The organism is Halorubrum gandharaense (assembly GCF_054654575.1).
The window spans coordinates 1,518,819-1,576,489 of record NZ_BAAIET010000001.1; the positions used below are offsets into that span (position 1 = coordinate 1,518,819).

General features: G+C 64.8%; 49 protein-coding genes (2 of these 49 cut by a window edge). 19 read left to right on the forward strand and 30 right to left on the reverse strand.

Translation table 11 applies throughout. The features are described 5' to 3' along the window. The 6 genes from ACYQ07_RS07285 to ACYQ07_RS07310 form a co-directional block, all read right to left on the reverse strand. Positions 1–203 carry the beginning of a DUF4212 domain-containing protein gene (locus ACYQ07_RS07285; protein ID WP_459879279.1) on the reverse strand. It extends 244 nt beyond the left edge of the window, so 203 of the gene's 447 nt are visible here — the first part of the coding sequence; it begins with the start codon at positions 201–203; the stop codon falls past the left edge of the window. Between the two features lie 82 nt (positions 204–285). After that, positions 286–2,277, reverse strand: coding sequence for an acetate--CoA ligase (acs, locus tag ACYQ07_RS07290; RefSeq protein ID WP_459879281.1), 1,992 nt, complete (start codon positions 2,275–2,277; stop codon positions 286–288). Between the two features lie 106 nt (positions 2,278–2,383). Further along, a complete protein-coding gene (locus ACYQ07_RS07295; RefSeq protein WP_459879283.1) occupies positions 2,384–4,210 on the reverse strand; it encodes a bacterio-opsin activator domain-containing protein in 1,827 nt (608 codons plus the stop codon). A gap of 700 nt (positions 4,211–4,910) precedes the next feature. Then, positions 4,911–6,866 (reverse strand): acetate--CoA ligase, encoded by a 1,956-nt coding sequence (gene acs / locus ACYQ07_RS07300; RefSeq protein ID WP_459879285.1) that lies wholly within the window; start codon positions 6,864–6,866, stop codon positions 4,911–4,913. Between the two features lie 98 nt (positions 6,867–6,964). Further along, the gene (locus ACYQ07_RS07305) at positions 6,965–8,665 is read right to left on the reverse strand and encodes an acyl-CoA mutase large subunit family protein (RefSeq protein WP_459879287.1); all 1,701 of its coding nucleotides are present in this window, start codon (positions 8,663–8,665) and stop codon (positions 6,965–6,967) included. A 110-nt stretch (positions 8,666–8,775) separates the two neighbouring features. Continuing rightward, positions 8,776–9,420 (reverse strand): LysE family translocator, encoded by a 645-nt coding sequence (locus ACYQ07_RS07310; protein WP_459879289.1) that lies wholly within the window; start codon positions 9,418–9,420, stop codon positions 8,776–8,778. 193 nt (positions 9,421–9,613) lie between these two features. Here ACYQ07_RS07310 and ACYQ07_RS07315 point away from each other — a divergent pair, with 193 nt between their 5' ends. Both ACYQ07_RS07315 and ACYQ07_RS07320 read left to right on the forward strand, forming a co-directional pair. Continuing rightward, on the forward strand, positions 9,614–11,014 hold the full coding sequence (locus ACYQ07_RS07315) for a signal recognition particle protein Srp54 (protein ID WP_459879291.1): 1,401 nt from the start codon (positions 9,614–9,616) through the stop codon (positions 11,012–11,014). Between the two features lie 94 nt (positions 11,015–11,108). Beyond that, positions 11,109–12,338 (forward strand): MFS transporter, encoded by a 1,230-nt coding sequence (locus ACYQ07_RS07320; protein ID WP_459879293.1) that lies wholly within the window; start codon positions 11,109–11,111, stop codon positions 12,336–12,338. A gap of 702 nt (positions 12,339–13,040) precedes the next feature. On the opposite strand, the gene ACYQ07_RS07325 is transcribed toward ACYQ07_RS07320, so the two are convergent. The 4 genes from ACYQ07_RS07325 to ACYQ07_RS07340 form a co-directional block, all read right to left on the reverse strand. Beyond that, complete coding sequence (locus ACYQ07_RS07325) at positions 13,041–13,640, reverse strand: NUDIX hydrolase (protein WP_459879295.1); 600 nt, start codon at positions 13,638–13,640, stop codon at positions 13,041–13,043. 82 nt (positions 13,641–13,722) lie between these two features. Beyond that, the gene (locus ACYQ07_RS07330) at positions 13,723–14,298 is read right to left on the reverse strand and encodes a DUF7109 family protein (protein WP_459879297.1); all 576 of its coding nucleotides are present in this window, start codon (positions 14,296–14,298) and stop codon (positions 13,723–13,725) included. Then, a complete protein-coding gene (locus ACYQ07_RS07335) occupies positions 14,291–15,388 on the reverse strand; it encodes a glycosyltransferase family protein (protein WP_459879299.1) in 1,098 nt (365 codons plus the stop codon). Before ACYQ07_RS07335 ends, ACYQ07_RS07330 begins: the two co-directional genes overlap by 8 nt. Positions 15,389–15,588: 200 nt before the next feature. After that, positions 15,589–16,695: an outer membrane protein assembly factor BamB family protein gene (locus tag ACYQ07_RS07340; protein ID WP_459879301.1), complete on the reverse strand. Its 1,107-nt coding sequence runs from the start codon at positions 16,693–16,695 to the stop codon at positions 15,589–15,591. Between the two features lie 123 nt (positions 16,696–16,818). Between ACYQ07_RS07340 and ACYQ07_RS07345 the strand changes: the two genes are divergently transcribed. Both ACYQ07_RS07345 and ACYQ07_RS07350 read left to right on the forward strand, forming a co-directional pair. Further along, positions 16,819–17,817 carry a transposase gene (locus ACYQ07_RS07345; RefSeq protein WP_459879303.1) on the forward strand — a complete coding sequence of 333 codons (999 nt, stop codon included), beginning with the start codon at positions 16,819–16,821 and terminating at the stop codon, positions 17,815–17,817. Positions 17,818–18,002: 185 nt separating this feature from the next. Beyond that, positions 18,003–19,877 (forward strand): hypothetical protein, encoded by a 1,875-nt coding sequence (locus tag ACYQ07_RS07350; RefSeq protein WP_459879305.1) that lies wholly within the window; start codon positions 18,003–18,005, stop codon positions 19,875–19,877. A gap of 441 nt (positions 19,878–20,318) precedes the next feature. Here the strand turns inward: ACYQ07_RS07350 and ACYQ07_RS07355 are convergent, their stop codons facing one another. Next, positions 20,319–21,488, reverse strand: coding sequence for an MFS transporter (locus ACYQ07_RS07355; protein WP_459879307.1), 1,170 nt, complete (start codon positions 21,486–21,488; stop codon positions 20,319–20,321). A 127-nt stretch (positions 21,489–21,615) separates the two neighbouring features. Between ACYQ07_RS07355 and ACYQ07_RS07360 the strand changes: the two genes are divergently transcribed. Then, the gene (locus tag ACYQ07_RS07360; protein WP_459879309.1) at positions 21,616–21,786 is read left to right on the forward strand and encodes an HVO_0758 family zinc finger protein; all 171 of its coding nucleotides are present in this window, start codon (positions 21,616–21,618) and stop codon (positions 21,784–21,786) included. 636 nt (positions 21,787–22,422) lie between these two features. Here the strand turns inward: ACYQ07_RS07360 and ACYQ07_RS07365 are convergent. The 4 genes from ACYQ07_RS07365 to ACYQ07_RS07380 all read right to left on the reverse strand — a co-directional run bounded on the left by ACYQ07_RS07365 (position 22,423) and on the right by ACYQ07_RS07380 (position 26,291). Next, positions 22,423–23,556 (reverse strand): aldo/keto reductase, encoded by a 1,134-nt coding sequence (locus ACYQ07_RS07365; protein WP_459879311.1) that lies wholly within the window; start codon positions 23,554–23,556, stop codon positions 22,423–22,425. Positions 23,557–23,599: 43 nt separating this feature from the next. After that, positions 23,600–23,839: a preprotein translocase subunit TatA gene (locus ACYQ07_RS07370; protein ID WP_459879313.1), complete on the reverse strand. Its 240-nt coding sequence runs from the start codon at positions 23,837–23,839 to the stop codon at positions 23,600–23,602. A gap of 56 nt (positions 23,840–23,895) precedes the next feature. Next, positions 23,896–25,182 (reverse strand): DNA repair protein NreA, encoded by a 1,287-nt coding sequence (gene nreA, locus ACYQ07_RS07375; RefSeq protein ID WP_459879315.1) that lies wholly within the window; start codon positions 25,180–25,182, stop codon positions 23,896–23,898. A gap of 104 nt (positions 25,183–25,286) precedes the next feature. After that, on the reverse strand, positions 25,287–26,291 hold the full coding sequence (locus ACYQ07_RS07380; protein ID WP_459879317.1) for a transcription initiation factor IIB: 1,005 nt from the start codon (positions 26,289–26,291) through the stop codon (positions 25,287–25,289). Positions 26,292–26,397: 106 nt separating this feature from the next. On the opposite strand from ACYQ07_RS07380, the gene rnhA reads away from it, so the two are divergent. Together rnhA and ACYQ07_RS07390 are read left to right on the forward strand one after the other, a co-directional pair. Then, a complete protein-coding gene (rnhA, locus tag ACYQ07_RS07385; RefSeq protein ID WP_459879319.1) occupies positions 26,398–26,994 on the forward strand; it encodes a ribonuclease HI in 597 nt (198 codons plus the stop codon). After that, positions 26,981–27,715 (forward strand): DUF7108 family protein, encoded by a 735-nt coding sequence (locus ACYQ07_RS07390; protein ID WP_459879321.1) that lies wholly within the window; start codon positions 26,981–26,983, stop codon positions 27,713–27,715. Before rnhA ends, ACYQ07_RS07390 begins: the two co-directional genes overlap by 14 nt. A gap of 126 nt (positions 27,716–27,841) precedes the next feature. Here the strand turns inward: ACYQ07_RS07390 and ACYQ07_RS07395 are convergent, their stop codons facing one another. Then, on the reverse strand, positions 27,842–28,201 hold the full coding sequence (locus ACYQ07_RS07395; RefSeq protein WP_459879323.1) for a PadR family transcriptional regulator: 360 nt from the start codon (positions 28,199–28,201) through the stop codon (positions 27,842–27,844). 389 nt (positions 28,202–28,590) lie between these two features. Between ACYQ07_RS07395 and ACYQ07_RS07400 the strand changes: the two genes are divergently transcribed. From ACYQ07_RS07400 to ACYQ07_RS07430, 7 genes are all read left to right on the forward strand, one after another. Next, on the forward strand, positions 28,591–29,124 hold the full coding sequence (locus tag ACYQ07_RS07400; RefSeq protein WP_459879325.1) for an inorganic diphosphatase: 534 nt from the start codon (positions 28,591–28,593) through the stop codon (positions 29,122–29,124). Positions 29,125–29,673: 549 nt separating this feature from the next. Further along, the gene (gene ppsA, locus ACYQ07_RS07405) at positions 29,674–31,965 is read left to right on the forward strand and encodes a phosphoenolpyruvate synthase (RefSeq protein ID WP_459879327.1); all 2,292 of its coding nucleotides are present in this window, start codon (positions 29,674–29,676) and stop codon (positions 31,963–31,965) included. A 95-nt stretch (positions 31,966–32,060) separates the two neighbouring features. Next, the gene (gene mfnA / locus ACYQ07_RS07410; protein ID WP_459879329.1) at positions 32,061–33,158 is read left to right on the forward strand and encodes a tyrosine decarboxylase MfnA; all 1,098 of its coding nucleotides are present in this window, start codon (positions 32,061–32,063) and stop codon (positions 33,156–33,158) included. A gap of 202 nt (positions 33,159–33,360) precedes the next feature. Further along, positions 33,361–34,005 (forward strand): halocyanin domain-containing protein, encoded by a 645-nt coding sequence (locus ACYQ07_RS07415; RefSeq protein ID WP_459879331.1) that lies wholly within the window; start codon positions 33,361–33,363, stop codon positions 34,003–34,005. Positions 34,006–34,159: 154 nt separating this feature from the next. Beyond that, a complete protein-coding gene (locus tag ACYQ07_RS07420) occupies positions 34,160–36,004 on the forward strand; it encodes a DUF7845 domain-containing protein (RefSeq protein ID WP_459879333.1) in 1,845 nt (614 codons plus the stop codon). 415 nt (positions 36,005–36,419) lie between these two features. Next, positions 36,420–36,839 (forward strand): hypothetical protein, encoded by a 420-nt coding sequence (locus tag ACYQ07_RS07425; RefSeq protein WP_459879335.1) that lies wholly within the window; start codon positions 36,420–36,422, stop codon positions 36,837–36,839. 613 nt (positions 36,840–37,452) lie between these two features. Continuing rightward, complete coding sequence (locus ACYQ07_RS07430) at positions 37,453–38,187, forward strand: hypothetical protein (protein WP_459879337.1); 735 nt, start codon at positions 37,453–37,455, stop codon at positions 38,185–38,187. A 344-nt stretch (positions 38,188–38,531) separates the two neighbouring features. On the opposite strand, the gene ACYQ07_RS07435 is transcribed toward ACYQ07_RS07430, so the two are convergent. The 8 genes from ACYQ07_RS07435 to ACYQ07_RS07470 form a co-directional block, all read right to left on the reverse strand. Then, on the reverse strand, positions 38,532–38,900 hold the full coding sequence (locus tag ACYQ07_RS07435; protein ID WP_459879339.1) for a hypothetical protein: 369 nt from the start codon (positions 38,898–38,900) through the stop codon (positions 38,532–38,534). Next, positions 38,897–39,163 (reverse strand): hypothetical protein, encoded by a 267-nt coding sequence (locus ACYQ07_RS07440; RefSeq protein ID WP_459879341.1) that lies wholly within the window; start codon positions 39,161–39,163, stop codon positions 38,897–38,899. The genes ACYQ07_RS07435 and ACYQ07_RS07440 overlap by 4 nt, the downstream gene beginning before the upstream one ends. Then, a complete protein-coding gene (locus ACYQ07_RS07445; protein ID WP_459879343.1) occupies positions 39,160–40,068 on the reverse strand; it encodes a hypothetical protein in 909 nt (302 codons plus the stop codon). The genes ACYQ07_RS07440 and ACYQ07_RS07445 overlap by 4 nt, the downstream gene beginning before the upstream one ends. A gap of 59 nt (positions 40,069–40,127) precedes the next feature. After that, positions 40,128–44,444 (reverse strand): PQQ-binding-like beta-propeller repeat protein, encoded by a 4,317-nt coding sequence (locus ACYQ07_RS07450; protein ID WP_459879345.1) that lies wholly within the window; start codon positions 44,442–44,444, stop codon positions 40,128–40,130. A 4-nt stretch (positions 44,445–44,448) separates the two neighbouring features. Continuing rightward, a complete protein-coding gene (locus ACYQ07_RS07455; RefSeq protein ID WP_459879347.1) occupies positions 44,449–44,949 on the reverse strand; it encodes an RING finger protein in 501 nt (166 codons plus the stop codon). Between the two features lie 21 nt (positions 44,950–44,970). After that, positions 44,971–45,378, reverse strand: coding sequence for a hypothetical protein (locus ACYQ07_RS07460; RefSeq protein ID WP_459879349.1), 408 nt, complete (start codon positions 45,376–45,378; stop codon positions 44,971–44,973). Between the two features lie 399 nt (positions 45,379–45,777). Further along, positions 45,778–46,083 carry a hypothetical protein gene (locus tag ACYQ07_RS07465; RefSeq protein ID WP_459879351.1) on the reverse strand — a complete coding sequence of 102 codons (306 nt, stop codon included), beginning with the start codon at positions 46,081–46,083 and terminating at the stop codon, positions 45,778–45,780. Further along, complete coding sequence (locus tag ACYQ07_RS07470) at positions 46,080–46,742, reverse strand: zinc ribbon domain-containing protein (RefSeq protein WP_459879353.1); 663 nt, start codon at positions 46,740–46,742, stop codon at positions 46,080–46,082. Before ACYQ07_RS07470 ends, ACYQ07_RS07465 begins: the two co-directional genes overlap by 4 nt. A gap of 368 nt (positions 46,743–47,110) precedes the next feature. Between ACYQ07_RS07470 and ACYQ07_RS07475 the strand changes: the two genes are divergently transcribed. Beyond that, on the forward strand, positions 47,111–47,347 hold the full coding sequence (locus tag ACYQ07_RS07475; protein WP_459879355.1) for a hypothetical protein: 237 nt from the start codon (positions 47,111–47,113) through the stop codon (positions 47,345–47,347). 19 nt (positions 47,348–47,366) lie between these two features. Here the strand turns inward: ACYQ07_RS07475 and ACYQ07_RS07480 are convergent, their stop codons facing one another. Then, positions 47,367–48,053, reverse strand: a complete 687-nt coding sequence (locus tag ACYQ07_RS07480) for a TIGR00266 family protein (RefSeq protein WP_459879357.1) — start codon at positions 48,051–48,053, stop codon at positions 47,367–47,369. Positions 48,054–48,173: 120 nt separating this feature from the next. Here ACYQ07_RS07480 and ACYQ07_RS07485 point away from each other — a divergent pair, with 120 nt between their 5' ends. Further along, the gene (locus ACYQ07_RS07485; protein ID WP_459879359.1) at positions 48,174–48,779 is read left to right on the forward strand and encodes a site-specific integrase; all 606 of its coding nucleotides are present in this window, start codon (positions 48,174–48,176) and stop codon (positions 48,777–48,779) included. Between the two features lie 89 nt (positions 48,780–48,868). Here ACYQ07_RS07485 and ACYQ07_RS07490 read toward each other — a convergent pair whose 3' ends face one another. Beyond that, entirely contained in the window at positions 48,869–49,027 is a 159-nt protein-coding gene (locus ACYQ07_RS07490) for a DUF7563 family protein (protein ID WP_459879361.1), read from the reverse strand. A gap of 1,207 nt (positions 49,028–50,234) precedes the next feature. Here ACYQ07_RS07490 and ACYQ07_RS07495 point away from each other — a divergent pair. After that, complete coding sequence (locus tag ACYQ07_RS07495) at positions 50,235–50,396, forward strand: hypothetical protein (RefSeq protein ID WP_459879362.1); 162 nt, start codon at positions 50,235–50,237, stop codon at positions 50,394–50,396. 1 nt (position 50,397) lies between these two features. Here ACYQ07_RS07495 and ACYQ07_RS07500 read toward each other — a convergent pair whose 3' ends face one another. Both ACYQ07_RS07500 and ACYQ07_RS07505 read right to left on the reverse strand, forming a co-directional pair. Further along, on the reverse strand, positions 50,398–51,702 hold the full coding sequence (locus tag ACYQ07_RS07500) for a site-specific integrase (protein ID WP_459879363.1): 1,305 nt from the start codon (positions 51,700–51,702) through the stop codon (positions 50,398–50,400). 117 nt (positions 51,703–51,819) lie between these two features. Next, positions 51,820–52,866, reverse strand: coding sequence for a glycosyltransferase (locus tag ACYQ07_RS07505; RefSeq protein ID WP_459879364.1), 1,047 nt, complete (start codon positions 52,864–52,866; stop codon positions 51,820–51,822). Positions 52,867–53,011: 145 nt separating this feature from the next. On the opposite strand from ACYQ07_RS07505, the gene ACYQ07_RS07510 reads away from it, so the two are divergent. Beyond that, positions 53,012–54,817, forward strand: coding sequence for a S9 family peptidase (locus ACYQ07_RS07510; RefSeq protein ID WP_459879366.1), 1,806 nt, complete (start codon positions 53,012–53,014; stop codon positions 54,815–54,817). Between the two features lie 732 nt (positions 54,818–55,549). On the opposite strand, the gene proS is transcribed toward ACYQ07_RS07510, so the two are convergent. After that, positions 55,550–57,025, reverse strand: coding sequence for a proline--tRNA ligase (gene proS, locus ACYQ07_RS07515; RefSeq protein ID WP_459879368.1), 1,476 nt, complete (start codon positions 57,023–57,025; stop codon positions 55,550–55,552). A 53-nt stretch (positions 57,026–57,078) separates the two neighbouring features. Between proS and ACYQ07_RS07520 the strand changes: the two genes are divergently transcribed. Continuing rightward, positions 57,079–57,231 (forward strand): hypothetical protein, encoded by a 153-nt coding sequence (locus ACYQ07_RS07520; RefSeq protein WP_459879370.1) that lies wholly within the window; start codon positions 57,079–57,081, stop codon positions 57,229–57,231. 37 nt (positions 57,232–57,268) lie between these two features. Here ACYQ07_RS07520 and ACYQ07_RS07525 read toward each other — a convergent pair whose 3' ends face one another. After that, a protein-coding gene (locus ACYQ07_RS07525) for an HD domain-containing protein (RefSeq protein ID WP_459880283.1) crosses the window boundary here: on the reverse strand, positions 57,269–57,671 show its 3' portion. It continues 296 nt past the right edge of the window; 403 of the gene's 699 nt are visible here — the last part of the coding sequence; its start codon lies off the right edge, out of view; it ends in the stop codon at positions 57,269–57,271.

Sequence of the window (57,671 nt, forward strand, 5' to 3'; positions counted from 1 at the left end):
ATCGGGCCGAACGTCGTGACGATCCAGATGGCGAAGCCGAGCCAGATCACGCGCAGATGGTCGCGCATGAACGGCGTCGCCGGCTTCAGGAGGTTGATCTCGACGTCGAGATAGTCGATCTCGCGTTCCCGCTCGACGTCACTTTTCCCGCCGTCGGTGCGTACCGCGGCGGTCGATTCGTCGTGTGAGTGTGTGTCTGACATGGTTGAACGTGATAATTGGGTTCGTGGGTGGTGTCGTGGTCCGTGTCGTGTGTTCTCGAATAGCAAAAAGGCGCGCCGGGCGTTAGCCCTGCGCCTGTTTCTGGATCTCCTCGACGATCTCCGGGTTGCGCAGCGTGCTGGTGTTGCCGAGCTCCTTGCCGTCGGCAATGTTCTCCAGCAGCCGGCGCATGATCTTCCCGGAGCGGGTCTTCGGCAGGTCGGGCGTGAACACGACCTGCTCGGGCCGGGCGATCGGGCCGATCGCCTCCTCGACGCCGGCGACGATCCGCTCGCGGAGCGCGTCGTCGCCGTCGTAGCCGTCCTCGGTGATGACGTAGGCGTACACCGCCTCGCCTTTGAGGTCGTGGTCGCCGCCGACGACGGCGGCCTCGGCGACGCCCTCCACGCCAACGATCGCCGACTCGATCTCCATCGTTCCCAGCCGGTGGCCGGAGACGTTGATCACGTCGTCGACCCGGCCAAGCACCGTGATGTAGCCGTCGTCGTCGATCTTCGCGCCGTCCTCCGGGAAGTACACCCAGTCGTCGGGGTCGTCGCTGTCCGTGTCGGAGTACTCCGCCCAGTACTCCTCGATGTAGCGCTCGTCGTTCTTGTACAGCGTCCGGAGCATCCCGGGCCACGGCTTCTGGACCGTGAGATAGCCCGCCTCGCCGGCGCTCACCTCGTCGCCGGCGTTGTCGACGATCTGCACGTCGAGACCCGGCAGGGGCGGCCCGGCCGCGCCGGGCTTCATGTCCGAGATTCCCGGCAGCGTGGTGATCATCATCCCGCCCGTCTCCGTCTGCCACCAGGTGTCGACGACGGGACACTCCTCGCCGCCGATGTGCTTGTAGTACCACTTCCACGCGCGCGGGTTGATCGGCTCGCCGACCGTGCCGAGTAGGCGCAGCGAGGAGAGGTCGTGTTGCTCGGGGTACTGCGAGCCCCACTTCATGAACGCGCGGATGGCCGTCGGCGCGGTGTACAGCTGGTTTGCGTCGTACTCGTCGATGATCTCCCAGAGGCGGTCGCGGTCGGGGTAGTCGGGCGTCCCCTCGTACATCATCGTCGTCGTGCCGAGCGCGAGCGGCCCGTAGACGATGTAGGAGTGCCCCGTGATCCAGCCGATGTCGGCCGCACAGAAGTACGTGTCATCCGGCTTCACGTCGAGCACCGACTGGGAGGTCCACGACGCCCACGAGAGGTAGCCGCCCGTGGTGTGTTTCACGCCCTTCGGCTTCCCCGTAGTTCCCGAGGTGTACATCAGGAACAACATGTCCTCGGCGTCCCGGGTCACCGGCTCGACCTCGGCGCCGGCGTGCTCGTCGACCAGCGCGTCGTAGTCCACCTGATCGTCCGCGAGGTCGTGGCCGAAGTCGTCGCCGTTGTCGCTCAGGCGGTCGACGACGACCGTCGTCGTCTCATGGTCGACGCTCGCGAGCCCCTCGTTGGCTTTGTCGAGGTGGTCGAGCGGGTCACCGCGTCGGTAGTAGCCGTCACAGGTGACCAGATACTCGGAGTCGGCGGCGTTCATCCGCGTCGCGAGCGCGTCGGCGGAGAAGCCGGCGAAGACGACGCTGTGGGGCGCCCCGATCCGGGCACATGCCAGCATCGCGATCGGCAGCTCCGGGATCATCGGCATGTACAGCGTCACCACGTCGTCCTCCTCGACGCCCTGCGCACGGAGCGCGGCGGCGAACTCGTTCACCTCGCGGTGGAGCTCCGCGTACGTGAACGACCGGTCGGCCTCGTCGACGGGCTCGCCGACCCACTCGATGGCAGTCTCGTCGCCGCGCTCGTCGAGATGGCGGTCCAGGCAGTTGGCCGACGCGTTCAGCTCGCCGCCCGTAAACCACTCGTAGAACGGCGGGTTCGAGTCGTCGAGCACCGTGTCGTAGTCGGTCTCCCAGTCGAGGAGGTCGGCGGCCGTCTCCCAACACGCCGGCCAGTTCTCCTCGAACTCCTCGTAGATCCCCGAATCCGAGACGTTCGCCTGCTCGGTGAACGACTCCGGCGGCTCGAACACCGCCTGTTCGGCCAGTCTCGCTTCCAGTTCTCCGTCACCCTCTGTCATGATACGAACGGACACAGCACAGTGGCCCTAATAAACGGCCGCGCTAAATAGGAAAAATCGTGAACGATCCGTGCCGGCCTGCGGGTCGGCTACTCGCCCCACCCGTTCACTCGCGGTCGGACGCCCCCAAGCTGGCCGTGGTGTCCGCGCCGGCGTCTTCGACGCCGTCGTCGCCCTCGAACAGCGCGTCGAGGAGGGCGCGTTGGGCCTTTCGCAGGTGGTTGTGGAACGTCGGCGAGGAGACGCCCATCGCGTCGGCGACCTCCTCGGCAGTGCTGCCGCGGGGCCAGTCGAAGTAGCCGCCGTGGTACGCCGCCGACAGCGCCGCCTGCTGGCGGTCGGTGAGCCGGTCGGCCACGTCCTCGCGGAGCCCGGCGGCGGTGTCCGGCGGCCGCACCGTCGACTCCTTGCTCGCGAGCCGGGCGTCCGGGAACTGCTCGCGGAGCCCCGCGGCGACCGGGCGCACGTCCGTCCCGTCGGGCACGTCCGCGATGACCCGCACCTGCCCATCCTCCGCGGTCGCCGTCCGCACCGTGGCCCCGTGCTCGGTCAGCGCGTGGACCGCCGACTCGCCGGCGATCAGCACGGAGACGGCACAGCCGTCCTCGCGGGCCTCCACGAGCCCGAGATCGGACGCGCTCGGTGACGCCTCGACGACGTCCGCAACCGCGTGTGCGTCCGCCCCCGTCACGTCGAGATAACAGCGGAGCGCCTCCCCGACGGCCACCGTGGCCGCCACCTCCACCCGACAGTCGAGATCGGCCGAAAGCCGGGCGAGAAACGCCGTCCGGTCGTCGACGCGAAACTCCACCTCGGTCACGGCGTCGGAGTGGAGCAGATCCCGCCATCGGAACGACGTGAGCGCCCGGCCGGCCGTCCGAGCGATCGCCGTAACCGCCCGGCGGTCAGCCATCGTCGGTCGGTCGCCAGCCACACACAGCGTCGCGTACGTCGCGTCGTGATACGCCACCGGCACCGCAAGCGCCGGGCGTGTCCGGTCGCCGTCCGGAGACGAGACGGTGCCGGTGAGAGGGGTGTCGACGGCACCGAGAGCAACCGACTCGTCGCCCGATTCGGGCTCGAACCGGCGGCGTTCACCGTCCGACGGCACGTCACCGGCCGCCGCAGCCACGCCCGGAGCAGCGCCGTGGCCGCGCTCGACGACCCACGCCGCCGCCCACCGATCCGTCGCCGTCAGTCGGTCGACGAGTCCGTCGAGCAGCGATTCGCGGTCCGTCGCGTCGGCGACCGCGTCGAGCGCACCAACGATGCCGGCGGTCGTCGTCTCCGCACTATCGGCGGACTCCGCTTCTCCAGCCGGTGCCGCTTCATCAGCCGGCGCCGCTTCACCAGCTGACCCGTCACCGAGCGCGGCGGCGACCGCCTCTCCCGAAAGCGGGTCGAGGTGACGGTCGAGCGCGCCCAGCGTCTCCCAGCCGCCCGCCTCACGGACCGCATGGGGGTTTGCGCCGTCGTCGAGGTGCCTGCGAGCGAAGAAGCGCCGGAGGTCCCGGGGCGTCAGATCCGCGAGCGCCGGCCGGTCCATCCGCTCGGCCGCCCGCTCCGCGGTTTCGTTGACCAGCATCTGGACCCGACGGGTCGACACGTCGACGAACGGCTCCGAATCGTCAAGGTTCCGTCCGTCCGCATACCGGCGGAGTTCCGCCGCCAGCGACGCGGGGACGAACGCCTCGCGGTCGACGGCGGCGTCATCGCCCCCTCGACCGTCGTCTCCGTGATCCTCCGCCGCAGGGACCGCAAGGAGAAACGCGCCCGGCGTCGACGATTCCCGCAGCCCGCCGGGGCGCACCCGGGGAATCTCGCCGGTCCGCAGCCCCGCCTCCCCCGCCAGCCGGACGACCAACGCGGCGCGGTACGTCTCCGCGGCCGCCGTCACGGCGTCGTACTCCGCTCGCGAGAGGTCCCGGCTCATGGCTGTTTCGTGTACGATCAACAACCCGAAACAAGAAGGTTGCGGAGACCACGCGATTCGCGGAGCGAGCGCGTGGTGCGCTTGCGTCTTCGTCGCCGTCGAGATCGGAGCCGATAGTTGGCCATCTCGCTGATGGCGACTGAATGATGATCGAGATCGGGAGTGAGTGTTGTACGTGGTTGGATGAGGCGTTTATAAGTGGAGCGTTGGAGGCGGTGTGGTGCGTTTATAAGCTACGTTTATTCGGTGAGTTGCTCGTTTTGCGCACGTGAGGACCGCCTTCAAAAGCCCCAGCCGGCTCCGGTCGAGGGCCTCGCTGCGCGCTCAAAAGGCCTCTCGGCACCGTCCGGCCTTTTGAGTGCTTACGTCGCCCGTCTTCCCGGAGCCGGCTGCCCCTTTGAGTCCCACCCCGCACCGCCCAGCACCGCACCTCACACCTCCCCAGCCTCGTCGTCGCCTGCGGCGACGACTCCCTCGCGCGCCGACGAGCGCCCGCCGGGCGCTCGCCGGGCGCGCCACCGCACAGCGCGTCCGTTTATAAGAGATACGTCACAGCCTCTCTCGACCGTTTATATACACTCCCAGCGGTGAAGAATTGCAATACTCACTCCCGGCATCGATCAGCAACCGTTCAAGACCACGTGTCCCTCCTCAGTCACTTCGACAGGGTTGTTTCGCCTATCACAGTATATCCGAAACGCTACTCCTCTCCCTGAACCGCCGACTCGATCTCGCCGACCACCTCGGGGTTGCGAAGGGCGCTGATGTCGCCGAACGACTCGCCCTGTGCGATGTCCTCCAGCAGCCGGCGCATGATCTTCCCGGAGCGCGTCTTGGGAAGATCCGGGGTGAACACGACGCGATCCGGGCGCGCCACGTCACCCACCGCAGTCGCCACCCGGTCCCCGACGCGGTCGCGGAGGTCGTCGTCGGGCGTGACGCCGCTGCGGGTGGTGACGTACGCGACCACGCCGCCGGCGGCGTTGCCGACGACCGCGGCCTCCGTCACGCCGTCGACCTCCACGATGGCCGACTCCAGCTCCGTGGTGGAAAACCGGTTGGAGCGCACGTTGATCTCGTCGTCCACCCGACCGAGGATGGTGACGTAGCCGTCCTCGTCGACGGTTGCGCCGTCACCCGTCCGGTAGCGCCATTCGCCGTCGACCTGCGTCCAGTACTCCCGGAGATAGCGCTCGTCGCCGCCGCGGAGCCCGCGGAGCATCCCCGGCCACGGCTTCGTGAGGGTGAGGACGCCGGATTCGCCCGGGTCGACCGGCTCTCCGGTTTCGTCGACGACGCGCGACTCCACTCCCGGCAGGGGTGGGCCGACCTTGCCGGGCTTCATCGGGGTGATCCCGGGAAGCGTGGCGAGCATGATCGCGCCCGTCTCCGTCTGCCACCAGGTGTCGACGACCGGCACGTCCCCGCCGCCGACGTGCTCGCGGTACCAGTGCCAGGCGGTCGGCGTGATCGCCTCGCCAACCGTGCCGAGCAGGCGAATCGACGAGAGGTCGTGGGCCGCAGGATACTGTGAGCCCCACTTCATGAACGACCGGATGGCGGTCGGCGAGGTGTAGAAAACGCTCACGGCGTTGCGTTCGATCAGGTCGAACACCCGGTCGCGGTCGGGGTAGTCCGGCGACCCCTCGTACAGCACCGTCGTCGTGCCGACCGACAACGGCCCGTACACCCCGTAGGAGTGGCCCGTGATCCACCCGATGTCGGCCGCACACCAGTAGGTGTCCTCGGGCCGCACGTCGAGCACGTTCCGGGTGGTCCACGTGACGTGTGAGAGGTAGCCCCCGGTGGCGTGTTCGACGCCCTTCGGCTGCCCCGTCGTGCCCGAGGTGTACATCACGAACAGCAGGTCCGTCGCGTCCCTCGTTACGGGGTCGACCGTCTCGCCGTCGTGCGCCCCGACCAGCTCGTCGTAGTCGTACTCGTCGTCGCCAAGCGGCACGGAAAGGGCCTCGCCCAGCCGGTCGACGACCACCGTCGCGGACAGGTTCACGTCTGCCCGAAGCCGGGCGGTATCTGCCGTGGCCTTCTGGTTGAACGCGTCCTCCCGCCGGTAGTAGCCGTCACAGGTGACGAGATACGACGACTCCGCGGCGTCGAGTCGCGTCGCGAGCGCCTCCGCCGAGAGCCCCGCAAAGACGACGTTGTGTGGCGCCCCGAGCCGGGCACACGCCAGCATCGTGATCGGCAGTTCGGGGACCATCGGCAGGTACAGCGTCACCACGTCGTCCTCCTCGACGCCGAGGTCGCGGAGCGCGGCCGCCGCCGCATTCACCTCGCGATGGAGATCGAGGTAGGTGTACGAGCGGCGCTCGCCGCGCTTGCCCACCCACCGGATCGCCAGCTGGTTGCGCCGCTCGTCGAGGTGGCGGTCGACGCAGTTCACGGACGCGTTCAGCTCCCCGCCCGTGAACCACTCGTAGAAGGGCGGGTGGTCGTCGTCGAGCACGCGGTCGTAGTCGGTCTCCCAGTCGAGGCGGTCGGCGGCCGCCTCCCAGCACTCGGGCCACTCCTCCCTAAACCGCTCGTACACTGCCTCATCGCGAAGGGCAGCGGACTCCCGGAAGGATGCCGGCGGCTCGACCGACTCCTCGTCGGCCGGCGCCGCGTCGCCGTCTCCCGATCCGGCGTCGGTCATGGCCTCACAGTCGAGCGCGCAGGTACGAATAGGTTTCCCGGAGCGGGAAGGTTGCCGGTTTCAAGAGTCGGACACCGGCAAGGGATCCGGATCACGGATCAGGCCAGCCCGACCGTCTCCCGGTAGCTCCCGTGCTCCGCCTCAAAGACGTCCATGATCTCGCCCATGGTGGCGTACGCCTTCACGGCGGTCACCACGTCCGGAAGCACGTTGCCCCCTTCCTCTACTGTCTCGCGGAGGTCGTCGAGCGCGGCCGCGACCGCCTCGTCGTCGCGCTCGGCCTTCACGGATTCGAGCCGGGAGAGCTGGCGTTCGCGGGTGGTCTCGTCGACGTGGAGCAGGTCGGGCTTGGTGTCCTCGTCGCTCTCGTAGGCGTTGACGCCGACGACCGTCTCCTCGCCGCTGTCGACGCGCTCCTGATACTCGTAGGAGGACTCCTGGATCTCGCGGTGGAAGTACCCCTCCTCGATGCCCGCGAGCACGCCGTCGCGGACGGAGCCGTCACCCATCTCCCTGATCTCCTCGATGTACGCCATCGCCTCCTCTTCAACCTCGTCCGTGAGGCTCTCGACGGCGAAGGAGCCGCCGAGCGGGTCGACGATGTCGGCGGCGCCGGACTCCTCGGCGATGATCTGCTGGGTGCGGAGCGCGACCCGGACCGCCTGCTCGGAGGGAAGCGCCAGCGCCTCATCGTAGGAGTTGGTGTGGAGGCTCTGCGTGCCGCCGAGCACGCCGGCGAGCGCCTGCAGCGTCACCCGCACGACGTTGTTGAGCGGCTGCTGGGCGGTGAGCGACTGGCCCGCGGTCTGGGTGTGGAACTTCAGCTGTTTGGAGGCGTCGCGCTCGGCGTCGTACCACTCGTCCATCACGCTGGCGTAGATGCGGCGGGCGGCTCGGAACTTCGCCACCTCCTCGAAGATCGCGTTGTGGGAGTTGAAAAAGAAGGAGAGCTGCGGGGCGAACTCGTCGACGTCCATCCCGCGGTCGAGACAGTCCTCGACGTAGGCGAACCCGTCCGCGAGCGTGAAGGCGAGCTCCTGGACGGCGGTCGAGCCGGCCTCGCGGATGTGGTACCCGGAGATGGAGACGGGTTTGAACTTCGGCGTCTCCGCGACCGCGAACTCGATCGTGTCGGTGACGAGCCCGAGGGAGGGCTCCGGGGGGATCACCCACTCCTTCTGTGCGATGAACTCCTTGAGCATGTCGTTTTGCAGGGTCCCGCGGAGCTCCTCGCGGGGGACGCCGCGCTCGTCGGCGAGCGCGACGTACATCGCGTAGATGACGGGGGCACTCGGGTTGATCGTGAAGGACGTGGACACCTCCGAGAGGTCGATGCCGTCGAACAGGATCTCCATGTCCCGGAGCGTGTCGACGGCGACGCCCTCCTTGCCGACCTCGCCGATCGACATGTCGTCGTCGGAGTCGAGCCCCATCAGCGACGGCATGTCGAAGGCGGTCGAGAGCCCGGTCTGGCCTTCGTCGATCAGGTAATGGAAGCGCTCATTCGTCTCCTCGGCGGTGCCGAAGCCGGCGAACTGCCGCATCGTCCACGTCCGGCCGCGGTACATCGTCGGGTAGACGCCGCGCGTGTACGGCTCCTCGCCGGGGAAGCCGAGGTCTTCCTCGTAGTCGAGGTCCGCCACGTCCGCGGGGGTGTAGAGGCGGTCGACCTCGTGGTTCGACACGGTGGCGAAGCGGTCGTTCCGCTCGCCGAAGCGGTCGAGCACGGGGTCGAGCGTCTCCGCCTCCCACTCCTCGTGGGCCTCGCGGATCGCGGCGAGCTCCTCGTCGTCGTACATACCCCGGAGTTGCCGCCCGGTTTCATAAAGATTGTTTATGGCATTTCGGACGCGGCAGTTCTTGCGAGTGCGGTTGAAGTAGTCCAAAGAGAGTTGTCAACGAGGGCCACTCACCCGAGCGCCAGCCACAGCCCCATGCCGACGAGCACGACGCCGGCCACCCGGTCGATCCACGTCGCCGTCCGCGGTGAGGCCACGAGGCGGGCGGCGGCGTCGGCCAGCACGGCGACGCCGACCAGATACACTGCCGTGATCGCCGCGTACGTGGCACCGAGGAGTGCCATCCGGACGCTCCCCGCGAGCCCGCCGGCGTTCGCGAACCCGGGCAGGAACGCGAGGAAGAACAGCGCCACCTGCGGATTGGCGGCGTTGACGAGGAAGCCCCGACGGAACCCGCCGGTGGCTTGCACCGCCGAGTCGGCGGCGCCTCCTTCCCCGGCACGAGCGGCGCCCGCGCCTGCATCGCGCAGGGTCGTGACCCCGAGATAGACGAGGTAGGCGCCGCCGAGCAGTCGAACGGCGGTCGCCGCCCCCGGAACCGCCCGGTAGACGGCGGCGATTCCGAGCGTGGCCAACAGGGTGTGGAACAGCACGCCGACGGCGACGCCGAGCGCGGCGCGGGCGCCGAGCCCCCGCGACTGGACCGCCTGCGAGAGCACGAACAGGGTGTCCGGGCCGGGCGTGAGGATCAGCGCGACCGCCGCCGCGACGAAGAGGGCGTACGTGGCGGGGTCGGGGAGAAACGCGCCGGGCACGGTTCGACATCGTCGGGCGCCCGGAAATACGCGCGGATCCCGGCGAGACCGGCGTCGCGGTGCCGCTCGGGGAATCCGGGTGCGGAGACCCCGCCGGCGGGCGCGTCAGCGGTCCACACACCGGCGGAGAGCGACGAACACGGCGGACGCGACGAACAAAGCCTTTACCGCATGGGGCGCTTACGGCAGGCAAATGGTACTCGACGACCTCGGTTCCTCCCTCCGGAGCAGCCTCGACAAGCTCCAGGGGAAATCCCGGCTCGACGAGGAGGACGTACAGGAGATCGTCAAGGAGATCCAGCGGTCCCTGCTGTCCGCCGACGTCGACGTCTCCCTCGTGATGGAGCTGTCGGACTCGATCAAGACCCGCGCGCTGGAGGAGGAGCCGCCGGGCGGCACGACGGCGAAGGACCACGTCCTCAAGATCGTCTACGAGGAGATGGTCGAGCTCGTCGGCGACTCCACGGAGCTCCCGCTGGAGAACCAGACGATCCTGCTCGCCGGCCTTCAGGGGTCGGGGAAGACCACCTCCGCCGCCAAGATGGCGTGGTGGTTCTCGACGAAGGGGCTCCGCCCCGCCGTCATCCAGACCGACACGTTCCGGCCGGGCGCGTACGACCAGGCCAAGCAGATGTGTGACCGCGCCGAGGTCGACTTCTACGGCGACCCGGACAACGACGACCCCGTCGACATCGCCCGGAAAGGGCTGGAGGAGACGGCGGACGCCGACGTGCACATCGTGGACACGGCCGGCCGCCACGCGCTGGAGGACGACCTGATCGCGGAGATCGAGGAGATCGAGCGCGCCGTCGACCCCGACCGCTCGCTGCTCGTGCTCGACGCCGCCATCGGCCAGGGCGCCAAGGATCAGGCCCGGCAGTTCGAGGAGTCGATCGGCATCGAGGGCGTGATGATCACCAAACTCGACGGGACCGCGAAGGGTGGCGGCGCGCTGACGGCCGTCAACGAGACGGACTCCTCCATCGCCTTCCTCGGAACCGGCGAGACGGTGCAGAACATTGAGCGCTTCGAGCCGTCCGGCTTCATCTCCCGGCTGCTCGGGATGGGCGACCTCAAGCAGCTCTCCGAGCGCGTCGAGCGCGCGATGGCGGAGGCCCAGGAGGGCGAGGAGGACTGGGACCCCGAGGACATGCTGCAGGGGGAGTTCACCCTGAAGGACATGCAAAAGCAGATGGACGCGATGAGCCGTATGGGGCCGCTCGACCAGGTGATGGACATGATCCCCGGGATGGGCGGCGGGATGATGGACCAGCTCCCGGACGACGCGATGGACGTGACCCAGGACCGGATGCGGAAGTTCGAGCGGATCATGGACTCGATGACCGACGAGGAGCTGACGAACCCCCGCGTCGTCGGACAGTCGCGCACCGAGCGCATCGCCCGCGGCTCCGGCACCGACGAGGAGACGGTCCAGCAGCTCCTCGAACAGCACTCGATGATGGAACAGACGATCGGCCAGTTCCAGGGGATGGGCGAGGGCGACATGCAGCGGATGATGAAGAAGATGGGCGGCGGTGGCGGCGGCGGCGGCCTCGGCGACATGATGGGCGGCGGCAAGGGGCCGTTCGGCTGATCGCCGTCGACCCTGCCCCGGGCCGACGACGCGTCCCCGGCCCCGTCTGCCCACTTCGGCTCTTTTAAGCGTCCGACCGGGCAACCCCCACTCGATGAGACTCCGGCGGGTTGCCGACTACGACGTGCTCCTCCTTGCGGCGCTGATCTGGTTTCTCGGGAAGTTCCTGCGCTACGCGTTCCCGCCGCTGTTCGAGCCGCTGCAGGCCAGCTACGGCGTGAGCAACGCCGTCATCGGGACGGCCTTCACCGGCTTCATGATCGTCTACGCGCTGGTCCAGTTCCCCAGCGGCGCGGTCGCGGATCGGGTGGGGGCGGTGCGGGTGATCGCCGCCGGCGTCGCCGTCGCTGGCCTCGGCGCGCTCGTGCTCGTCGTCGACTCGCCGTTCGCCGTCCTCGTCGTCGCGATGCTCGTCATCGGCGCGGGGACGGGCGCACACAAGACGGTCGCCGTCCGCCTGCTCTCGCGGGTGTATCCCGCACGAACGGGACGCGCGCTGGGCGCACACGACACCATCGGCGCGCTGGGCGGGGTGGTGGCGCCCGCGATCATCGTCGTCCTGCTGTCGGCGCCGCCCGTGCTCGCGCTGGTGCTCGACCGGCTGCCGGGCGCCGACTGGCGGGCGCTGTTTCTGGTGAGCGGTGGCGTCGCGCTGGTGCTCGCCGCGGCGTTCCTCCTGCGGGTGCCGAGCCGACTGCCGGCGGACGCCGACCGCGGGGCGGAGACGGACGATCCCGACCCCGGCGCCCGCGACTACCTCGCGCTGTTCCGTGACCCCCGGTTTACGGTGTTCGTGCTGGTGACCGTCGCCTGCTCGTTCGCGTACAACGGCACCGTGGCCTTCCTCCCGCTGTACCTCTCACAGGAGGCTGGGCTGGCGACGACGACCGCCAGCCTGCTGTACTCCGCGCTGTTCGCCGTCACCTTCGTCCAGCTCGTCACGGGCGACCTCTCCGACCGAGTCGGGCGGTTCCCGGTGATGGTCGCCGCGCTCGGGCTGGCGGCCGTCTCGCTCGCCGGCGTCGTCCTCCTCTCGGCCGCCGGCCCCCTGACGCTCGGTGTCCTCGTGGTCGCGCTCGGGCTGGGCGCCCACGGATATCGTCCCGTGCGGGGCGCGTACCTGATGGACCTCCTGCCCGACTGGATCGCCGGCGGGGGGCTCGGCGTGGTGCGGACGCTGCTGATGAGCGCTGGCGCCCTCGCGCCGGCAGTCGTGGGGACCGTCGCGGACTTTTCGGGTTTCCGCCCCGCGTTCGGCCTGCTCGCGGCGGCGATGGCGCTCGCCGCGGCCGGCGCGCTCGGGCTCTGGGTGACGGAGGGGTAGGCCACGACATCGTCCGCCGGACGCGAAATATAACCGATCCAGGGTGGTTGTGACGCTTACTGATAAACGAGTCTGCAGTGCGGTCGGCGCGCGCGAGAAACGCGCGCGAGGGAGGCGGAGAGCGCGCCGGTATGGCGGTGCGGTCCGCCGGCGCGCTCTCCGCCGAGGCTGGGGAGGCGTGAGGTGCGGTGCTGCGCGGGGCGGGGGAGGACTCAACGGGGCAGTCGTTCCCGCCGCAGGCGGGAAACAGCGAGACGGTCTCTCGGACCGTCTCGCCCGTGGTCCGGGAAGACGGCCGACGCAAGCACTCAAGAGGCCGGGCCGTGCGGAGAGGCCTTTTGAGCGCGTGGTTCGAGAGAGCGCAGCTCTCTCGTCATCACGAAAATCTCCGATTTTCGGACGACAGCGAGCGTCCCGCGAGCAGGGCGAGAGCGACCGGAGGGAGCTCTCGATAGCGAACGGCGAAGCCGTGAGCAGCGAGCGGGACGACGGAAGTCGCAGCCCGCGAGCGCTTGAAAAGCGCGAGCCGGACCGTCTTCCGGACCCCTCGACCGGAGCCGGCTGGGGCTTTGGAGGTGTTCGCCGGCGCAATTACCGGGGCAACTACTTAAAGGGAGCCGGCTGAGCCTTTGGGGGCGTTCACCGTGGTCGCAGTCACCACACATCCCGCTTATCAGGCCACCCGCAACGACACGGCGACGTTCAGACGGGGAGGTCGGCGTCGGGGTCGACGACGCGGTCGACCTCGGCAGGCATTCGCCAGTCGGTGGTCCACTCCAGCAGTTGGACGACCATCCGTCCGGTGGCGCCCCAGACGGTGTAGCCGTCGACGTGGAAAAAGTGGATGCGGTGGTCGCCGTACTCCGGATGCTCGCGCCGCTCGGACTCGTAGTTGGCGAGGTCGACGAGATCGTCGACGGCGAGGACGACCACTTCGGCGACCTCCGACTCGTCGGGGTGATACTCGCGGTCGGGGACGGTGGCGACGAAGGGGCGGACGGCGTACTCCGTGGTGGTCTGCACGTCGTCGAGGCGGCCGGCGACCGACACCTCGTCACGAAGGAGACCAACCTCCTCGTACGCCTCGCGAAGCGCGGTTTCCTCCAACGAGCCGTCGGACGGCTCGCGACCGCCACCGGGGAAGCTCATCTGGCCGGGGTGCTCGCCGAGGTGGTCGGCGCGCTTGGTGAACAGGAGGTGGTCGTCACCTCCGCGCCGGATCACCGGCGCGAGGACGGCGGCCTCACGGGGGGCGTCCGCGATGGTGCTCGGCGTGTGGCGACCGAGCCCGGACAGGTCCATATCGGGGCGAATGGGCCCGAGGGGCGTTAACGTTACTCCGATTCCGCCGGGGCGGGAAGCTCGTGCCGGCGGTCGCCCCCGCTCACTCAAGCGCGTCGTGCAGCGTCTCCTGCACGTCGGCGGCGTCGACGGGCGCCCACAGCTCCACGTCGTAGGTGACGTCGAGGAGGTCCTCCTGTCGCTCCGTCTCGCCGGCGGCGACGGCGGCCTCGGCCTCCTCGCGCAGCCGGTCGAGCACGCGCTCGGCGACCGCCTCGCGGTCGACCGTCCGGTCGCCAACGTCGAGGATGTGCGGGAGGTCCTCGGCATTCGGGGGCAGCGAGGGGAATGCGGCGGGGCCGACGGCGAGGTAGGTGGCGTCTGTGTCCGCGTCGGCGTCCGCATCTCCCCCGGACACAAGCGACGCCGGCGCCTCGACGAGGTAGTACTCGGCCAGTCCGGCGTCGATGGCGGCGGCGATGGCGTCGTCGTCGACCTCCGCACGCGCTTTGAACGCCAGCTCGGAGAGCGCGTCCGACAGCTCCTCGCGGGTGAGCGCGCCGAACAGGTCGACGACGCCCGCGAGGTCGTCCCGGGCGGCGACGCTGGGGGTATCGTCGGAGGACTCGGCCTCACCATTGCCGCCGACCTCCCTGTCCTCTCCGCCGTTTTCACTCATCGCGCACCTCCGCGAGGTCCTCGCGGGCGGCGGCGGCCACGTCCGCCGGCGACACCGGCGCGTCGCTCCACGGCGGGAGTCGCGTGTCGGTGCCGGGCTCGCTCACGGCGTCGGCGTAGGTGTCGACCTGCGATAGCTCGTCCTCCCGATCGTAGTCGAGCCCGTTGAACGCGGCGTCGGTCCCGTAGCTCCGCACGAGTCGCTCGGCCGCCTCGCGGTAGGCGTCCGTCAGTCCGTCGGTGTTGACGCACACGCCGTGGTCCGTGACCGCGCGGAGGGTCGCCTCGCCGACGGCCTCGCTCATGTCCGCGAGACCGGTGGGTCCGTCGACGGAGCGGTGGTCGTGCTCGTACCGGCCGAGGTCGACCTGCGCGCTCCCGTCGAAGCCGGCGTGGGCGTACGCCTCGCCCAGGGTTCCCACCTCCAGTCCCCAGCCACGCTGAAGCCGAAGCTCGCTCACGAGGTCGCTCGTCGCCGCGAACTCGCCGGCGAGGGCGTAGCGGAACGCCTCCAGATATTCCACGACGGGCTCGTCGTGTCGCTCCGCAAGCGCCCGGACCAGCGGCCGGTAGAACAGCCGGAACAGCCGGCCGTACAACGACCCGTCCTCCACCCGGGCGTAGTACCCCTTCGAGAAGTCGTACCCCTGCCCGAGCGGGAACAGCAGGCGGTTGACGAACGCCGGCGAGTAGGTCTTCGTGTCCGCATCGTGGACGACGACGTACTCCTCCGAGAGCGCGCGCCCGAGCGCGATCCACACGTCGCGGCCCTTTCCGCGCTCGCCGTTGACACCCGATTCGCGCAACAGCTCGGTGAGTCGCGGGCCGTCACACCATAGCGCCTCCACGTCCAGATCGAACTCGTCGAGCCAGTCGGCGAATCGGCCCGCCCGCTCGGCCGGCGCGCGCAGCGGCACGACGACCCGCGCAGGGTCGACCGTCTCCAGCGCGGAGAGGACGCGCTCGGCGGCGAGCGTCCCGTACTCCCGTTCGGTCATCGGGACGACCACGGCTGCGCGATCCGTCGGGGCCGCCGGTCGGGCGTCCGTCAGCGCGTGGAGGGTCGTCACGCGCTCCTGAACGTACTCCATTACCGAAATGGAGGGTGAGCGGCGCCTAAATACGCACGATACCCGTCGGAGCTTCCGGTTGGGAACTGGCGTGCGGTTTCGGTGTCGCCGACCGCGCTACCCCGCGGCGCCGCCGGGCACATATCCGTCGTCGTCGGGCATCATGAACTCGTCGACGCCCACATCCTGAACTTGATCGAGTTTCAGTGAATGAACGTTTTTTATTCCTTTTCCACCACAAACGCATTAAGAGATCGAGAACCATCTGGGATAATAACGCAATCCTCTGTTGCACTATGTCCAACATTTGGAGGTAATTCAACATCAAATAGTTCGTAAACGGCCCCATTATCTCTATTAACATGTGCTGCACCGGAAACCGATGACACCGTTATTAATTCGCCATTTGAGTATTGATTAGGGATCTCGCCTCTAGCCGCGGGTCGATCCGTTGTCGTCCAAATTTCCTCACCATCTGAAAGATCATATAAGTGTAAACCTTCTCCATCTTGATAATATAAGTCCTCCTCAACAACTGCGACTTCTGCTGTTCCATCAGTCTCGACTTGTTGCTTAGTTTCACCGTCTTCAATATCCAAGAAGTGAATCCTTTCATCATCAGCGGAAAATACTACTACGTCGTCCAAGATATGCAAGCTGTCGGATTTAATATCTCCTGGGGCCTGTTCATGCCATATTTCTTCACCGTCTAGTTGATCAACGGCATATATTTCAGATCCTCCAATTCCAATAATTTTCGTACCAGATGCTACTGGAGGAGTTCCATAAGAAGAGGCACTGTACTCCCAATTGATTTCCCCCGTTTCTATGTCAATGGATTTGATACCTCCTCGTGCAGTAAATAGTCCGTTATCAGTGACGGTGTGCGCCCTTCTTAAATCCTCTTGCTCCCAAACGACACTTCCATCTGATTTATCCAGTGCGTATACCGAGAAGCCATCCGAATCAGCACGTGTGAACACATAATCTTCACCTATAGCGGGCGGGTAGATTGAACCTGATAAACTATCAAATTGAAAGTCCCATAATACTTCCCCAGATGTTAATTCAATAGCGTACAATCGCCTGTCGTCATTGTATACATAAACAACCTCATCCCTAATTATGGGTGTTGAATTAAATGTGTTTTCGGCCTCAAATGTCCATGATTCAGTTATCTCGACTGATGGCGCTCTTTCTTCCTCGGTTTCATTTTCGGCATCTGGTTCAGATTGTTCACTTTCGGTATTTGGACTAAAACAACCGGCGGTTGCTACTGTGGCTCCTATTGATCCAGTTGTAGCCAAAAATTCACGACGGTTTGTCATATCCGCAGATATGCCTAGGTGTAAAAAAGTCTGTGGAAACTTGAACGTGATATCCGCCGATCTAATAGTAACTGAGGCGGTGGTGCAGAAGCCTTCACAAGGAAGTGGTAGGACGAGTTTGATGTGTCCAGCAGCAAAGCCGTCCTACCGGGTAACGATACGGTCGCACAGCTTTTCAAAGCTCTGGAGACAGAGACAACAGCACTTCTTAAGCCGCTTGATCTCTCGTTTCTCACAGACTACCCCGTGTTCGCCCCCGATTCGAGGGGGCGAACACGTGTACACGACCCCCCAGAATTACTGAAAGGTGTCCTCCATTGCTTCTACCGCGATATCTACGGACTTCGGCCAATGGAGCGAGAGCTACGGAACGAAGATGTCTGGCGCCAATGTGGATTCGACCGACCACCGTCTCGGTGGACGCTCGATCGGTTCATCACTGACTTCGCAGTCGTTGCAGAAGAGGTGTTTATCGAGTTAGTCCACGAGCTTGCCGAGCAAGTCCCGCTCGGCAAGCTCTTCCGAATCGATGGTACTGATATTCCGGTTAGTCAGCGTGATGAAGACGCTCAGTGGAACTACGATCACACTGACGATGACTTCTATTACGGCTATGGATGCTGTGTAGTGACCGCAGCAAACAACATTCCGATTGCAGCAGCGTTCACGTCCGGAAAGAAGGTTGACCAGGAGACGGCGATGCGCGTCACGCGTGACGCGCTCGCCGTTGAAACCCCACGGTGGATGGTTGGTGACTCCGAGTTTGACATGCTGAACTGGCACGACCACCTGCTGGCGCAGGCGGTCGTGCCGGTTGCACCGTACAATCCACGGAATACTGACGATCCGCTAGATATCGAATACCGGGTTGAAGACCGAATCAAAGAGTATAGCGAGACAGTCCGTCTTCGGCAGCGTCAGCTCGACGAAACGTATTCACAGCGATCGCGTGTTGAAACGGCGATCGGCGTCTGCAAGGATCTCGGCCTCGGATCCCCACGGGTCCGAGGCCGAGTCAGAGTCAAATCGCACGTCTTCCTTACTCTTTGCCTCCGGGTTGCCGTTGCGCTCACTAACCACCATCGAGGAAACGATGTCGCTAGCTCAACGATCACGCTATGAGAACTGTTCTGCACCACCGCCAGTAACTGAGATTGGTAGACTCCCCAGATGTAGGTTATTTCTCCGGAAACACAGCTATGCAGCCTTAATTATGCATTAAAATTGTAATATAGCCTCCACGCATGATAACTCACCACAATAGTTGTATAATTATCTTTTTGCTTCTGCACCTTTGACCAGTTTTTGTGAATCATCGGACTAATACACGATTGTGGAAAATGCTGGGAGTCCTTTTTATGTCTCTTATAATAATCCTACTCGTAGGTACAACTGCTCCTGTAATAGCTGAGGATGATATTGACACATCGAACGTGGAGATCGGCGAGGTGACTACTGCTTCTGAGGCAACAGTAGGTGAACAGGTCGAAATATCGTCTTCTGCAGCTATACCACAGTTACCAGCGGATTGGTCTGCTGACCTTGAATTCCATCTTTATGTGGATAACGAACAGATGACAACTCAAGAAATTAGCCTTGAAGATGGTGAGTCAGTAGATGTTGAAGTTTTATATGCGTTCGAGGAACTCGGAGACAAAGAACTCTATTTCCAAGTTGAAGGTGAAGTAGAACGAGAAGGCACTGTAACCACCCAGACGGCGACCGTAGATAGAACCACAGAGACCAGGTCGATTCAGATCACGCCGGAAACAACAAAGATGGACGGTGCGATTTTCACTGCTCCGGAAGCTTTGCAAGATGATATTGAGGAAACAAGACAACAGGATTCGCATGACTTGGGACATCAGAGCTTTGTGCTTGCCTCGGATGACGGGCTCTATATCGTATTCTCTGATGAATATCCACGAGAGGGAGTAGCAGTCGTAGAAGGACTTTCACCTGATGTCGATGTAATTGAACACGGCGATTTAGAGTTTGAAACGCTAGTAGCAACCAACGTTGAGTTTCGGGACCCCACGGTTGAGAGTGTTACTGAAGTATACGAGAACCCCGACGAATATAACGCAGAACACGTCGAGATTCAGGCTCACCACCGCAGCTTAGCCGTTGATGATGAAGGAATCCCACTCTCTACGACTGTTGGCGTACTCGTTGATGACCCTCTTGAATCCGGAGAGCTATTTGGATCTGTTGGCGAACATTCTCACTCAGCCCTTGACGATACTAGTGGGGATAATATTGGAGATATTCTTCAGTACTCTTCTCAACCACGGATCATCACAACCTCATTTGAGACACAATATTGGAAAGATAATGAAGCAACAGTTGATGGCATTGTGGTACCACCTCAGTCACCTGCCCGTGATTTCATAGGTGAATTCCAAGAAGAGGATACGATCCCTTCTCATGATAATGCGCCCCTTTTATACACTATCAATGAACAGCAGGACTCTACTCCAGTGTCGGATGCATCCGAACTATCAGAAAATATTGGAGCTTATGAAGGCAAAGTTGTTTCTTTAGAAACAAATCTCCACATGAATACAATCAGTAGCAAACGAGTCATAGAGTCATCAACTGGCACTCAACTCCCGCCTGTTGATGTCGTTCTTCATGGAGGGGTTGCTTGGGATCAAGCCCCTAATAACCAAGATGATCTAGTGATGATCATGGGCGCATCGTCTGTAGCCCAAGATGTTCTAGCCGATATAAAACAGGGAGAGTATGAGGTGACCGGTGAGGTAGTTTCGACAAACAAAATTGAGGGTGATCTCCCTACTGGATATATTCTGATGGTATATGACGCTGAAAGGACAGGTGATCTCGGGACACCTACAATAGATGACAATATTGAACAACAGAGTTTATCAATATCTGAAGTTCTTGAGCAGCAAGCTGATCCTGAGGTAGATGCATCGGTTGTCGCAGAAGAGGCAGCGGAACAGGACGAGCAAACTGATGAAGAAGACGAAGAAGGAGAAGACACAGTGGAAGAAGAGCGGGCAACCGAAGGCAACGACGATCAACAAGAAGAAGATAGTCAAGACTCGAACGAAACAGACGACGATGCGCCCGGATTTGGCCTATTAACCGGACTATGGACCATAACTGGTGCAGTCTATTTACTCAAACGTCGAGTGAAGAAATATAACCAAGAATAGAATAAACTGATCCTTCCCGATTCGGGGAGGGTCAAGTGGAAGATGTCTCCTGTATCTCTCTTACTGGCAGGATATTGGGTTGCCAATTGCCAGTCCCAATCACTCAACCATTGCACCGATCCTTGCGTTTGGAGAGTGACTTTCAAAACTGCCTACTGATACCGTTGGCTGTATAGTCGCTGAGTGCAGCCGGGTGCGCCGGCGCTCTGACGCAGTGCTCCAGCTGCTCTCTGTTCGAGACTCCGACGTGATCACCCTGGCGACTCGGACACATGGAGCGGCCAGCCGAGATGTACTTGAAGTTAGTTCTGGTGGGACATCATCTTCAAATTTTGGTTCTGTATCAAATCCCTCCGATTAGACAACTGTGTCCACTTCCAGTTTCACTTCCAATCTGTCGGTCAGCTGGGGATCGGTCGGGAGTTGGTATCGCCGACCGCGCTATCCCGCCGCCCCACCGGGCACGTACCCGGCGCGATCGAGGAGGCCGTAGGTGGCGATGAGCCCGGCGAGCGCGGCGGCGAGCCCGAGGAAGACGGCGTCGTAGGTGAGGCCGGCCTCGATCGCGATGCCGACGACCCACGAGCCGGCAGCCTGCGTCGTCATCATGCCGGCCGAGAAGACGGCGTACGCCGACGCGCGGCTCTCGTCGGGCAGCGAGTCGAGCAGGTAGGTGTCGCCCGCCGGAAACAGCATGTGGATGGCGAAGCCGACGAGGAGGCTGGCGACGACGATGGTCACGAGCCCCTGCGCAAGCACGACGAGGACGACGCTGGCGACGAACGCCGTGAGGATCGCGAGGATGTAGGGCACGTGCGGGTACCGGTCGGCTAGCCGCCCGGAGACGAGGAACGCGGGGACGCCGGCGGCGAAGACGACTGTAAGAAGATTGCGCGCAGTGGCCGTGGGAAGCCCCTTGTTCACCATGTACAGCTCGTAGAAGTTGAACAGCCCCTGCCAGACGAAGCTCGCCAGTCCCATCAGGACCACGCCGGCGACGATGATCCGCCACTCCGCGAGCGCGCCGCCGAGGAAGTCGGTGTCGTCGCGGCCGGCCTCGGGCAGGTCCGTGCGGCGGGCGAGCAGGACGAACAGGACGGTCGTCGCGGCCGCGGCCAGCGCGAGCCCGACGAACGCGTAGCGCCAGTCGTACCAGAGCACGACGGTGACGACGGGGGCGGCGGCGACGGCGGCCAGCTGGCTCGCCATGCCGTGGACGCCCATCACCCGGCCGACGCGGGTGGGAAACAGCTCGGAGACGAACGGGTTCGCGGCGACGAAGTAGACGCCGCTGCCGATGCCGACGAGGAACGCGGCGACCATCAGCGCCCGCACGTCGGGCGCGAGCGCGACGCCGAGCGCGCCGAGCGTCAGCATGGTGCCGGAGGCGATGATCACCCGGGTCCGCGAGACGCGCGTGAGCACCCAGCCGGTCGGAATACGGGGTGAGGCGGAGCCGAGCCACGCCAGCGTGACGATGAGCCCGGCGGTCCCCTCGCGGATCGCGAACTCGTCGATGAACTCGCCAACCAGCGGCGCGAACACCACGCGCGCGAAGTTGACGAGAAAGACGAGGCCGCAAAGCGAGCCGAACAGCCGGGTACGGGACACGGCGGCGGTTCGTCGCCGGCGTCAACAAGGGTTGCGAATCCGGTCGGCGGGCGCCGGCCGCAGGACGGTTTCCCGTCGGCGGACTGCGGGCGGGGTTTTTATCCCACCCGCCGTCCAACCCGGGGATATGAAATCAACTCGGAAGGCGCTCCGCGACGGCGACCTGTCCAAGGACACCTACGAGCGGCTCAACTGCGCCGAGTGCGACCAGGTGCTCAAAAAGGAGAACCCGCCGGACGAGGTGTTCGCCATCCGCCGCTGTCCGGAGTGTGGCGACGAGTACAAGGAACTCCGCTGAGCGGCTCTTTTTTGCCTCCGTTGGCATCTCCGCGCCGGATTTGACTGGAGTGAGATAGCGATCGGTGGAGAGTGCTTGCTGAACGACATCGGGAGTGAGTATTGCAATTCGTCGCCGGCGGTAGGGTATATAGACGGTCGAGAGTGGCGGTGACGCTCTCCTTATAAACGAAGATGCGGTGCGGTGGCGCGCCCGGCGAGCGCCCAGCGGGTGCTCGCCGGCGCGCGAGGGAGTCGTCGCCGGAGGCGACGACGAGGCTGGGGAGGCGTGAGGTGCGGTTGCGGAGCGGTGCGGGGGCGGGACTCAAAGGGGCAGCCGGCTCCGGGAAGACGGGCGACGTAAGCACTTATCAGGGCGTCGGGCTGTGCGGAGAGACGCCCTGATGAGCGCGCAGCGAGCCCCTCGACCGGAGCCGGCTGGGGCTTTGGAGGTGGTCCTCACATGTGCAGAACCAGCAACTCACCGAACAAACTCTGCTTATAAACAAGAGACGGAACGATCCACGACCCGCTTATAAACGCCGCACCCGCTCACGTACAACACCTACTTCCGCTATCACGCATTGAAGAAGCCGGACTGCCAGAATGCGAATCGGAGTTGTAACTGTCCGCGGCGTTGAATAGCTCCGTTCTCGTATCACTCCGACTCGAAGACGGCGTCGAACGCCTTCGCGCCGAGCGGGTCGAACGTGCCCGCCGCGACGTTCTCACGGAGGTGTGCGAGGTCGCTCGCACCGACGAGCGCGCAGGTGACGCCCGGCGCGCTCCGCGCGAAGTTGAGCGCCCGCTGGGCGAACGTGTCGCCGGAGAGCTCGCCGTCGACCCCCGACGGAATCGCGCCCTCGTTCGCGAGCTCGCCCTGCCCGATGCTCGCGCTCGTGAACACCGAGAGGCCGGCCTCGTGAGCGAACTCCAGCGTGGAGACCGGGGCATCGCCGTCCCCACCGCCGTCCGCACCCTCGCCCGCCATCGGCTGATTCGCCCGCGTGAACGCGTCCGCCATCGCGACGTTAAATGGGAGCTGGACCGCCGCGAACCCGTGGTCGTCGTCCGGGCCGACCACCTCGCCGGCCGCCTCGGCGCGCGCCAACACCGCGGGCAGCGAGAGGTAGTCGTCGGCGTCCGGCCCGACGCGGAACGCGTTCCACGTCGCGACGCCGTACCGGCCGATGTCGCCCGCGAGCCGGCGGCGCTCCAGCCGCTCGAAGGCCGCCTCCAGCCGGTCGTACACCGCATTCTCGTCCCGCGCCAACAGCTGCGTCTCCGGATTGTGGACGTAGTAGCAGTCGACCGTCTCCAGCCCGAGGTTCGACAGCGACCGGTCGAGCGACCACTCCAGATAGTCGGGGTCGAGCGTGTGGCTGCCCCGGACGAGTTCGTCGGGGTCGACCAGCCCGGACTCGACGAACTGCTCGCGGACGTACGCGGAGGGGTCGTCCGGGCGCTCGCCGTCGAACGGGAGGAACCCGCCCTTCGTTGCCACCACGACTGCCTCGCGGTCGACGGGCGACGCCCGGAGCGCATCGCCGACGACGCGCTCGGAGCGCTCACACCGGTAGTTGATGGCGGTGTCGAGGACGTTCACGCCCGAGCGGAGCGCGAGGGCAACCGCCTCGCGGTAGGCGTCGTCGACCGCGTCCGTCGGCTCGCCGAGGTAGGTGCCGAGCCCGATGCTGGAGACGACGCCCGGCCCGAACCGGCGGAAGTAGGTGCGGCCGAACGCGTCGCCGAACTCGTTGCGGTAGTTCCAGAGGGCTTCGCGGGTCGCCATTGGCGGAAGTGAGGGCGGCGGCGCCTAAAAACGCCGCGCGACGCTACTCTCCCTGCTTCAGCCGCTCGACCTCCTCGCGGAGCTCGCCCAGCTGCTTGCGGGTGTCGTACACGAAGTAGACGCCAGCGGCGAGAACGAGAAGCGGGACGAATCCGAACAGGCCGAAGATCATGAGGAGGATCAGCAGTTCGGGACCGGCGGGGATTCCCTGTGCGAGCACCGGAGAGGCGGAGATCGTAGGCGATACCAGTGCGCCGAGCGCGTCGAGTGCGGGAGGGACCATACGCTACGCCCTCGCGGGCGCCTCAAAAAGCTCCCGACGCGCGCGCGACCCCGCGCTCACGTGTCCACGAAGTCCCCGAGATTCGCTTGGAGCCCGGCGGCCATCGTCGACTTGCGTCGGAGCCGTGCAAGCGAGACGGGGAGGTGTTCGGTCACGCCGCGGACGGCCTCGCCGAACGTCTCGGCGGTGCCGTGTTCGCCCTCGAAGGCGTTGCGCACGCCCTCGCGCACCTGCCAGACGCCGACGGGGCCCCAGTACTCGTCGGAGACGTGTCGCAGAACGAGCGCCTTCGCCTGCCGGCCGCGGTCGTTCAGGTGTTCGAGGACGCCGAGCCGGGCGGCGTAGTAGGCGCCGGCGGTCTCCTCGACGTAGCCGGTCCGTCCCTCGCGACCCTCGCTGGCGGCGGCGAGGTAGATGCCCGCTTGCGGGTCGGGGTTCCAGACGGAGCCCGGCGCCTTCATCTCGACGAGCTCGTACTCCCACCGGCCGGGAACGAGAACAACCCAGTAGGCGTTGCCCATGTACTCGTTGCGGTGGACCTCGATCCGGTCGACGGTCGGGTTGTCGCGGATCGACCCACGGACGAACTGGCCGACCGTGTCGTCGACGGCGGTGATCGACCACCGCGTCGGCACGAGCCGGCGGTTCTCACCCTGCCCGAGCGCGCCGGCCGAGAGGATCGTGTTGATCTCGTACACGTCGAAGCCGCGGCGGTAGAGGTAGTTCATCGCCCCCTGCGCCTGCCAGTCGTCGTCCTCCAGCGTCTTCTTCACCGGGCGCGGGACGTGAGGGTTCTCGCCGAGCTCGGCGCTTCTGGCGTGCGCACGCGGTCCCACGGGCGCGCCCACGTCGTCCACATCCACGTCGAGGTCGAGCGCCGAGTCGAGGCCGATCTCCACGTCGACGGGACGGTCGGCGATCGCGACCTCGCGCTGGGTGCCGAGCCAGCCGTCCCACGCGTCGTGGACGCTCGTCCCGTCGCCGGCGCCCACGTCGTCGACGCTGACGCCGCGGTTGGAGTTGAGCAGTCCCGTCCGGCGCTCGAACACGTCGCCAATGGAGACGCCCTCGTCGTACCACGCGCCGGAGGTGCGGAAGCGCTCGGCGTCGCTCTCCCGACCCACCGGCGAGAGGATGCCGGTCGAGACGTTGGGGTAGTCGCTCCGTCCGACGAAGATGGAGGGGGAGACGGAACCGACCAGCGAGTCGCCCGAGAGGGCGTCGTCGAACCGGTCCTGGAACGTGTCGAGATGGTCGAGGATAGCGTAGTCCTTCTCCTCGACGAGGCGCCGTCGCTCGGCGCGCTCGTTCCGCTCGAACGCCACGAACTCGTCGAGCCGCATTACCGGGAAAAGACGCCGCGGACGCTTGAAGGTTGCTCGGTGGGAGGAGGTGACGGACGGTGTCGACCCCGTCGGCCGATACGCGAAAAGAACGGTGTCGAGAACTAGCTGTGGATCCCCATCGCCTCGATCTGCTCTTGGTAGCGGTTGCGGATGGTGACCTCAGTCACCTGCGCGACATCCGCGACCTCGCGCTGGGTCTTCTTCTCGTTACAGAGCAGCGAGGCGGCGTAGATGGCGGCGGCCGCGTAGCCCGTCGGGGATTTTCCGGATAGCAGCCCTTTCTCGGCCGTCGTCTCGATGATCTCGTTGGCCTTCGCTTGCACCTCCTCGGAGAGCTCCAGCTCCGAGGAGAACCGGGGGACGTACTTCTTGGGGTCGACCGGGCGCATCTCCAGGCCGAGCTCCTGGGAGATGTAGCGGTACGTCCGGCCGATCTCCTTACGGTCGACCCGGGACACGTCGGAGATCTCCTCAAGCGACCGGGGGATCCCCTCCTTGCGACAGGCCGCGTACAGCGCGGCCGTCGAGACGCCCTCGATGGAGCGGCCGCGGATGAGGTCCTCCTTCAGCGCGCGGCGGTAGATGACGGAGGCGACCTCGCGCACGGAGCGGGGGACGCCGAGCGCGGACGCCATCCGGTCGATCTCGGAGAGCGCGAACTGGAGGTTGCGCTCGCCGGCGTCCTTCGTCCGGATCCGCTCTTGCCACTTGCGCAGCCGGTGCATCTGTGACCGCTTCTTCGAGGAGATGGAGCGCCCGTAGGCGTCCTTGTCCTTCCAGTCGATCGTCGTCGTCAGCCCCTTGTCGTGCATCGTCTTCGTTGTCGGGGCGCCGACGCGCGACTTCGACTGCCGCTCGGAGTGGTTGAACGCGCGCCACTCCGGACCGGGGTCGATCTGCTCCTCCTCGATAATGAGCCCGGTTTCCTCGTGTATCAGCTCCCCGTCGGCCGTCCGCGTCAGGTCCTCAGGGTCCAGTTCCTCCGGATCGAGCTCGTCCGGATCCAGTTCCTCTATCTCCGTCGTCTCCTCCTGTTCAGTGTCCCCCTCCGCCCCCTGCCGCGTGCGCTGTCGGTCGTGGTCCCGCTGACGGGTAGGCCGTGTCATCGCATTTATATACTATCTAAACCAATTGACTTAAATCTTCGCGGTGGGGTGAGTTCGTCGGCGTCGACGGACAGCCCTTTGCTTCGTCGGTGCGGAGGTGCGAAGGATGCCGACGATCGACTGTGACCCGGCTGCCGCAAAGGAGCGTCTGGAGGCTGCGGGCATCCGGATCGAGCCGGGAAACACCGACCACGAACGGTGGCGCGCCGAGCGCGACGGCGCCGTCGCCGTCGCCTACGACGACAAGGTGGTCGTTCAGGGAAGCGACCCCACCCGTCTCGTCGGGGTTTTAAAAGAGGGCGGCGGGCGGGCCCACGTCTACTTCGACGGCGCCTGCCGCGGGAACCCGGGGCCGGCGTCCGTCGGCTGGTGTCTCGTCACCAGCGACGGCGTCGTCGCCGAGGGCGGCGAGCGCATCGGGCGAGCGACCAACAATCAGGCGGAGTACGCGGCGCTGATTCGGGCCTTGGAGGCCGCCGACGACTACGGGTTCGACGAGGTCGACGTGCGCGGCGACTCGCAGCTGATCGTCAAGCAGGTGCGCGGCGAGTGGAACGCCAACGATCCCGAACTGCGCGAAAAGCGAGTTCGCGTCCGCGAGCTACTGGAGCGCTTCGACCGCTGGTCGCTCGCACACGTTCCGCGGGAGATAAACGAGCGCGCCGACGAACTGGCGAACGAGGCACTCGATGACCGAAACTGACGAGTCCGACGGACGCCGCACCGACGACGGAGGCGAGCGCGAGGAGCCACCCGAGTGGGCGAAGGAGCGTGCACGGGAGCTCGCTGCCGCAACCGACGCCGACGATGCTGACGGAGAGGGCGACGAGAACGGAACGGACGACGAACCCGAGCGAGCGCCCGACGTCCCCGTCGACGTGGTCGACGAGGCGGAGCGACTCACCCGGCTCGCCCGGGAGGCGGAGGCTGCTGACGGGGCCGAAACCGAAGCGGCCGCCGAGCTCTACCGTGAGCGTCGCGACGAGCTCGTGAACGGGCACGGCTACGAACCCCGGATCCGGGACGAGGACGACACGCTCGTGCTCTATCCCGCGGAGTGGGTGGACGACGACACCGTCCGCTTCGACCGCATCGAGAACACCGACCGCGCCGTCGAGGTGTCGCTGTCGGGCGCGGGCGACACCGACCGCTACCGTGCCGTGGCCGACTACAACGAGGCCGTCGCCGACGCCGTCGCCGAGGCGCACGGCGAGGTCCACGGCGACAACGCCCGGCGCTTTGCCGAGTTCATGAGCAACCACTACGTCCGCGAGGTGGACGACGCCACCCCCGACATGCGGGCGGAGTTCCGCGAGGAGTACTTCCCCCGGAACGCCTGGCCCACCGACGAACAGCAGGCGGAACTCGAGCGCTCGCTGGAGCTGGTTCGACAGGTTGCGGCGGACGTGACTGACCCGGCATAAGCGCGGGCGTGAACGGCGGCATCTCAGGGGATGACCGGCGTCTCGCGGGTGGTCGCCGGCGACTTTTTGCAGATCGACAACTGCGCTGCTGCCGGGGAGTGAGAAAACGGAGAAACGGGGCCGCGCTTACAGTTGGTCGTCGACGATCGAGCGAACGTCGTCGGCGCGCGCCTCATCGGTGACGTAGCGCTCCAGCACCCACTCCAGCTGGTCGAGCACGGTGGCGCGCCCGGCCTCGGTGAGCGCGTACTGGTTCGTGCGCTTGTCGAGCTCGCTCTTCTCGACGAGCCCCATCTCGACGAGATCGTCGAGGTTGGGGTAGAGACGCCCGTGGTTCACATCGGAGCCGTAGTAGTCCTCAAGCTCGCGTTTGACCGCGAGTCCGTACATCGGCTCCTCCGAAAGGATGCTGAGAATGTTCTGCTGGAACGCGGTGAGGTCGCACGCCACGCCCGCACCGTCACTAACCGATCGTGCCTCTGACATGGTGGAGAACATGTCACCCGGACATATAACTGTTCTCAACGATTACCGCGTTTTGGGATTCGAATCTACCGATCCCAAACCGGAAGCGGGTTATAATCCCCTGATGAGACGCCGATTCCCGGGTAGTATCCCGGCTGAGATTCGCGGATCAACCGTGAGTAAAGAACGGCCGATAATCGATCATCCGTTGTCTTACTCGGCCGGTCAGTCGTGGTATCGCATGCCGACCGCCGGCGTCACGCACGCCGCACGCGCTACCGACAGTACGGCGTAGCGCCATGCATCCGCACGCGTCAGGCACGTCCGGCGGCCGATAACGGCACCGCGGGCGGTCCACACGGACGACGACCCGAAAGGATTTTGCCCGAGTTGGTCGGACGAACGCTCACATGACGAACCTCTGGGAGGACCTCGAAACGGGGCCTGACGCCCCCGACGAGATCTACGCAGTCGTTGAGTGCCTGAAAGGCGAGCGCAACAAGTACGAGTACGACAAGGACATCCCCGGCGTCGTGCTCGACCGCGTGCTCCACTCGAACGTCCACTACCCGTACGACTACGGCTTCATCCCGCAGTCGTACTACGACGACGAGGACCCCTTCGACGTGATGGTGCTCGTCGAGGACCAGACGTTCCCCGGCTGCGTGATCGAGGCGCGCCCCGTCGCGCTCATGCGAATGGACGACGACGGCGAGCAGGACGACAAGGTGATCGCGGTGCCGACCGAGGACCCCCGGTTCGACCACATCGAGGATCTCGGGGACATCCCCCAGCAGATTCTCGACGAGATTGACGAGTTCTTCGCGACCTACAAGAACCTCGAAGCGGGCAAGGAGGTCGAAACGCTCGGCTGGGAGGATAAGGCCGCGGCAAAGGACGCGATCGAGCACGCACAGGACCTCTACGCCGAACACTTCGAGTAGTCGCATCGGGTGTCCGTCAAGCACTCGCCGGGCGCTCGCCGGGAGCACGCCAAGCGCGCGTCAAATCGCGCAGATCCGCCTCCAGCGCCCGACGCCCCCGGCGGACGCGTCGTGTTCATGCCCGCCGTGCATCCGATCGACACTGTTGACGCGTAGCGCGCATGCTGATAACCAGCGCGTATGGCTCGCCCGCCGGGCGATGCGTTATGCCCATGGGTAATTTTTAGGGTGCTCGTCCCGTCGTTTCGAACACGATGGCAGCACGCACTCCACCCGTCGGGATCGACCACCCAACCGTCGTGCCGACCAACTTCGACCCCGATACGGACGCTGACGAGGGCCGCGACGCCGAGTGAGGACGCCGGCGCGCTCGTGCTCGTCGTCGACCGCTCGTGGCCCGTTTGTCGCCCGTTCATCGCCCTTTTGTCGCCCGTTCATCGCCCTTTTTGAGACTCATCAAAAGTACCACTCGAAGCCGAGTGAGCGTTGCTACGGCGTTGCACGGGTCGGAAGCTTCATACGTCGTCTCGCGGATTCACAGACATACGAATGGCAGTACTCTGGCTGGACGAAGTCGACGCCGACGATGTCGGAACCGTCGGTGGTAAGGCCGCCTCGCTGGGTGAACTCATCGGCGCGGGACTCCCCGTGCCGCCCGGATTCGTCGTCACGGCCGGAACGTACCGCACGTTCATCGAGGAGGCCGGGATCGACGAGGAGCTGTTCGCGGCGGTCGACGTCGACCCCGAGGACTCCGCCGCGCTCCGCGAGGCGGAAGCGCGCGCCGAGGAGCTGATCCTCGGCACGGAGTTCCCGGAGTCCGTCCGCGAGGAGGTGCTCGAAGCGTACCGCACGATGGGCGAGGACGGCGAGGAGGCGTTCGTCGCCGTGCGCTCGTCGGCGACCGCCGAGGACCTCCCCGACGCCTCCTTCGCCGGCCAGCAGGAGACGTTCCTCAACGTCCGCGAGGAGAAACTGCTCGAACGCGTCAAGGAGTGTTGGGCCTCGCTGTTCACCCAACGGGCGATCTACTATCGCCAGCGCAAGGGGTTCCCGCACGCCGACGTGGACATCGCGGTCGTCGTCCAGCGGATGGTTGACGCCGACAAATCCGGCGTGATGTTCACGAGCCACCCCTCCTCGGGCGACCCACGCGTCATCATCGAGGCCGCGTGGGGGCTCGGCGAAGCAGTGGTTTCCGGCACCGTCTCGCCGGACAACTACGTCTACGACCGGGAGAGCCGCGCGGTCGACGACGTCACCGTCGCCGACAAGAAGGTCCAGATGGTCAAGGACCCCGAGACGGGCGAGACGACGAAGATCGACGTCGAGGAGGAGCGTCGCCGCGAGCGCGTCCTCTCGGACGCGGAGATCGAGGAGCTGGTCACGCTCGGCGAGCGCGTCGAGGACCACTACGACACCCCACAGGACGTCGAGTGGGCCATCTACGACGGCGACGTGTACATGCTCCAGTCGCGCCCGATCACGACGATCCAAGAGGGCGACGAGGAGGACGCCGCAGGGGCCGGCAGCGAGCCGAGTGGCGGAGAGGACGACGAGGCGGACGTACTCGTCCACGGACTCGGCGCGAGCCCCGGCGTCGTCTCCGGCAACGTCCGGATCGTCACCAAGCTCGACCATCTCGACCAGGTGCAGGAGGGCGACATCCTCGTCACCGAGATGACGATGCCCGACATGGTGCCGGCGATGAAACGTGCCGCCGGCATCGTCACCGACGAAGGCGGGATGACGAGCCACGCGGCCATCGTCTCGCGCGAGCTCGGCGTCCCCGCGGTCGTCGGCACCGGGACAGGAACCCGCGACCTCTCCGATGGACAGGAGATCACCATCGACGGTGACAAGGGAACCGTCCGCGCCGGCGCCACCGAACACGCCGAATCCGCCGAGGAGTTCGAGCCGGTGGAGGACGCCCGCCCGCAGACGCCCGTCAAGCCGATGACGGCGACGGAGGTGAAGGTGAACGTCTCCATCCCGGAGGCCGCCGAGCGCGCGGCGGCGACCGGCGCCGACGGCGTCGGGCTCCTCCGGATCGAGCACATGGTGCTCACGCTGGGCAAGACGCCCGAGAAGTACATCGCGGACCACGGCGCACGCGCCTACCAGAACGAGCTGGTCAACGGGATCCGCGGCGTGGCCGACGAGTTCTACCCGCGACCGGTCCGGGTGCGCACCATGGACGCGCCCACCGACGAGTTCCGCAAACTCGAAGGTGGCGAGGGTGAACCCGACGAACACAACCCGATGCTCGGCTGGCGGGGGATCCGTCGGAGCCTCGACAAGCCCGACGTGTTCCAACAGGAGTTGGCCGCCTTCGAGCGGCTCTTCGACATGGGCTACGACAACATCGAGCTGATGCTCCCGCTCGTCAACGACGCCGCCGACGTGGAGGCGGCAAAACGTCACATGCAGGAGGCCGGCATCGACACCGAAAAGCGGACGTGGGGGATCATGGTCGAAACGCCGGCGAGCGCGCTCCAGATCGAGGAGCTCGCCGGCGCCGGTATCGACTTCGCCTCCTTCGGCACCAACGACCTCACCCAGTACACGCTCGCCGTCGACCGCAACAACGAGCACGTTGCCGACCGGTTCGACGAGCTCCACCCCGCCGTGCTCCGGCTGATCGCGGACACCATCGAGACCTGCCGGGAGCTCGGTGTCGACACGAGCATCTGCGGGCAGGCCGGCTCGAAGACGGAGATGGTGGACTTCCTGGTCGAGGAGGGCGTCTCCTCCATCTCCGCGAACATCGACGCCGTGCGCGACGTGCAACACGAAGTGAAACGGTGTGAACAGCGGCTGCTGCTCGACTCCGTTCGCTGAGGCGGCGGGCCCGCAAACTTGCGGACGAGCGGACCGGTGGACCCACGGACGCCGGAACATAACCGGCAAGTACCTCCGTAAGGGACCTCCGTTCGATGCAGGGCCCGACCCCGGCGGCCGACCCGCAGTCGTTCGACCGCGTCCTCTCCTCGATGTGCACCGAGCCGCATCCTGCTGCCCGTGCGGCCGCCGAGCGCTTTCTCGCGACGAACCCCGGTGATCCGGGGACGTACCGAACCGTCGCGGAGCTGGAGGACCGTGCCGTCGAGCTGCTCGCATCGCTCGTGGACCATCCGAGTCCCGCGGACGCGGCCGGCTACGTGACCTCCGGGGGGACGGAGGCCAACCTCCAGGCAGTGCGTGCTGCCCGTGACCGACATGCTGCCGCTCACCGAAACGGCGGACCGGGCGTGAACGTCGTCGCCCCCGAGAGCGCCCACTTCTCGTTTCACAAGGCGGCCGACGTGCTCGGCGTGGCGCTTCGAACCGTGCCGCTCGACGAGGATCATCGGGCGGACATCGAGGCAATGTGGGCTGCCGTCGACGACGCGACGGCACTCGTGGTCGGCGTCGCGGGCACCACAGAGTACGGGCGGGTCGACCCGATCCCCGAGTTGGGACGGATCGCCTCATCCGTGAACGCCCTGCTCCACGTCGACGCGGCGTGGGGCGGGTTTCTGCTCCCGTTCACCGACCACGACTGGTCGTTCGCGGACGCGCCCGTCGACACGCTCACGGTCGATCCGCACAAGTTCGGGCAGGCACCCGTGCCGGCCGGCGGGCTGCTGGCGCGCGAGTCGGCGACGCTCGACGCGCTCGCGGTGGAAACGCCGTATCTGGAGACGCGCTCGCAGGCGACGCTGACGGGTACCCGAAGCGGAGCCGGCGTCGCCGGAACGGTGGCGGCGATGAAGGAGTTGTGGCCGGACGGCTATCGGGAGGCCGCCGAGCGAGCGGGGGAAAACGCGGAGTGGCTGGCCGCGGAGCTCTCTGCCCGCGGATACGACGTGGTCGAGCCGGAGCTGCCGCTGGTGGCAGCGGCGATGCCCAACGAGGAGTTCGATGCCCTCCGAAAGGCTGGCTGGCGGATCTCCCGAACCGGCGCCGGCGAGCTCCGCATCGTCTGCATGCCCCACGTCACGAGGGAGATGCTCCGAGCGTTGGTCGACGACCTCGACCGGATCCACACATAGCAGTCGCTAGCGGATTGGGCTGACAGGCGGCAACTGCGGGCGTCACACGTGGTTCCCGGGCAGCGCACCGCGCAACCGTCTCGGCCACGCCGGGGCAATGGTCAGGTCATGGCGGGGGTGGCTCCGTTATCGTACAAAAAATGTTCCCGGTCGCGGGGAGCGAACCAACATATTCACTACAGGGCGTCACCAATCGGCCTGTATGAGCACGGACGACGTCTCTCGGCGGACGTTCATGCGCGGCGCCGGCGCGGCGACGGCCGTCGGCGCCGCCGCTGGTGCGTCGGGGAGCGTAGCGGCGGACGAAGACGAGAACGGCGGCGACGAGGAGCCCGAGTGGCCGGGGCAGGTCGACGGCGCCAATCTCGGCACCTACGAGGACGCCCGCGGACAGGACGAAGTGACCGTCATGGTCGGTGCCGACGACGACGGACTGGCGTTCGACGCCACCAAAATCTGGATCGACCCCGGAACCACGGTCACGTTCGAGTGGACGGGCGACGGCGGCAGCCACAACGTCGAGCACGTCGACGGGCCGGCCGAGGACCTCCAGAGCGACACGACGGACGAGGAGGGATTCACCTACGAGTTCGAGTTCACCGAGGAGCACGAGGGGATCACGACGTACGTGTGTGCACCCCACGAGCAGGTGGACATGTTCGGCGGTATCGCCGTCGGCGACGAGGTGCCCACCGTCGAACCCGGTTCGGAGGCGGCCGGCGTCGTCTTCGTGCCGCAGGGCGCCCGCGCGCTCGGCATCGCGACGTTCATCGCGATGGTGAGCACGCTCGGGCTCGCGTTCGTCTTCATGAAATATGGAGGTACAATTACCTCCGACGAAGTATAGCGTCAGGCGCTAATACAGCCGCTCTTTCTTTCGTTCTCGATTCCCGAACCGGTGGGTATCGCAGTGTAGTCGTCGACGGCGACCGCAACGACGTTCCTCGGCGCCGCGGGCCGATCTCTCCTACAGGTGCTTCGGCCTCGGGGGTGGTCAGTGCGTGACGGACGATCCGTTCGAGGAGCTCGACGGTGCGAAGCCCGTCACCTCCGGCAAAGAGGATTCGGTTGCTGGAGAGGTCGACTCTGAGAACGCAGCAGAGTTCCGGGAGCTTACCAATCGTACATCTTCGAGTAGCCAATCCAAGAATCCCCATCCAGTCGATTATGACACCTACGATAGCGAAGGGGAGATACCTTGCATCGAGCCTCGGGTTCACGCGTTCGGCGCTCACTTGCTTTTTGCAGATACTGACGACACCTCCGATGACCATCCCGGCTCTCTCTCACCGTACGATGCGGTCGTCTCTCAGTACGAGCCATCGATAGCGGAGGATGTCGGGGAGTTCGTATTCGACGACGAGCTCTGGGAGATTGACCCAGAAAAAACACGATACTGGTCCGGTGGAATCGCTGCACCCGGCCGCCCATACGACACCTTCAACGAGTACCAAATTAGTGTCCGAGCACAAGACGGTCTCGGCGAACGGAAGGCGACGCTTCAACTCCGACCTTCTGTCCCTGACGCGCGTACTGAGGGCGGAGATCGGATTGATAGTATGCCAGAGGATTTGCCTTACGGACTCCGCGTTCAAGTAAGTTCGAGTAATCTCGATCCCGAAGAGGTCGTCCCGTTAATTAGACGGGTTGCAGAGGAGCTCGATATTCATCCCGACTACTTCAGTTCTAGTCGTGTTCACGACTACAGTTGTGTGTACCAGTTGGAGATGTACGTCCGCATCGCCCGCAGCAAGGCCGAGCACCACGTCGTCACTCGCGGAGGTATCCTCGACGAGCTTACACAGTTCGCACAGAACAATCGCGGTAGAGGAGAGTGTAAGTGGGACAACGAGGAGGTAATCGGTCACCGTACTGCGCTCACAATGAGTGAAGTGACCTGGCAGAAGCTGATGAGGAAGGATGTCGAAGTCGGGAAAACGGTGAAGAATTACCACCCGAAGTACGCGAGATCAGAATCGACAGATGAGGATCCGCTATCGGATCCGAAACTCGAAGTACAGTGGTCGAAAGAATATTCTGACCGTTCTTCAGTGCCTTGGGAGGATACCGATGAGTACGATGTCGACGATCTCCATCGAGAGCTCGACGAATCACTAATCAACGTCATTGATTGGGCTGGTCTCTCAACCCGTGCGGATCCGCGGGTGTACGTTGAAGACCACTACTTCGATGCCACCGAGTCGGAACGAGACCTAGATATAGTTGAAAATCGAATGGATAGCCTCAGAGAAGCGGAAGAGAAGCAAACGGTCGCCCATTTTGCACGGGGTGACGCAACCGAGGGTGAGCGTTCCGTCATTGCGGCATTAACTGATGGTGGCGAGCGAGCTGACGTTGAAGAGGTCGCTGAGATGTCCGACACCTCGCGATCGACGGTTTACCGTACTGCTCAGAGGTTCAGCGACATTGTCTCTATCTCGAACGCAAAGATGTCTTTTGAGGATTCTGTGATTCGAGACAAGTTTCAGGACCTCTTGTCCGTGTTCGAGGAGACTGCAGAGTGGGTGATCGGCGGTGTCCGGCAACTGGCATCCGACGAAAGTACCCTCCTTGACCAGGACTCAGCACTCGCCCGATGGGCTCGTCGGCACGGTGTGTCGGTTACGCAGAGCCCCGACGGCATGGTAGTCGATCTTGGCGGTCGTCCGCTTACCCGTCTCGAAGTCTTCAAACTGCTGCGTGCTGGTGTCGACGCCGCTGAAAGCACTGGGAAGATGGCCTATCAGCGATTCATTAGTGCCGAATTCTCGTGGGTAGATCCTGAGCAGGGTCGGAAGTCTCATCAAAAACCCATCAATAATCGTGGGGCCGTGCTCCGACCCTGATACCGACAGATTAGTGGCAACACTACTCTGACTCCTTCTTTTCACTATATTTTTATCGTTATTACTCCGCTGGTGATTTTTTAACACCTACCTCGCGTTAATGATTCTTCGAGGGTCCCCCTTGATTCTCATGCCGATCCCAGAGGGTGACACAGGCCCGCTTAGAGTGTAGCTAAGGCTACCCCCCTCCGGGGGAAATACATTCAGCTCAACACGGCAACCGCACCGCGCTCCAGGGTGGCGGATCGCGAAAATTTGGCCCCCTTGGAGGCCAGCGCGCCAAAATCTGGGTTGTAGATGGTTAGACACATTGTCTAATGTATTTGAAAACCTCTGTTAGAAGCCCTGAAACACCGGATTACAGATTCAAAGTCAGACAAAAAGTCTAAGTAGTTGTTAGACATTTAGTTCAGGTATGACGTGGGAAGCCCTAGCCGAAAACGAGACACTCGAAGCAAGCGCACCGGACGGCAGTCGACTTGTGAAATGTGACGATGGATCGGGAGTCGTCCTAGAGCGATACGAAGATCCCGACCGCGGCACCATCGACAAACGGAGAGAGTACGATCTCTATCGGAACGCGAAGCTCCATTTTGGCCTTTACCTCCTCACCGACGGGTTCGAGCGGCCTAACAAGAGCATGAACCGCTTTGTCCCCGTCAGTGTCGCCGCAGAGGGGAAGCCCGCTATCGCGGCCTGGTTGTTCTTACAGGGTGGATACGGACACGTGGGTAATCGTCAGGAACCAGCAGAGGCGTTAGGAGTGAGTGAGCACACCGTGTCGCGGTATCTTACTCGAATCCGAGAGGTGGTGGATGATTGGGAAATCGAGTAATCCCGGTCGTTATTGCTCAAAAGAGTGTCCACCTCGAAGATCTCCATCAACTCGGTGCGCCCATCTTTATGACATACATCCCTCACCTGCTGACCCCGGCGAGTGACCGAGTTTCCCGAGTAATCCGCCGAATGCGGAACCGCCGACTGAAAGTGAAAGCGAGTATCTCCACTAGAACGCTATCGTTGACGCTATCGGATTCGCTATCATCTCCGATATCAAGAACGCTATCGCCTACGCTATCGCCTGCGCTATCGGAATCGCTACCTCTAGCGGTATCAGAAACGCTACCGCTGGCGCTAGCGGCTTCTTGGGTCCTAGCGGCTCGATAAACTGGTGATATGGTATCACCCCCAGCCAACAGCAAAACGAATATCTTAGTGTCCGGTCGAATTCTTCCCTCTATACTATTGCCCCACATTAGGCATGTACGTCCGTCACCGTCAGTACCCTCCAAAAAGCGAATCAATCTGGAAATGAGCAAGAGGGCGTCGGCATAACTTGATTTGCACTGTCGAAACGTTTTGTGAAGAATCGGAGGGTACGCACCTGCAAATCGGAGTGTAGTTGCCACCTACTACTTCTTTAGGCGTTCTCCGTAAACGCCTGTAGTATGCAACCGCTTTCGCTTCGCCTTGAAGAGGATTTCGCGGAGGAGTTGCGCCAGGAAGCCGAAGATTGCGGTATGCCACTGAGCGTCTACCTCCGCCAGATCCTCCGAGACCGCGACCCCGACACGCTCAACCCCGCCGTCGAGGACGCGCTCGGCGAGCTGCGCGAGCGCATCGACGCGGTCGAGGAGCGTCTCGACGAGGTGGACGGCCCCGGCGCCGAAAGCGACGGTGTGGAGACCTCCGTCAGTGAGCCCGACGCCGAGGGCGACGACGTGGAGGACGACGAGGCACCGCGAGAGACGCCCGAGGTTCCCGTAGACGAGGAGGCGCCCGCCACGGGCGGCCAATCAGGGGGTACACCGAGCGTGCCGTCTGAGCCGCTTGCGGAGACGCTAACGGGTGAGAGTGTCGACCTCAACGACGTGCTCCCCGGTGGTGGTGAACGTCTCGAAGCGCAACGTGATGCGCTGGAGGCGACGTTATCCGTGCTCGTCGCCAGTGGCACCGCGGACGCCGAGGCACTCCGTGAGCGCGTTTTCCCTGACCACCCTGCGGGATATCGCAGCGCCGAGCGGTGGTGGATCGACTCCATCCGGCCGGCGCTCACTGAGATCGCGTCTTCGACCGACGCACTCGACGCGCCCGACGAAACCGGTGGCCGCTGGTCCGTGCATCCGACGGTCACGCTGAGTGACCCCCAGGTATCGAGCGCGAAAGATGTCTCTAGCCGCTGATTTGGAACTGAGAAAATGAGTGTCGAAACTCCGAGTGACGAGACGAAAATCCCGTCTCCGTCGGAGCCAGTCCTAGTCGGAGGGCAGAATTGTGCTTGCTTCCACGTCGTTTCGCGAGACGCCGACGGCGAGCTCGAACCCGAATGTGGGTGCCTCTCCGTGGGCAGGCACAGTGAGTGGCGCGTCGTGACCGATCCGCGCCTCCTCCCGCTCAGATTAGAGCCGTGCTCGCACTGTTACGGTAAGCGCAATGGTGGTGACCGCACCGAGTATAGAACGTGCGGACTCTGCGGTGAGGAGATCGAGGATCCTCTTCCCGACCACCTTCCCGAGTGCCCTGAGCGCTAGCGCACGCGCCACATCCGCCAGGACGACTCGTCGACGGGCCAGCGGCGCTCGACGGCGGGCACGAATCGCAGGAGTGCGAGTGGGCCGAAGATCACCGCCCATCCAACCGCCACAATGGTGAGGATGCCGGCGCTCGCCACGATGAGTGCGACGCACCATGTCACCAGAGCGGTCACTTGATCGACGGGCTCCGACGTGAATCCCATCGATTTGGGAAGCGAGTCGGCGATGAAGGCGAGCGTCGTCGCGATCCAGGGCGGTAGCACGTCACCGGCGGAGACGCCGCCGATCGCGCTCCGGAAGTTCCGCCACGCGCCGGCGAGTTGACGTGGCAGCCACGTCAGCGCTGCGCGGATCCGGGTCATCGGCGACCCCTCCGTTCGTCGTCGCGTGCGTCATCGACGCGATCACGGGCGCCACGGACGCCGTCTCGCGCCCGCTGTGAGACTTTGGCCCTACCAACCCCGCTCTGCCGCTGTTTGATCAGGTCGCCCACGTACGGCAGACCGTAGCGCCCCCCGAGCAGGACGAACGCGATGGCGGCGCCGATGATCAGCCCGCCCGGATTGAAGAGCGAGACGAGGACGGCAGCGGCGGCGAGACTCCACACGATCGCGTCGGTGCTCATCGAGCGATCACCTCCGTAAACGGTGAGGCGAGAACCTCGCGGACGGACGAGGTGTAGCTCGCGAGTTCATGCTCGGCTGACTCGCGGACCGTCGGCTCCGCGACGAACTCGACTTCGGCGTCAGTGTTGAAGACGATGCGGACTGCCTCGCCGTCTCGAATTTCGGTGAAGAACACGTCTCGATTGCTCTGGCGCGTAAGTGGGTGTGTGCCGTCGTCCGCATCGGTCGTGTAGGTCGCCTGCCATTCGTCAACGGGCTCGCCGGTCTCCGGGTCGACGAGGTCAATGGTGATTTGGTTGCCACGCTCGCCGTCGAGCGCGTAGTGACGCTGCGCGAGGTGTTCGTCGGTCCAAACGTCAACGCGATCGCGGATTGTCTCGACGCCGCGCTCGGCGTCAGCCGTCCATGCGAGTGACTTCACCCGCACCTGGCTCGGTGCGAGTTGCAAAGAGGTCTCGGCGGGCACGACGACGGTCACCTCAGTGTACGGGTCGGAGCTCCCCTCGTCATCCCAGTGACGTTCCGCGTTCCACTCGGCGACCACGTCCTCGTCGAGCGCGCGGACTTCGCCGAGCGTCGCCGGGTCGACGATCTCACTGGCGAGGTGCACAGTCACCTCCGTTGGGTACGTGTTCGTATTGGTGACTTCGAGCCGGACGAACACCTCGTCTTGCTCGACGGCGACGGCCGTCGCGCTCTTCCCGACGGTAACCTTCTCGCCGTTGAGCGCGTCGAGAACGAGGGCGGAGTCCTCCTCAAACTCGGTGTAGGTCACCGTGAGTTCGGGGTCGTCGGTCGCCCCGACGGAAGGTGGTGAGACGGCGAGCGCAACGGCGGTGGCGGCGACCGCGGTCGCGAATGCGATGCGATACAGCTGGTGGTTTCGGTGTGTTAGTCTGAGCATCGGTGGGGTGTGTGCATCGGCTAGTTAGTCATCACATTGTGCTACCATTGGAAGGGGCGTTACGCGGCTGCCCCCGCCGGCGCGGCCGTCATATCCGCCGGCCCGACCACTTCGCCGGGTGTCGCCTCATCGAGCAGTGGCGAGTACATGTCGATCAGGAGTGTTGAGGTGACGAACGGAATGTCGAACGGCGAGCTCACCGCGATGCTGTGTTGTGCGCGGTCGATCCAACCCGGGTCGCGGTTGACCTCGATGTTCGTCGTCCCGTCGGCGTCGGTGTAGGTGTCGATCACCTGATGGCGAGCACCGTCATCGTCTTCGCGGGTCTCCCACTCGCCGGCCACGGTGTCACCGTCAGCCGTGATCGGCGCGTCGGGGTGCCAGACCAGCGAGTCCTCGCCGAACTGCGCGCGAACGCGCACGGAGACGTGACGGTCCACCGAGCGCTGGTTCTCGCCAGAGACGACGCTCACGTCGAGCTCGTCAACGCGGAGTTGCTCGGCGCGAATGTCGATCTGGGAGGGTGACTCGCCGCCCGGCGTCTGTGCGATGACCTCGGCCGTGTCGCCGTCGATGTCGATGCTCGCGGATTCGAGGCCGTCGCCCGCGAGCGCCTTGTCGCCCCCGATGCCGTCCGTGATGCGGACGGTCGGCGGGTTACTCGACGTGGAGTCACGCGCACTCAAGCGGAACGTCTCCGTGAACTCGCCGCCGATGTCGTTGCTGTACGTCGTGCGGACGGTGTGCGTGCCCTCAGCGTCAGCCGACCAGCGGAAGCGGTCGCCCTCCTGTGAGATGTCGAGTTCGTCGCCATCGGGGCCGAACACCTGCACGTCCTCGGTCGTCGCGAACGCGTCGTCGTCAGATCGTACTTGGACGCCAACCGTCTCACCGACGCCCGGGCGAAGCGTGCCCACGTCGATGGCGTCAATGTCGGGGATGTCACCCTCGTACTGCGGGTTGGTGGCCGTGCCGGAGCCACTCCCGAGTGCGCCGCCTTCGGAGACGGCATTGACGCTCACGTCCGCGACGGCGCGATCCTCGGGGATGTCGTAGCCGTCGAGCGCCACCGCGTCACCGCTTTCGAGCAGGCCGCCGCTCTCGACCGTCCAGTAGTCCTCGCTGACGACCTCCGAGGTGCCGTCCTCGAAGTGGAGGACCACGGACGTTGCCTCCTCGTCAAGTGGCGACCCGAACGGCATCTCACCGGTGAGAAGTCCGTCGTTGTCGATGTCGAAGTTGGGCGTGCCGCTGTCCATCCCCTCCTCGATCTCCGCGAGTGCCTGCTGCATCGCGTCGAGGTCCTCTTCGAGTTGGGCTTCCGTTGCGTTGCCGGCATCATGGATGTCGTCAGATTCGAGGAGGTCCTCGACGCGCTCTTCGAGGTCCGCGTTCGACTCCATGATGTCTTCGAGGTTCTCGTGTCGCTCTTCGAGCTCGTCTATCGGCACGTCGGTGTCGCGGAACATCTGTTCCAATTCCGACGTAGACTCGTTGAGCAGTTCGTCAAGACGGTCCTGAATACGGTCCTCGTACTCCTCCATCCCTGTGAACGGGTCGGTGTCAACCTTCTGGAGTGTGACCTCCACGTCTTCGCCCCCTTGGAGGTCCCGCGTGTCGACGCGTTCCGGCGCTGACGGCAGGTAGATCGCGCCGTCGTACGCGTCGCCAACCTCGCGAATGTCGTCGATGGTGAGGTCGGTTGGGTCGTCAATGTCGTCGATGAGATCTACATCCGGCCCCTTGTACGCCTGAATGGCGACTTGGCCGTCCGGGAGGTCGAGGTCTTCGGCGACGCCCGACTCGTTGGTCGTCGCGCGCTGCGTGTCGAAGATGCCCGACTCGATCCGGTCTTGGACGTTCTGTGCGCGGTCGGTGAGTTGGTCGGCGTCGTCACGGAGTTCCTGTTCGATCAGGGAAGCTGCTTGTGAGGGGTCACCGACCGAGTGGTACGTCGCTTTCTCGGGTTGACCTTCAGGGTAGATCCGGTAGAAGCCCTCCGGGACCTCGGTGGTGGCCGCGTAGTGCGTCTTGCTGCCGAGGTTGGTCAGCGCCGTGATTTCGACGAACTCGCTCGTCTCGATGGTCCGCGTGTCGATGGTGTCCTCGGCGGCCACCTGCTCGATGACGATTTCGCGCTCCTCGGGGACGCTCGTCGCACCGTCGACCGAGGCGTCAATGTCGTCTTCAGTCCACGAGCCACCGTCCATATCCCACATCGAGACGACGAGTGGCTCGCCCGCCTCATGGACCGGATCGGGGTTGTCGAGGTTCGGCGCCGTGTCAATGCCGGGGACGCCGGCGCCAAGCCGGCCCTCCATCTCCCAGTCGTCCGCTTGATGGACGAGTGCGACCTCGCCGTCGAGGTCATCCATGTCGCGGAGCTCGTCGAGTGGGTTGAGATCCTCGTCGAACGCGTCGGGGATTGGGTCCGAAGCCTCGTCGAGGAGCGCCTCGGCTTCCTGTTCGGCTTCCTCTGCCGAGAGTTCGAGTTGGTCGGCGATCTCGTCCCCGTCAGCACGGTAGGCTTCTACTGTGGCGTCCTCGATTGGGTCGCCGTTTTGGTCAGTGACACGGGGGGTTGTGCCGTCGCCGCCACCAACACCACCCTGTCCGGTTCCGTCGTGATGACCGAGTGTTTGTAGTGCGACGCGAGACCCTTCGCTTTGGCTACTATCGTCTGGTACAAACGTCGGCGAGGAGACCACGCTGTCCGAGGGTTCGGTGAACGCCCACTCCTCCTCGCCCGTCGCCGCATCTATCGCATACACTGTATCGTCGTAGGACCCGACGTACACCGTTCCGTCCGCGACCGTCGGCGAGGAGCGCACGCTGCCCGAAGGTTCGGTGAACGCCCACTCCTCCTCGCCCGTCGCCTCATCTATCGCATACACTGTATCGTCGTCGGACCCGGCGTACACCGTTCCGTCCGCGACCGTCGGCGCGGAGCGCACGTTGTCCGAGGGTTCGGTGAACGCCCACTCCTCCTCGCCCGTCGCCGCATCTATCGCATACACTGTACCGTCGAGGGACCCGACGTACACCGTTCCGTCCGTGACCGTCGGCGCGGAGCGCACGGTGCTCGAAGGTTCGGTGAACGCCCACTCCTCCTCGCCCGTCGCCTCATCTATCGCATACACTGTATCGTCGTGGGACCCGACGTACACCGTTCCGTCCACGACCGTCGGCGAGGAGCGCACGTTGTCCGAGGGTTCGGTGAACGCCCACTCCTCCTCGCCCGTCGCCTCATCTATCGCATACACTGTACCGTCGAGGGACCCGACGTACACCGTTCCGTCCGCGACCGTCGGCGAGGAGACCACCCTGTCCGAGGGTTCGGTGAACGCCCACTCCTCCTCGCCCGTCGCCGCATCTATCGCATACAATGTATCGTCGTAGGACCCGACGTACACCGTTCCGTCCGCGACCGTCGGCGAGGAGCGCACGCTGTCCGAGGGTTCGGTGAACGCCCACTCCTCCTCGCCCGTCGCCGCATCTATCGCATACACTGTATCGTCGTCGGACCCGACGTACACCGTTCCGTCCGCGACCGTCGGCGAGGAGCGCACGGTGCCCGAAGTTTCGGTGAACGCCCACTCCTCCTCGCCCGTCGCCGCATCTATCGCATACACTGTATCGTCGTCGGACCCGACGTACACCGTGCCGCCAGATTGAGTCGCCGTGTCCGTGTTGAGCGAGAGCGAATCGACCGTTTCCTCATCGAGATGATATTCAGCGTCCGTATCCGCTGAAACAGCTCCACCTTGATCCTCCCCCATCGGCTGCGTCCCGACGAGCGCCACACCCGAGGCGATCATGGACGTGACCATGAGCACGGAGAACGCCACAGAGAACACCTCCTCGCGAGCGGGCGTCTCCACGCCTCGCACACCCTCTACAACTGCGTCACGCTCGAACAGGCCGACGTACCCGACGCCAACCCCAGCGAGCACGCCGAGCGCCACACCCACGGGCGCAACGACAAACCCGCCGGTCACGCCGTGCGCGACGATCTCCGCGACGCCGAGCGTGTTGTTCGCGACGACTGCGACGCCGATCACGCCCGACACGCCGAGCGCGAGGGCTTCGCCGCCGTCCATCGCCTTCGCGAGTGCGGTCACCCCCACAACCAACGCGAGTTGCGTGGCGACGAGGCCCGGGAGCCCGGCGACACCCATCGCGGCGTCGACGAGCGGGTTGAGCTCGGGGAGGCCCAACGAAACGGCCGCCGTCGTGGAGGCGGCGTCGAGCGCGGCGAGCGCGACGACCGCGAGCCACAGGCCGGCGGCGCGCTCCGAGATGCCGAGTGAGCGCGAGATGTGGTTGAGCGAGCGAGCGATGCGACTGGTCAGGGTGTGTGCGACTTTACGTAACATTGGGTCAGTCCTGGTAGAGTTCGACGTGATCGGCGGCGGCGAGATCGGCGAGGATGTCGGCCAAGATCTCGCGATCGGCTTCACCGTCGATCTTCATTTCGTGGGCGGTCCCCTTCGCACTCGAAATACGGGAACCGTGGACGCCGAGACCGCCGAGGAGCGCGCCGACGAGTTCCTCGAACTCGCTGGTCGTCAGCTGCGGGAGTGGTCCGCCCTCCGATCTGCTGTTGCACTGCGGGCAGAGCCCCTCCTTCTCGTCCTCGCGGTGTCGGATGATTAGCCTCTTCCCATCCGCGACGACCGGGGAGTGCTCCAATGCCCCGCGGCGGAGTGTGACCGGGTCGTTATACACTCCGAGGCAGGTCGGGCACATTGGGTCGACCTTCGGTTCGCGAAGCAGGACAGCGTACGCGATTGCGTTTGCGAGCTCTTCGTCAGTGTCGGTGCGGTGCCGTCGGTCGCTGGTGATGCGACTAGAGGCGCCGCTGGTGGATGATTTTGACATTTGAATGTCGTATACTGCGTATTATGGGACCTGTCCTCGTCGGATTCGTCGCACGATTGCCTTCATAATCTCAACGTCACTGGTGTCACCGGCGTGTTTCCAGCTTTTGGCGATGTGGCGGGCGTCGTCGAGGTCGCTCTCGTCGAGGAACGTCGAAGGGCGTTCGCGGATCCGCTGCCGGATCATGTCGAGGTAGGCATCAACCGTCGCAAGGAACTCGTCGGCAGGACGGTCGCGGTAGACGACGGACGTTGTCTCACCGCCGGTGATGTACCCCGTCTCTTCGTTGAGTCGGGCTTTCCGGCCGCGCTCGGTCCCGTCTCCGGGTGGAACATAGAACGTGGGCTCAGTGAGCTCAACCGCCCTGTTCTGGTGGTGCATAGCGTCGGCACGCCCGTCGATGCACTCGTCGTCGACGAGCCACGCCACGAGCTCGGCCAGCTGACCGCCGTTGTACGGCTTTTCTTGTAGCGTCGTCGCGCACAGTGCATCGGCATCCGCACGGAGTATGGAGTGCGCTAGGTGTTTGATTGGACTGTTCGGGTCCTCGCGAGCGTCGCTCGCACCGGAGGATTGCTGCTTGTCGTCGGCGGTCTCCCCGAAGTGATTATCGCGTCGGAACGGCGAAGACCGAGTGCTGCGGCTCTTGGACATGGTTGTTGCAGTCTGAGTGTATCGACCTGCCTCAGCGGCCGTTGCGCGATCGGGCTCCGAAGCACCGGAACTGGTACTCCGAGTACCCCGGCGACCCCACGAAGGGGCGCCGCGAGGCTACGGTAGGTAAGATCTGCCGAGGGGTTAAAAAACCCGTGGGCGGCAACCGCCGTGTTACTCCTTTAAGTCCGCAATTCGGTGGAGTTTGCTCGCGAGCCGGCGAGCCTCCTCCGATGTGAGTTTTGCGGTGGTTCCGGTGTAGAGGTCGCGGTCGCGGTCCGTCGCCTCGATGGCGAGGCAGATCCCACCGACGTTGCTCCACAGATCGACTTGTAGATCGGGGATGTCGTCAGTGTCCGATTCGAGGACGGCGCCGGCGTGCGGCGTCCGCACCTCGCCGCGGATTTCCGACGCCTCGATGGGCTCGTCGTGGTCGGTGGTCGGTTCGGCGGCCTCTCCGTCCGCTCCCTCGACGCTCATCGGTCGTCCCCTCGTGAGCGGGCGCGGTTCGCGAGCGTCACTGCGGCGTTTCGGTCGCCGTCGAGGATGGAGATCGGGCAGTCGCCCTCGCAGACGAAGCGACCCGACCCCGTTCGGTGCCCTCGGTCCCCGCACCAGCCGCAGATTTTCGATGAGAGGACACCGTCGACGAGGATGGTGCGGATGCCCTCCTGATAGCATCGCTCGACGATCCGGTCGCGCATCATCGGCAGCAGCCACTTGTTTGCCTCGGCGCGGTCGTCGTCGCGGAACTCGACGACCGTCGCCGGCTCACCGAATGAGACGCGCTCCACCGCGACGAGGAGCTCGCCCTCGAACTCCCGAAGGTAGTCGAGGAGGCGGTCGACGACTCGTTCAACATGGTTGGAGAGGACGGCCGCGTAGCGGTTTGCGAGCTCGGCGTCGGCGCTGGCGTCCCGACTCGGCGTCCGCTCCACGAACTCCGAGAGGAGATCGCGGGCGACACCACCGGGGACGGTTAGCGCCTGGGCAGCGTAGGGGTCGCAATGCTCGGGGGCGGCGACGACCGAGTTGCGGACGCCGAGGTCAACACCGATGACGGTATCGGGGTCGGCGTGCGTCGCCGGCGCCGGTAGTTGGCTGCGCGTGTTCACGTTGAGCGCACGATCTGCGCTCATTGAGGCGGCCTCCGCTCAGCGGCGATGCGTAGCCGCTCACGCGACTCGAACTCTTTGCCGAACGCGTTGTAGACGGTTTCGGAGCCCGTCGGCGTCGAACGTGCGTGCGCGGTCACTCGGACCCCGGTGAGGGGGTGCTGTTCTTGCTCCGTCGGCGTCCCGTGGCGGGACGCTTTTGCCGTGTCGTCGTGTCGTGTGGTTGCGGTCATGGTTGGCCGCACGGCGGCTGGGACCTCACTCCCGGCCGTCTTACTTTGACGACCAGCCGTGCGTGTCACTCACTCTATATTGTGAGTGCATAAAACTTACCCTATATTGTGCGCATAACATGGCATAAGCACTAAGAGGAGTGAGTCGGTGGGGTAAATATGGGCGACGTGACTACTACGCCTATGGGCGACCAGCGTGCACTCTTGACAGACACTGAGCGGAGGATCCTCACTGGCGAGAAAGACGTTAAGGATAACTATCGTTACTCTGTGGAGAGTCGGGTGAGAGCCCGCCTTGACGATGTACTCCGCGAGGATCTCGAAGTCCTCGCGGAGCATCACCCCAAGATGTACGAGACGGTCGTCGAGACCGTCTGTGATGAAGACCACGGATGACGGTTGTTCGGTGGCTTGGCTATCCCAAGAGATCGCTTAGCCCATCGTCCTCATAGACAGACTCAACCCAATTTTGCAAGGATTCGGGACTGCGTGATTGGATCCAGACCTCGCCGTCCCCTGATAAGCGCGCAAACCGATCTTCACCACCGAGTAACGAGGTTTTCAAACCACCCGGAGAGAACATCTCAACATCGAGTGATGGATCGTAGGCAGCAATGTGTCCGAGTGCAATTTCCTCGGTGTCATCAATAGTATCCCGCAGCAGCCCACCGTAACCACCAATTATCGCCGTCCCGGTCCCGCTCACCTCCAGCACGGTGAACATGTCGTCACCAAATACGAGCTTCTTTTTGTCTTTTTCCTGAATATCTGCCCCCACACTGAGCCCCTCGCCCGCAGCGATGAATGACTCAGACACCACATAGATGCTTTCTTCGTGGAGATTGAGAGATTGGAGCTCGCCGGGTAGCGCCGGTGAAAGTAGAAGCCATCCCTCGGAGTCGGCTTGAAACGTGTTTGTGAGTCCGTGGTCGCCCCCGAGTGCCTGACGTTTGACTGCTGACGTGATGCCACCGCTAGTCCCCGTCTCGACTGTGATGCTCGGTTTCTTGGCGGCGAGCACTCCACGTCTCGCAGTGATTGATTCTCCCTCATCCATCTGGATCCTCGCAGTACCTCGGCCTGAATCGAGCTCGTAATCCATGTGAACCGTCTTCCGAGTTATCACATAACCCGGAAATAGATTCCCCCGCAGAGGGTGAAACACCCCGATTATTGTTGTCGGGTAGGCCTTCTTTATGCAGATTTGTCTAAACATCCTACTATGCGACTGGAAGCGACTGGCGCCGAAGATCAGTATAAAGTGTGGATGACCGACTCAGAGCTCGAAGAGCTCCGACGCTCAGCGACTAGCCACCGGGACGATCTCATTATCCAGCTAGGTGGCTACGCTGGCCTTCGCTCTTTTGAGATTTTGCAGGTGACCCCGGGCGACGTGAAGCGCACGGAAGATGGTGAGCACTATCGCTTGCGGATCCCGGAGGGTAAGGATACCAGCGGAAGCGGGGGGAAGCCACGTGACGCCTACCTCCCACACCACGTCGAGCGTGACCTCCACCGATATGTTAGCTCGGAGAACATCTCTGAGAGAGAGCGGGTTATCGACCTCACCGAGCGTGCGGTCCGCGCTGCCGTGAAGCGCACAGCGGAGCGCGCCGCTGACGAGACCGGTGACGGCGACTTCCGCCACGTCTCCTCACACGATCTTCGGCGGAGGTTCGCGCAACGGCTCCTCGTTGACGAACAGATGAATCCACGTGTGGTCATGCAGGTCGGTGGGTGGGGATCCTTCCAGGCGATAGAGCCCTACTTGAACGCCCCCACGCCGGAGGTCGTAAACGACGCCTTCGAGGAAGCGGACCTGAGATAAGTGGAAGTGCCGATCCTGCCGCCCCCACCGCGACGGACACTATCATGTCGACGGAGGCACTGAATTGCACTACGTTGATTACGAGGTCGTTATCCTCGCCTCGACGACCGAGCCTCGCGAACCTTCCCCTCGTAACGGACGCGATCTGGACATTCCGGGCAGGCACGAACGCCGTCGGCATCCGGCGGTGACAGAACCCGAACATAGTCTTTCGACACGAACGAACCGCAGTTGGAGCATGTTGGCATACCTCGTGAGACACGCGAACACTCCTAAACCGAACCGGGTGGCAATCTTCTGGCGTGTTCTCTGGTGTCATCACAATGTGCTGCCACACGCCGACGCCGGCGCTGAGGTTGCCACCCCGTGGCGTTTTTGAAAACCGCGACGGCGACGGGACATGGCACACACCCCAAGCGCGCCGACCGAACCCGTGGCATATCTTTCGACGCGCGAGGGAGCCACGAAAATGCACCATCCCAAGTGTCCGCACCGCAGCGCCGAATGGGCAAGCTCCAGCGCTCCCGCGCTCGACCATGCCGGTTTTAATTGGGCGGATTGTTGTCAAGCGCTCGCCGCTTCCGACGACAAATACCGTTACAACGGTTGACGGCGCCGATCTTGCCCATCACGTAGTGCTTTCCCGCCAGGCGAGCGCCAGACAGAGTTGGTGCGGACGGCGCCGGCGCCTTCGGCTGTGGGGGCGGTCCCACTCCCCTCATTCCGAGTGATGACGTTGGCGTTATCGAATGCGCTATCGCTGGCGTTATCGAATGCGCTATCGCTGGCGTTATCGAATACGCTATCGCTGGCGTTATCGAATGCGCTATCGCTGGCGTTATCGAATGCGCTATCGCTGGCGTTATCGGATTCGCTATCGCTGACGTTATCGGGGGCGCTATCGCTGACGTTATCGGATTCGCTATCGCTGACGTTATCGGGGGCGCTATCGCTGACGTTATCGGGGGCGCTATCGCTGACGTTATCGGGGGCGCTATCGCTGACGTTATCGATAGCGCTATCGGTCGAAAACTTGACCTATACGAACGTTCTGGGATGTTTAGGTAGAGTTCCTGAGTTTGGTGTTTACAACAGGGCGTCGTAAATATGGTTTCGGGTCTGACAAAGGATTAAGTGCCTAGCATTTGACTCTGTGGGCAGACGCGCAGAATCGGTCGGCGTACGCTGACCGGGGCCGAAGCTGGAGGTCCTCAAAACGCAATGACGGGCACGCTGCCACGTGCCCGTCTGAAAATGAGCCGGCACACACCCCGTGCAAGCTCGGATACAGATCCGGCCGATGCCCCCGTAAAGGTTGCGGGGGACAGGCAGCGGAGGTGTGTGCCGGGGATCTACCCCAATGATAAGGCACACACCACGCGACACGAACGAAGATGTACTGAGCCCGCCCGGCGCGGGCGGACACACCAGCCAGACACTCTGCGAGGTTGGCCGATGAGCTCGCAGAGCGAGGATGCCTTCGAGGAGGCGTGTGAGCGACTTCAAGAAGACGACGACCTTCGCGACCTCTTCGAGCGGATGGCGGACGCCGACCTCCGCACGTCGGAGCGTTTTCAACGGGCGCTAGAACTCGCGGGGGTGCGCGATGCCGAGTGAGTTACTCCTCGCTCAGCAGGAGTCGCTTAACTCCAGGCTTCGAGATTATTTCTTGGAGCTCGATGAGATCCTCGCGGCTGAGGTCAGTATCGTCGTCGGACGCAGCGTCGATCCCATCCTTGAAGAGATCGTCCTCGAACTCGTCGGCGGTTTCGGCAGCTTCGACGGTCCGCGGCGTCCCACAGCTGGGGCAGAACCGGGCGCTGCTCCGGATCGGCTCCTGGCAGTTGCTACAGTGCTCGGTCGTCGGGCGACCGACGGGCGAACGGTCCTGTTCCTCGATGCCGTAATGTTCGCGGATTCGAGACAGCATCCGGTCGTTCTCGGCCTTGTCGTAGCGTTCGAGGACGTTCGACTTCTCGTCGACGCCGACCATGAAGCGGATCCGGTCGTCGGGGACCTCCTCATCCCGCATCCGGGTGATCGCGGTGTGCCGGAAGCTGTGAGGTCGCATCTTCGAGGTTTCGATGCCGGCCTCTTCCGCAACATCTCGCAGGCGGTTTCGGGCCTGATCGGTCGAGAGGACGCCGCCGGCCTCCCACTCGACGAATCCGCCATCCTCTCGCGGGCGGCGGCCGCCCTGCCGGCAACAGAAAAGCGGGGCGTCCTCGTCGTCGCGAGCCGGGTGGTTCTCCAACCAGGAGGCGATGTAGGAGCGCGACCAGAGGAGCGGACGCGGTCCGGACGCGCCTTTCAGCCCCTCGGCCTCGCTGTTGAGCGTGACTTTGCCGACGCGGCCGTCGAGGTCAACGTCACCGACGCGGATGGAGAGTGTCGCGCTGATGCGCTGTCCGGTCACACACAGGAAGGCGATCATCGCCGAATCGCGCGGATTCGTGCTCGCTGCGAGAAGCGCGTCGACCTCGTCGTTCGTGAAGATGTCCTCCTCCTGGATGGGCGACGGATCGGGCTGACCGATCTTGATGTCCTCAGCCCAGTCGCGATCGAGCTCGTCGCGGAAGAAGACACGCGCCGCCTGCCGGTACATCCGCAGCGTGCCGCCGGCGAACCCGTCGTCGGGCGCGTCGGGGTGCTCACCACTCTTCAACTCGCCGAGGAGCTCCGTCACGTCGTCCGCGCTCTCGAACTCGACGAGCGGCTTCGGTGCGCGCTCGGCAATCTTTCGGATGCTGTTGAGCCGGTTGGAGATCGTCGTCGAGGCCATCCCCTGCTGGGCCATCTCGTTGCCCCAACGGACCATCGCCTTCCCGTCGTCTCCGTGGTCGTGCTCCTGTGCGAGCTCGATTTGTCGTCGCGCTCGGCGCGCGACTCCGCTGGGGTCGTTGATGTCCCGGTTGCGGCCCATACACTAACTCGTACTTCCCAATTTGTAAAGCTAACCTCCGTTCCTCTTCATGAAGTACGGCGGCACGATCACCCAAGAGTAGCCGTACGACCCCGGTCCCACGACTCTCCGCTTTTCTCACTCCCCGCGAAGGTCGCGGTAGATGTCGACGAGCGTCTCCAATACGGCGTCGTCGTCGTACTCGCGGAACTCGTCGGCGACGCGCAGCTTGGGCAGGTCGGCGACCGCGACGATCTCGTCGGCGAGCTCGGCAGGACTGGTGACGAGCCGCCCGCGCTTGCGGCCCTCGACCAGCTCGTGAGCGCTCGACTCCGCCTGATACTCGACGAGACCGACGCAGCCGCACGCGAGCGCCCACAGCAGCTCCGTCGGAAACGCCTCTCGCGTGGCGGTTCCGGCGGCGACGTGGGCGCCCTTCAGGATGGGGACTGCCTCCTCGCGCGGGAGGTCGCCGAGAAACGTCACGCGGTCGTCGATCCGGAGGTCGGCGGCGGTTCGCTCGATCACGTCACGTTCGGGGCCGTCGCCGATCACGGCGGCCTGCCACTCGCGGTCGCGGAGCTCGGCGAGCGCGAGCAGGAACGTCTCGACGTTGGCGTGGCGGTCGAGCCGGCGGGCGTACACGAAGTCGAACCGGTCGTCGACCGCCGCCGACTCCACGAGGTCGAAGTCCACGCTTTCGGGCAGCACGCGGACAGCGTCGGCGCCCGCGCCGTGCTCACGGACGCGGGTTTTGGTGGTTCGCGCCGGGACGGTCACCGCGTCCGCACCACGGGCGGCGAGTCGGTAGCGTCGTGCGGAGTCCTCCTCGCGGTCGCGCCACCAGTCGACGATGACGGGAACGCGGAGGAGCGTGCCGGCGACCTCGGCGGCGGTCGCGGCGCCCGGCGGGCTGTTGACGGCGTGGACGATCTCGGGGGAGGTACGGCGGAGCGCGGCCGGCACGCCGGCCGCGAACCGTCCGGGTGCGGGGTCCGTGACGACCGACCGGTAGGTGATGCCGTCCTCCTCGAAGGTGTCGTGGCCGCCGCCCCACCAGCGGGCACACAGCCAGGTGACCTGGTGGCCGCGGGCGGCCAGCTGTCGGGCAAATCGTCGCGTTCGGAGCCGTGCCGGTGTCTCCCCGTGGTCCGGCGTGAAAAGCGAGACGAACGCGACGCGCATACGCGGTAGGGTGGCGGGCGGCTGCTAAAAAGGCCCGGAATCGGGCCGGTCGCGGGCCGATATCAGGCCGATACCGGGCCGGTTCCGTCGCTCGTCGGCTCTCCGCACCCGAACCACTTTCCGACCGGGCGTGGAAGCGGTTCGCATGCAGCAGTACGACATCGAGCGCTATCTCAACGCGCGCAGCGCCGGCGGCGCCGACATCGGCCCCGACGGCCGCGTCTCGTTCCTCCTCGACACGACCGGCACCTCGCAGGTGTGGTCGCTCGACGAGCCACAGAGGTGGCCCGACCAGCACACCTTCTACGAGGACCGCGTGACGTTCGTCGACTCCTCGCCGGAGCGCCGCGAGGCGGTCTTCGGCATGGACGAGGGCGGCAACGAGCGCGCCCAGCTCTACCGGCTGGACTACGAGACGGGACAGATCACGAACCTCACCGCGATGCCCGAGGCCAAACACCGCTGGGGCGGGTGGGCGAGCGACGGCGAGCGCTTCGCGTTCGCCTCCAACCGACGCGACAACTCGGTGTTCGACGTGTACGTGCAGGACCGAGATGCGACGGGCGAGGAGGCGGAGCTCGTCCACGAGGGCGACGGTTGGCTCTCGGTCGCCGGCTGGTCACCGAGCGACGACCGGCTGATCGTCCACGAGGCACACTCCTCGTTCGACCACGACCTCTACACGCTTGATGTCGAGTCCGGCGACCTGTACCACCACACGCCCCACGAAGGCGACGTGCGCTACGGGAGTCCCGAGTGGAGCCCCGACGGGAAGTTCGTCTACGTGGTGACGGACCGGGACAGCGACACGCTTCGACTGGAGCGAATCGACCTCTCGACCGGGAACTTCACCGTGGTGGAGGACGGTGGAGAGTGGAACGTCGGCGGCGTCTCGGTCCACGAGGAGTCCGGACGGGTGGTCTTCAGTCGCAACGTGGACGGGTACACGGAGATGTCCGCCGGCGAGCTTTCGGGTCCGGACGACATTTCGCCGCTGCCGGCGCCCGACCTCCCGAAGGGCGTCGCCGGCGGCGTGAGCTGGTCGAGCGACGGCGACCGCTACGCGCTCACGGCGACCGGCAGCAGCGACAACGCCAACGTCCACGTCGTGGAGACGACGACGGGCGAGACGGAGCGCTGGACGAACGCCGCGACCGCGGGCATCCCGCGTGACACGTTCATCGAGCCGGAGCTGGTGCACTACCCGACCTTCGACGGTCGGGAGATCCCGGCGTTCTTCTCCGTCCCGGAGACGCCGGTGCCCGACGACGGCTACCCCGTCATCGTCGACATTCACGGCGGACCGGAGTCGCAGCGCCGGCCCTCCTTCTCGGGCGTGAAGCAGTACTTCCTCAACCACGGCTACGCCGTCTTCGAGCCCAACGTCCGCGGCTCCTCGGGCTACGGGAAGGCCTACTCCGGGCTCGACGACGTGGAAAACCGGATGGACTCGGTCGCCGACATCGAGGCCGCCGTCGAGTGGCTCCACGACCACCCGGAGGTCGACCCCGACCGCATCGTCGCGAAGGGCGGCTCCTACGGCGGGTTCATGGTGCTCGCGGCGATGACGGAGTACCCTGACCTCTGGGCCGCCGGCATCGACATCGTCGGCATCGCCAACTTCGTCACGTTCCTCGAAAACACCGGCGACTGGCGCCGCGCGCTCCGCGAAGCCGAGTACGGCTCGCTGGAAGAGGACCGCGAGTTCTTAGAGGAGATCTCGCCGATCAACACCATCGACAACATCGACGCCCCCCTCTACGTCCTTCACGGCGCAAACGACCCGCGCGTGCCCGTCGGTGAAGCCGAGCAGATAGCCGAGAAAGCCGCCGAGCAGGGCGTCCCCGTCGAGAAGCTGATCTTCGACGACGAGGGCCACGGCTTCGCCAAACTCGAAAACCGGATCGAGGCGTACGGCTCCATCGTCGAGTTCCTCGACGACCACGTTTAAGCGCGAGCGGGAGAGCCCGCCGGCTCCCCCACATAGCGCCGCGATGGCCCGTCATCCACGCCCAACGGCACCCAACCAGTGAACACGCGGTCGGTGCGCGCGAGAAACGCGCGCGAGGGAGGCGAGAGCGCGCCGGCGAGGCGGTGCGGTCCGCCGGCGCGCTCTCCGCCGAGGCTGGGGAGGGCTGAGGCTGCGGTTGCGGAGCGGTGCGGGGCGGGACTCAAAGGGGCAGCCTGCTCCGGGAAGACGGCCGATGTAAGCACTCAAAAGGGCGAGCCGTGCGAGCTCTTTCGAGCGCGCAGCGAGGGTCCCGCGAGCAGGGCGAGAGCGACCGGAGGGAGCTCTCGATAGCGAACGGCGAAGCCGTGAGCAGCGAGCGGGACGACGGAAGTCGCAGCCGGCGAGCGCAGCGAGCCGGACCGTCTTCCGGAACCCTCGACCGGAGCAGGCTGGGGCTTTGGAGAGGTTCGTCGTCGCATTCACCGCACAAGCCGCTTATAAGGTGCCGGCTGGGGCTTTGGCGGCGTTCGCCGTCGTGCTCAGCTTATAAGCCGCACAACCGCTTATAAAGTGGCATTGAGGACGCTGTAGGTGTTCGCCGGCGCACTCACCACACAGCTCGCTTATAAGGCGCTGACCGACCCGCAACAGCCACGTTCCGCGTCAGCGCCGTCGTGCTCCTCGCACCAGCCTTCACCAACCCCTCAAAAACCCCACCACAAAAAAGCCGTTCTAGTACGACTTCGCGAAGTACGCCGTGCGCTCGGCGTCGTCCTCACAGATCGCACACGTCGCCTCGCGCTCGCCGGCGGCGATCTCGTCGTCGTCCTCGAACGGGACCATCACGATCTCGGCGGCGATCGGCTCCTTGATCGCCTCCTCGCAGTCCTCGTCGCCACACCACGGCGTCTTCACGTAGCCACCGTGCTGGCCGAGCGTGCCGAGGACCTCCGCGCGGTCGTCGGCCTCGCGAACCTCGCCGTCGAGGTTCTCCTCGGCGGCGGCGTACAGCTTCGCGTAGATCTCGTCGAGCTGTTCGCGGACCGCGTCAGCAACGCCCTCACGGTCGATAACGACCTCCTCGCCGTCGGGACGGTGATTGCAGGTGAGCTCCGCGTCCTCGACCTCGTAGGGGCCGATCTCGATGCGGAGGGGGACGCCGTTGAGCTCGTGCTCGTTGAACTTGAAGCCGGGATTCCGCTCGTCGCGGTCGTCGAGCTCCACGCGGATGCCGGCGTCCTCGAGGTCGTCCGCGACGCCCTCGGCGTATTCGAGCACGTCGTCTTTCGTGTCCTCCTGCCAGATCGGGACGATGGCGACCTGCTCGGGCGCGACCGTCGGCGGGAGCACGAGCCCCTGCTCGTCGGAGTGCGTCATGATCAGCGCGCCGAGCGCGCGCCAGGAGAGCCCCCACGAGGTGGTGTGGGCGACGCGCTCGTTCTCGTCGGCATCCGAGAAGGTGATGTCGAACGCCTCCGCGAACGACTGGCCGAGGTGGTGGGAGGTGGCGCCCTGTACCGACTTGCCGTCGGGCATCAGCGCCTCGACCGTGGTGGTCGTGTCCGCGCCGGGGAACTTGTCGTGGTCGGGCTTCTGGCCGCGGAGCACGGGGATCGCGAGCAGGTCCTCGTAGACGGACTCGTACTGGTCGAGCCGGGTCAGCGTCTCCGCCCAGGCGTCCTCGGCGGTGGCATGGGCGGTGTGGCCCTCCTGCCAGAGGAACTCCTTGGTGCGGAAGAACGGCTTCGTCTCCGTCGCCTCCCACCGCACGACGGAGCACCACTGGTTGACGCGCAGCGGGAGGTCACGGTGGCTGCGGATCCACTGGGAGATGTACGGCGTGATGATCGACTCGGAGGTGGGCCGGACCGCCAGTCGCTCCTCCAGCTCCTTCGTGCCGGCCTCGGTGACCCACGCGACCTCGGGGTCGAACCCCTCGACGATCTCCTTCTCCCGTTCGAGGTACGACTCGGGGATGAACAGCGGGAAGTAGGCGTTCTGCACGCCGGTGTCCTTGAACTTCGCGTCGAGGAAGCCCTGCAGGCGCTCCCAGAGGGCGTACGCCCGCGGGCGCGTCACGATGAACCCGCTCATCCCCTCGGGGCCGTAGTCGGCTAACCCCGCCTTCCGTACGACCTCCGCGTACCACTCGCCGGTGTTGTGCGATTTGGACTCGGTGATGCCGAGTTCCTGGTCGTCCTCGCTCATTGTTCCACACAGGGCGGGTCGCGGGCTTAAAAGGTCCGAAGGCGCGTTTGCGGGTGACACGCCGAGGACGGCCCAGTGCGCTCGAAGTCGCGCCCGCGGACGCCCGCCGCCAACAGCACCAGCAGGACGACGAGAACGGGCGCGACCCGCGAGAGGTCGACGCCGATGCGGAGGGGCCGCGCGAGCCGCATGCCGACGAGGCCTGAGAGCGACGGCCGATCAACGGGCGAGAGACGGCCGGGACTACGGGTCCACGCCCGCGCGGTCCATCTCGGTGACCTCCTCTTCGAGCCACTCGCGGAACCACTTCACGCGCTTGATGCGCTGGTGGGCGATGCTCTCGGCGGTGTCCGAGGCGATCCGGTCGGTGTGGTCGCGGCCGCGCTCCAGCACGCGGTCGACCATCTTCGCGGCGTCCATGTGCGTCCGGGCCTCGTACCCCATTCGGAGCAGCATCAGCGCGGCGCCGTTGGCGCCCACCTTGTCGAGGATGTCGGCCTCGATCAGACACTGGCTCTCCAGAGGAACGTCCGCGAGGTCGCCGGTGTACGAGTGGTCGACGACGGTGCTACACACCTCCTCGATGAACGAGTCGGGGTAGTTCCCTCGACTGCCGAGGTACTCGCGGGCGACGCGCGCGCCGGCC

Coding starts and splice junctions, on each gene's coding strand:
- acs (WP_459879281.1), bottom strand. CDS start 2,277: ATGACAGAGGGTGACGGAGAACTGGAAGCGAGACTGGCCGAACAGGCG.
- ACYQ07_RS07295 (WP_459879283.1), bottom strand. CDS start 4,210: ATGAGCCGGGACCTCTCGCGAGCGGAGTACGACGCCGTGACGGCGGCC.
- acs (WP_459879285.1), bottom strand. CDS start 6,866: ATGACCGACGCCGGATCGGGAGACGGCGACGCGGCGCCGGCCGACGAG.
- ACYQ07_RS07305 (WP_459879287.1), bottom strand. CDS start 8,665: ATGTACGACGACGAGGAGCTCGCCGCGATCCGCGAGGCCCACGAGGAG.
- ACYQ07_RS07315 (WP_459879291.1), top strand. CDS start 9,614: ATGGTACTCGACGACCTCGGTTCCTCCCTCCGGAGCAGCCTCGACAAG.
- ACYQ07_RS07320 (WP_459879293.1), top strand. CDS start 11,109: ATGAGACTCCGGCGGGTTGCCGACTACGACGTGCTCCTCCTTGCGGCG.
- ACYQ07_RS07325 (WP_459879295.1), bottom strand. CDS start 13,640: ATGGACCTGTCCGGGCTCGGTCGCCACACGCCGAGCACCATCGCGGAC.
- ACYQ07_RS07330 (WP_459879297.1), bottom strand. CDS start 14,298: ATGAGTGAAAACGGCGGAGAGGACAGGGAGGTCGGCGGCAATGGTGAG.
- ACYQ07_RS07335 (WP_459879299.1), bottom strand. CDS start 15,388: ATGGAGTACGTTCAGGAGCGCGTGACGACCCTCCACGCGCTGACGGAC.
- ACYQ07_RS07340 (WP_459879301.1), bottom strand. CDS start 16,695: ATGACAAACCGTCGTGAATTTTTGGCTACAACTGGATCAATAGGAGCC.
- ACYQ07_RS07360 (WP_459879309.1), top strand. CDS start 21,616: ATGAAATCAACTCGGAAGGCGCTCCGCGACGGCGACCTGTCCAAGGAC.
- ACYQ07_RS07365 (WP_459879311.1), bottom strand. CDS start 23,556: ATGGCGACCCGCGAAGCCCTCTGGAACTACCGCAACGAGTTCGGCGAC.
- ACYQ07_RS07370 (WP_459879313.1), bottom strand. CDS start 23,839: ATGGTCCCTCCCGCACTCGACGCGCTCGGCGCACTGGTATCGCCTACG.
- nreA (WP_459879315.1), bottom strand. CDS start 25,182: ATGCGGCTCGACGAGTTCGTGGCGTTCGAGCGGAACGAGCGCGCCGAG.
- ACYQ07_RS07380 (WP_459879317.1), bottom strand. CDS start 26,291: ATGACACGGCCTACCCGTCAGCGGGACCACGACCGACAGCGCACGCGG.
- rnhA (WP_459879319.1), top strand. CDS start 26,398: ATGCCGACGATCGACTGTGACCCGGCTGCCGCAAAGGAGCGTCTGGAG.
- ACYQ07_RS07390 (WP_459879321.1), top strand. CDS start 26,981: ATGACCGAAACTGACGAGTCCGACGGACGCCGCACCGACGACGGAGGC.
- ACYQ07_RS07395 (WP_459879323.1), bottom strand. CDS start 28,201: ATGTCAGAGGCACGATCGGTTAGTGACGGTGCGGGCGTGGCGTGCGAC.
- ACYQ07_RS07400 (WP_459879325.1), top strand. CDS start 28,591: ATGACGAACCTCTGGGAGGACCTCGAAACGGGGCCTGACGCCCCCGAC.
- ppsA (WP_459879327.1), top strand. CDS start 29,674: ATGGCAGTACTCTGGCTGGACGAAGTCGACGCCGACGATGTCGGAACC.
- mfnA (WP_459879329.1), top strand. CDS start 32,061: ATGCAGGGCCCGACCCCGGCGGCCGACCCGCAGTCGTTCGACCGCGTC.
- ACYQ07_RS07415 (WP_459879331.1), top strand. CDS start 33,361: ATGAGCACGGACGACGTCTCTCGGCGGACGTTCATGCGCGGCGCCGGC.
- ACYQ07_RS07425 (WP_459879335.1), top strand. CDS start 36,420: ATGACGTGGGAAGCCCTAGCCGAAAACGAGACACTCGAAGCAAGCGCA.
- ACYQ07_RS07430 (WP_459879337.1), top strand. CDS start 37,453: ATGCAACCGCTTTCGCTTCGCCTTGAAGAGGATTTCGCGGAGGAGTTG.
- ACYQ07_RS07435 (WP_459879339.1), bottom strand. CDS start 38,900: ATGACCCGGATCCGCGCAGCGCTGACGTGGCTGCCACGTCAACTCGCC.
- ACYQ07_RS07440 (WP_459879341.1), bottom strand. CDS start 39,163: ATGAGCACCGACGCGATCGTGTGGAGTCTCGCCGCCGCTGCCGTCCTC.
- ACYQ07_RS07445 (WP_459879343.1), bottom strand. CDS start 40,068: ATGCTCAGACTAACACACCGAAACCACCAGCTGTATCGCATCGCATTC.
- ACYQ07_RS07450 (WP_459879345.1), bottom strand. CDS start 44,444: ATGTTACGTAAAGTCGCACACACCCTGACCAGTCGCATCGCTCGCTCG.
- ACYQ07_RS07455 (WP_459879347.1), bottom strand. CDS start 44,949: ATGTCAAAATCATCCACCAGCGGCGCCTCTAGTCGCATCACCAGCGAC.
- ACYQ07_RS07465 (WP_459879351.1), bottom strand. CDS start 46,083: ATGAGCGTCGAGGGAGCGGACGGAGAGGCCGCCGAACCGACCACCGAC.
- ACYQ07_RS07470 (WP_459879353.1), bottom strand. CDS start 46,742: ATGAGCGCAGATCGTGCGCTCAACGTGAACACGCGCAGCCAACTACCG.
- ACYQ07_RS07475 (WP_459879355.1), top strand. CDS start 47,111: ATGGGCGACGTGACTACTACGCCTATGGGCGACCAGCGTGCACTCTTG.
- ACYQ07_RS07480 (WP_459879357.1), bottom strand. CDS start 48,053: ATGGATTACGAGCTCGATTCAGGCCGAGGTACTGCGAGGATCCAGATG.
- ACYQ07_RS07485 (WP_459879359.1), top strand. CDS start 48,174: ATGCGACTGGAAGCGACTGGCGCCGAAGATCAGTATAAAGTGTGGATG.
- ACYQ07_RS07490 (WP_459879361.1), bottom strand. CDS start 49,027: ATGCCAACATGCTCCAACTGCGGTTCGTTCGTGTCGAAAGACTATGTT.
- ACYQ07_RS07495 (WP_459879362.1), top strand. CDS start 50,235: ATGAGCTCGCAGAGCGAGGATGCCTTCGAGGAGGCGTGTGAGCGACTT.
- ACYQ07_RS07500 (WP_459879363.1), bottom strand. CDS start 51,702: ATGGGCCGCAACCGGGACATCAACGACCCCAGCGGAGTCGCGCGCCGA.
- ACYQ07_RS07505 (WP_459879364.1), bottom strand. CDS start 52,866: ATGCGCGTCGCGTTCGTCTCGCTTTTCACGCCGGACCACGGGGAGACA.
- ACYQ07_RS07510 (WP_459879366.1), top strand. CDS start 53,012: ATGCAGCAGTACGACATCGAGCGCTATCTCAACGCGCGCAGCGCCGGC.
- proS (WP_459879368.1), bottom strand. CDS start 57,025: ATGAGCGAGGACGACCAGGAACTCGGCATCACCGAGTCCAAATCGCAC.